Here is a 57,671-nt window from a genome sequence, read left to right on the forward strand (position 1 = left end):
TATTTGCGGGGATTTCAGCAATTTTTGCTGTACAGCCATCTGTATACCGCTCGTATTTGACAGCACTCGAACAAATACAAGCAAACGTAATTGGTGCAGTATTCGCTATCGGATTTGCATTTGCTTTTGGACACAATCCTTTTATTATTGGATTAACTTGTATATTAGTTATTGCTCTTACACTACAATTACGTTTAGAAAATACAATATCAATTGCTTTAGTGACGGTTATTGCGATTATGGAATATCAAGGTGCAAACTTCTTTGACTTCGCTCTGCTTCGCTTTGCAACCATTATGGTCGGTATTGTCGCGGCTTCACTTGTAAATTTAATGTTTATGCCGCCAAAATACGAAACAAAACTATATCATCGTATCGTTGATAACACCGAAGAAATTGTGAAATGGATTCGTATGAACAGCAGGCAAGCTTCTGATTTTACAACACTAAAAACAGATATTGATCGTATGAAAGAAAAAATGATTAAATTAAATCATTACTACTTACTTTACAAAGAAGAAAGAATCTATACGAAAAAAGTACAATTTGCAAAAATTCGTAAGCTCGTCTTATTTAGACAAATGTTAGCAACAACGAGTCGTGCATTAAGTACATTAAAAGCATTACATCGCACTGAAAACGAATTACGATATATGCCTGAACCATTTCAAGAATCCATTCAAAATGAATTAGATTCATTAACACACTATCATGAACAAGTTTTGTTAAAATTTATTGGCAAAGCGAAAAAACAACAGTCTGTTGAGATGCTTGATGAGGTAGAAACTGGTAAGCAGGAATTAATCGATATATTTATGGACTATCAAAATAAAGATGATGAAGAATCCTATAAAATATGGTTACATCTCTTCCCTCTTATTTCTTCAATTATTAATTACAGTGAAGAAGTTGAACATTTAGATTTACTTGTAGATAGTTTTTATACGTATCACAAACCAGAAGACGAACTACAAATTGATGAAAAAAAAGAAGATGAATGAAAAAACAGCCCCTTTACGCCAAAGGGGCTGTTTCTTCTATATGTTGAATTTGATATAAATTATAATAAAATCCTCGTTTTTGCATTAATTGTTCATGAGAACCCTTTTCTTTTATTTCACCATCTTCGATATATATGATCGTATCCACATGTGTAATAGTTGCCAATCTATGAGCAATGATTATTGTTGTACGGTCCGCAGCTAATGTTTGAAGAGCCTCTTGAATATGTCTTTCGTTCTCTAAGTCTAAAGCCGATGTTGCTTCGTCTAATATAAGTAAAGAAGGATTTTTCAAGAAGACACGTGCAATCGCTACACGCTGTCTTTGTCCACCAGACAGCTTTACGCCTCTTTCTCCCACAACTGTATCGTATCCATCTGGTAGATTCATAATAAAATTATGAATCTGCGCTGCTTTTGCAGCCGCAATAACTTCCTCTTTCGGTGCTTTCGGATTTCCATATAAAATATTAGATTGAATTGTATCACTAAATAACAGATTATCTTGCAAGACAATACCGATATGACTACGTAAATTTCTTACATTATAATCTCTCACATTCACACCATCTACATAAATCGCACCGCTAGAAACATCATAAAATCTTGGAATTAAACTAGCTAAGGATGACTTTCCACCTCCACTCGCTCCAACGAGGGCAATCTTTTCTCCAGAACGAATTGAGAAAGAAAGGTCATGTAGTACATCTTTTTCATCAGTATTATACCGAAAAGAAACTTGATCAAATACAATTTCACCCGAAAGCCTTTTTGGTAAAATTGCGTTTGGAGTATTTACAATATCATACTTTTCATCTAACAACTCAAACACTCGATCCATTGATGCAAATGATTGCGTGAGTGTTGTAGAAGAGTTAACAAGGCGGCGCAATGGACTATATAAACTATCCATATAGCCAACAAAAGCAACCATCGTTCCAAGTGTTAAAGAGCCTTGAATCACTTCATATGCCGCAAACGCAATAACAAGTAACGGTCCTAAATCCGTTAACGTATTCACTGTAGAAAATGTCCGTGCTGTCCAGCTTGTATGTGTTAATGCTTTTGTTAAAAAATCATTATTTTTCTTTTCAAACTGCCCTTTTTCATACTCTTCTAATGCAAAACTACGCGTCACTTGCATCCCTTGGATACGCTCATGTAAATAACCTTGCATCGTTGCCAATGCTTGTGAACGCTCTCTCGTTAATTTACGAAGACGCCCGAAAAAATATTTCACTGCAACTGCATAAATCGGCAAAATTAACAATGCAACAAGCGTTAATTTTATATTCATAGAAAACATAACTACAATTGCAATAAAAATTGTAGCTGTATCAAGCCAGACATTCATAAGTCCTGTAATAACAAAATCCTTCGTCTGCTCTACATCATGAATCACACGCGAAATAATTTCACCTGTTTTTGTATTTGAATAGTAGCGTAAACTTAACTTTTGCAGATGCCCAAAAATATGTTTTCGTAAGTCGTAAAGTACTGTATTACCAATACGCTGTGCAAAATATTGACGATAATATTCAACAGGTGGTCTCAGTACACCAAAAATAAAAAAGGCAATCCCGATTGCTGTTATCAATTGTGATGTTTTTTCCTGAAGTGATCCACTGCCTTGAATAACATCATCAATAATATACTTTAATAGCCACGGCATAATAAGCGGAATACCAAACTTAATAAGTCCGATAATAATTGTAATTGTAATAAGCCACCGGTACGGTTTTACAAATTGTAAATATCTTTTTATTCCCTGCATATACTTCCCCCTTTACTAGAACAAACCTGCTGGGAATTCCCCTGCAGGTTTGTTCTAGTCCCTATACATTAAATACCGTTCATACCACATATCAACAAAATCTGGCGCAAAAGGTCCTTTTCTTTGATGAATCCACTGTGTTAAATACTCCACATTCCGCTTTAGAATCGTATCAATTACTGGTGGATAATTCATCATCTGACTATGCTTTTCGTACTCATCTTCATCTAAAAGCGTATATGTCATATCTGGATATACCTTAATATCCAAATCATAATCAATATACTTTAATGCTTCAGAATCATATGCAAATGGAGAACTTAAATTACAATAGTAGTATACTCCCTCTTCTCTTAACATACCGATTACATTAAACCAATAATTTGAATGAAAATAACAAATTGCAGGCTCACGCGTAATCCATGTCCGGCCATCTGATTCGGTTACTACAGTCCGGTCATTTGCACCAATTACAAGACTTTGTGTTCCTTTTAAAATTGTAGTCTCTTCCCACATTCTATGAATGGAGCCATTATGTTTATAACTATGTATTTGTACTTTTTCTCCTTCTTTGGGAAATCCCATACGTTCTCCCTTCTTTCACTGTGAATGCTCTTCTAAAGTTGTCCCAACTAGTATCGTTTCTTTTAAAAACGTATTGAGCCGAATTCACTTTTTTTCTATTATAACTTTTTTGTCAAAATTTTAAAACTAAACCGACACAATCCAACTTTCGTAAACACTAACGAATTACTCTTCCTTGACAAATCATGTTGCGACAAAAAGCCCTTCTTCATAAATTTAAAAAGGGCTTTTCCAACTAAAGCATCCGGATACATCACTTCTTTAGTTAGAAATTATTTTTTCAGTTTCAAAAGAGTGAATCACTTCATTTGTTTGTTGCTCAAATTTTTCATGCAAAAGCTTCAATGCTTGTTCCGTTTTGTGTATTTCTTGACGAATAAAATGCAACTCTTTTTTATCGTCTTTTTTTTGTTCACTTGTTTCGATCTGTTGGTACTTCTCTAAATGTGCTTGTAATTTCAACAACTCATCCATTGTTTGCAATTGCTCTCCTACCAACTTATCAAATGAATTCATCATTTACCCCCTGTTTTCAATAAATTCCCATCACCTATTCATACAGGTTACATCGCTACTAAATATTTTCTAATGTCCTATCCCCTTCTCCTTTGACTACATTTGTTGACTTATTAGAAGTTATGTCGGCTCTCTCAATAAAATTTTTAAAGCAATCGAATTGAATAACATTAGACCTTTACTAGTAAAATTCTTTGTTTCGTAATCCATTACCAAACAAAGAAAACACTTCTCTTGAATCGAGAAGTGTTTTTCTTTGTTATTGATTCGTGCTAGAAGATTGTGATTTTTTTGCTGCTGATTGTGCATTTTGTTGTTTCACTGCTTGTACATCTGTGTCAGTTGCAAACTCTGTACCATAGCTAGCATTTGCACTTTGAACACCAGCGCTAGAAGCCTGTGATTTTTTTGCTGCTGATTGTGCATTTTGTTGTTTCACTGCTTGTACATCTGTGTCAGTTGCAAACTCTGTACCATAGCTAGCATTTGCACTTTGAACACCAGCGCTAGAAGCCTGTGATTTTTTCGCTTCTGATTGTGCATTTTGTTGTTTTACTGCTTGTACGTTTGTCTCAGTCGCAAACTCTGTGCCGTAGCTAGCATTTGTACTTTGAATGCTAGCACCAGAAGTTGCTTTGTTATAACCTTGTTGTTTTTTACTCATCTTTCTCACCTCCACAATCAATAATGTAACCAACCCTTTCAAAAGATATCCGCAATTTTATTTTTTAATTTACGCATACATCTCCCTAGGCTCATTCAAACTACATATGATGGAGGTGTACACATGTATGTTGGACGCGATATGACAGAACTATCTATGATTTCGAAAGAAGAATGGAAACAAGATGAATTAGCTTATTTTCACCATTCCTTGCAACAAATCATGCCTTATTTAAACGTAGAAGGCCAAACGATTTACAAAGAAATTATAAAAGAGATCGAATCTCGAGGTGGTCTTCAAAGAAGCGACGCGGATTGGACGCACGGTACAAAAGTTTCTTATGACTAAAAAACGTGTTCCCTAATTTGGGAACACGTTCCATCTCCAACCTTTTTTACCTGTTGTAAAGGACCAAACTGGTGAAGTCACTTGACCACCATATCGGTCTTCGACTTTTATATACCATTGATACGTCGTATTTTCCTTTAAATTCTCCAATTTTACTTTTGCGTTGCGCCAATTCGCCACAAAATTATCTTTACCGATTACTTCATTCGTGTACACGTTTACTTCTACATAGTCTGTTGCGACTTGTTTTATCGCAGGTTGTAAATCAACGTCTAATTCAAATTCATCTTTTCCTGGATACTCTTCTGGTTTATAAAAATTATACTCATTTAAATATGGAGAGTACGTTTTGACATACATTTTGTTCGCAGTTGTATCAAATTGTAAAAGTCGCATATAGCCTTGTCCCCCTTCTGGGCCACCTTGATAATCCGCCAGCATTTGATATACTTTACGATCTACGATGCCGTCCCCATTCTCATCAATTTCATCAACTAATGTCTCACTATCGTGATAATGTCCACTCAACACAGCTAACACATTCTTATTCGGTTTAACTACTTCATTAAAAATTTTGTCACCAATCGGACTACGATTGCCTGATACAAGTAAATATTCATGGAATGATAAAATCGCTTTTCGATTCGGATATTTCTGCAATACTTCCTTCATCCATTGAATATCTTCATCTGTAACGCCCCATCCCATATACAGCATAATAAAATCGTTACCTTTTACTGAAATCAAATCATAATGTCCGCGGTTATCCTTATAACTTTCGCCATAAAATGGCTTATCTTTAAAACGCCAATCCCCAAAATATTTCGAGTATGCTGTATAGTCTTCATCTTTATGATTTACATCATGATTCCCGGCCAACACACCATACGGTACTTTCGCATTCTCAAGTACTTTCATGTATTCATCTGCGCGCTGCCATTGAAATTCTTGATATGACTTATCAACAAGATCCCCTGTATGGAATACATATTTAATATTTAATGGATCCTTTTGTGCAGCAATCCAGTCAACCTGACTTTTGTAAATATAGGGATAACTTTCAGAGTAATACTGTGTATCCGACATCCATACAAATGTGTAATCAAACTTATTTGGTGAACTTGGAATTTGGTCTTGCACAATTACACTTACTTTTTGATCTTTTACATATTCTTTCGCTAATACAGCACCTTTTAATTCAAAGTCCTTATCCCCAGCAATTTTCGATGTAAGTTCTGTCCACTTATTTGTCATGTAGTTCCAAGCATACATCGTAACTTTTCTTCCTTCTAGAGAATGTCCATACCATTTTACTTCTACCGTATCATCGTTTTTCACATCATCAGCAACCGCTACATCAAAACGATGATATGGAAATTTCTCTGTTGATTCCGTTGTATAATATTTCCCATCTTTTTTACTAACTTTACTTAGCTGATCTTGGTCAAAACTTTTCTCACCATTCACAGAAAAAGCTTGTGGTGGTTCTTGTTCTATCGAATTTTCGGTAATTTTCATACGATCCGTTTCATTCGGCTTATACGTATATCCTTTATAAAATGTTGCCTTCATTGCGTCATTTGTTGGATCAGTTACTTTTGCTTCAAGTGTCGGATTCGTGCTCACATTTTTTTCTCCATCTTTAGGTGCAATTGGAGTAGGATCTGTTGGATTTTCTGCCCAAGTTTCAAACATAATTGTCTTTTCTTCACGATTTCCTACCTGATCCTCAGCCTCTACATGTAACTCATGCTTTCCTGCTGCTAATTGTGCAGATGATGTTTCATAAGGAGTTACAATTTCCTTACCATCCAATATAACTTTTTTACTTTTCACTCCTGCTACATCATCTGTAACCGTTACATCAATTGGAATTTTCCCTTTATATTTTTTCTCGTTCTGTACCGTAGTTGAAATCTTTGGTGGTGTATTATCAACTTTTACATCTGCAACGACTTCTTTATTCACACCATCTTGCACTGCAATTCGATGCTTTCCATCCTTCACTTGTTTTGTATCCCATAAATATGCATTCGAAATAAACTTATCCTCTGGAACTTGGAATCCGAACGTAAATACTGGTGTTGATGTATCTCCATCACCAATTGATAACTCCTGATTTGGATTTGCAAAATTCGGATCATATAAAGTCGTTCCATCCGCTAATACAAGGCGAACATTTTTCAAATAAAAATCATCTTTATTCTCTTCAACTCGATTGTCAAATGGTGACGTCTTTGTGCCAGATCGAATATCAATTTTGAACGGCTCATTATATTTAATTTTTGATTGATCAATTTTTACAGTTAATGTGACATAATCACTATACGTATCATCAAATATACGTAATACTTCATTCCCAATTGTGACTGCGTTTTTAAAATACAAGTCAGTTTGCTTCACATCGAAAGCAAAATAAGCAGGCTTCTCTAACGAACGATATGTGTTCGTCTCAACTTTCTTTCCATCCACTAAAAGAGCAAGTCGTTCAGCCCCAACCGACGAAGAGGTTCCTTTTAATAAAACTTGATTTGCAACCACTTCATCATCTTTTACATTAAGACGAAGAGGTCCTTTATCTTTCTCCCCAGCTATTTGCACTGAATACATATCACTTTTTACTACATTGAAGCCATCAGAAGCTTCCAAGTAATATGTCACTTTCTCTTTTCCAATTAATTCAGGTGAATAAATGGTATAATGATATTTTTTATCTACACGATTCTCTACTAAATTTTCAGCCTTATATTCTGCATTCGGATTCGTTTTGTAATATAATTTCACACTCTTAACACGTTCGTTATCAAGAACAGAAAAACCCAATTTATGATCTTGAAATTCAGAAATTAGCCCTTCTGCCACTTTATGTGAAATCGTCGGTGCAATCGTATCTTCTTTCAAGGCAACTCGTTCAGCTGGTACTTGTCCTTCGAATATAGTTCCAGGCGATGCATTATGTTCTGCACCACTGACCTTTTGCATAGTTTGCGAGCCATCTTGAGGATAGCGATATAAAATTCCCTTATTAGCTTTCACATCTGCTTGATTTGCTTGATCATTATAGTAAGCAGATGCAATTTCTGTCCCCGTCTTTGTTGCAACGACAATGCCACGTGCACTTCCATTCGCCATTCCATTTGAATATATTCTAACAATATTTTTATTTTCTACTAAGTTCACACCAAATTGTTTATTAAAGTCAGCAACGTTTTTCTCATTGTTTTCACCATTTATAATCCAAAATACGAGAGACTGCCCTGATGGAATTACAACATCATCGGGAGTAGATCCCCAAATGAGATCACCTTCTGGTCCTTCAGATGGATAACGATATCGAATTGTATAATCCTTAAAATTAAGATCTTGTGTGCTATTGTTATACACTTCAATAAATTCATATCCATCTGCTTTTCCAACATTCGTCGTGTCCGGCGTCACTTCGGTAATCAAAAATGGCGGTACGCTTTGTGGATCTATTTTTTTATGCTCTATTTTTGTTTCATAAGATTTTTCAATGGTTTCTTGATTCCCTTGCACGACAATTTTATAGAATAATGAATTTCTCCATAGCTCTTTTTGAGGAATTGTCACCTTATAAACATTGCTATTTCCTTCTTTATTCATCTGCAATTTTTTGTGTGCTAACTTGCCATCTTGGGTATACAAAACTGCTACATTCTCTCCGCCCTTAATCGTTGCAGTGATAGTTAAATCTTCTGTTACTATATGAGCAGGTAATGCCGTATGCTCAATCGAAACGCCTACTTGATCTGATTGTTTTACTGGCTCTAGCGGTACTTGAAATGGTATTTGCACACCAGGTGTTCCTTTTTCAAACCAACCTACTTTTTGCATTTCAGTACTTTCGGTTTTGTATGCATACGCCATACTCTGACCAACCTTTACATCCTCTTTCCCATATGTTGCAGATGATAAAACTGTTCCGTACTGATCAGCAAATTGAATGGTTCTCCCAGCGCTATTAGACATTCCATCCACTTTAAGTGGAAGAACTTGTTCCTCGGTTATATTCCCACCGTATGCTTGAATAAAGTCTTGTTTTGATAATGCTGCGTTTCCTTCATTTTTAATCCAAAACACTTTCGTTCCTTTTGATGGAATTGTTGCATTTTCTGTGAAATTCCAATCTTCACTTCCAGTTTCTGAATACTTATAAATAAGTTTATAATCTTTCAACTGTATTGCTTCACTAGAATTATTGTATATTTCTATAAACTCATATCCATCTTTCCCGTTCACATTTATCGTATCTGGCATTAGTTCAGTAATCATAACTGCCCTATTCTTTGTATAATCCTCTACATGACGCTCAACAGCACTTACATATTGTTCTTTTTCTGGAAAGGTAACAACCTTTCCATCCTGTTCAATTTCAAACCAATATGTAAACGTATCAGACCAAACATCTAGCTTTGGAACAACAGTAGAATACAAATTATTCTCACCTTTGTTCATTTCCAGTTTTTTCACTAACAAACCGGACGCACTACGATATACAAGGTTTACTTTTGCCTTATCGTATACACTCGCTAACTGAAGTTCAATCGGTAAATCTTCATGTGCATTAATTTTCATTTTAGGTACATGCGCTGTTTCTTGTAATGACTTTTCTTTTTGATTATTATCTTTTTGTGCAGGCTGCTTTTCTATCGTTTCTTTGGAGTTTGGTTGTGTGGGCTCTAGTTGTTTGGAGTCTGGCTGGACTGCCTCTTTTTGTGTGGGTTCTGTAGGTGGTTTTTCTTTTTTATGCGATTGGAATACAGTGTAAGTCCCAGGTGATGGTATTTCATTTTTTATTTCTTTCTTTGTTTCATTCCAAAAAGAATGAATTGATACATCTTTATTCTCTTTTCTTGTTTCAATGACATCTACCGTTTCATTTTTTTCAGTCGTTACTTCAATCCTAATTTGTTTATCACTTAAATCCTCAGTAGCAAATAAAACTTGTTCTTCTTTTATTTCCGTCTTATAGCGCTCATTAATCTCATTAACTGTTTTATTTCCAAATACGATTAACTTCGTTTCTTTTGGTTGTACAGATTGCTTTTCATTTTCATCTTTAAGTTTTAGCACTTTTCCATTGACCTTCAGTTGAACATTCTTCATATCCATAACTTTCGCTGATGGGTTATACAATTCGATATAGCGTAGATCGTCCGTATAATGAGCTTCTGAAATGAGAGCTTGCTGATTTTGTTCCTTCTCCTCAGCAAAAGTGACATGGCCTGGCCCAGTCAACGTTTGAAGTAAGAAAGTCGCTACAACTGCTGAACGGATTACTTTTTTAAGCATTTCCTATCCCCCTTTAAATTTTTCATTACAACTTTCATTGTATTTGTCATTTGTTAAGGGAATATGAAATATTTGTAAGTAATTATTATGTTTATGTCGAAAAAACTTCAACCATTAAGGCTGAAGTTTTTTAACACATTCTTCATAAATCATACGATGCGATTTAGAAAAAGGTAATTTTTCAAATTCTTCTTTAGATACAACTTTTAATGTATCTGTTTCTTTAATAGCACTTGTTACCTTCCCATAAAATACAAATACATCCCATGTCCGATGAGTAAAAGTATGTTGCACATTCATTGCATACTCATCGATGGAAATAGAAATGGAAAAGTTCTCTTTCATATAATCAGTAAGCTGTTGTTTCTGATTTCGAATCCCTTCGCTAATTTCAACATTTGGGAATTCCCACATATTCGCAAGTAATCCTGTACTCGGCCTTTTGTTAATTACATAATTTCCATCTTCTGTTTGCAGCACACCCGCAACAAGCGGCACCATTTTAGGAGCTTTCGCCTTACTTTTGACCGGCAACTCTTTCTGTACACCTTCTGCATAACCACGACAGTGTTCCCGAACTGGACAAAGTAAACAAGCTGGATTTTTCGGAATACAAATGAGCGCACCTAGCTCCATTAATCCTTGATTAAAATAAGACGGATTTTCCTTTGAAATGATTTCACGTACAATCTCTTCAAATACTTTTCGCGTCTTAGGTTTCGCAATATCATCCCAAACCGATAATATACGGGATAAAACACGCATTACATTTCCATCTACAGCTGGCTCTGGTATACCGTATGCAATACTTAAAATTGCACCTTTTGTGTATGGACCAACACCTTTTAATTTTTCAATTTTTTTCACATCACTTGGTACTTTTCCACCATATACTTCTTTTACTTCCTTCACCGCTGCATGTAAATTCCGCGCTCTAGAATAATAACCGAGGCCTTCCCATGCTTTTAATACCTCTTCATCATCTGCCGATGCCAACGCTTCTAATGTTGGGAACTTTCCCATAAAATTTGCGTAATATGGTTTTACAGCTTCCACTCTTGTTTGCTGCAACATAATTTCAGAAACCCAAACGCGATACGGATCTTTATTTTTACGCCACGGTAAATCACGCTGTTCTTTTTCAAACCAACTAATTAAATCATGTTGAAACTTCTCTATGTTAAAATCATCTAATATTTCAAGTGCCAAGCTTGATCCCCCTCATTTTTTGCATATACGTACTATTATAAAGATTTTAGGAAAAAATTTAAGTAAGATGATATAGGAAATAGAAGGCAAATGCCTTGAGATATCGAATAAAAAGAGTTACATTAATAAAAAACGGAGGTGTATTTCCATGGACACGGCCACTCACCTTGTTATGGGCGTCACATTAGGTGGTTTAGCAACGTTAGATCCAGCCATTAGCCAGAGTGATTTCGGACCACAAGCTGTTATGCTTGCAACGATCGCTGGCTCCAATATTCCTGATATTGATACCGTCTTAAAATTACGTAATAATGCAAAATATATACGAAACCATCGCGGGGTTACTCATTCCATTCCTGCTGTTATTCTCTGGTCTTTCCTTATAAGCGGAATTTCCTTTGCCTTCTTTACAGAAGCTCCCTATTTTCATCTACTACTTTGGTCATTTATCGCCGTCTTTCTTCACGTGTTTGTTGATATTTTTAACGCCTATGGTACACAAGCGTTGAGGCCTTTTACAAAAAGGTGGGTTGCATTAGGTGTAATTAATACATTTGATGCTGTTATTTTCTTTATCCATATACTCGCTATCGCTTGTATGGTTGTTGGCTCCCATAAAGGATATACTGCTTTAGCTGCATATATATTAATGTTTGTCTACTATGTCGGTCGAATTATAATGAGACAAAATGTAAAAAGTGTAGTTTACAAACGATTTGAAGATGTAGAGGAAGTCATTATTTCTCCTTCTTATCGCTTTTATCACTATCATTTGGCTATTGTAACAAAAAAACACTATTATGTTGCGCGTTGGCACCGCGGCCATATTATGGTGCATGATAAATTTGATCGTATTCCACTTCCGGATAATAAAATTATGCGAGCTGCACAAAGAGATGAAAACATTTCTGCTTTTTTATCTTTTTCACCCGTATACCGCTGGGATATTTTTGATTACGACAACTATTATGAAGTGCGTTTTATCGATTTACGGTACCGTAGTAAAGACTATTACCCATTCGTTGCAATTGTCCAACTGGATCAAAATTTAAATATTATTAGTTCCTATACTGGATGGATTTTTAGTGAAGAAAAGCTTCGTAAAAAATTGGAATTGATTCCGCATTAAAAAAAGCGACCAACTTCGGTCGCTTTTCTTAATGCTTTAAATGATCATCTTGATTAATTAAATGACTATATTTCGGATTATTCGTGCGGATTTCATGAAGACGCTCACCATGGTTATTAATCCATGTTCTTACAATTTGTTCCGTCATTTCTTCACCTTGATAACGACCAGACTTTGCATACGTTACTTGGAAGTCCTCCCATAATAACTCAATCCATGCACGAGCCTGAGAATAAGACAGAAAGCTATTTTTTTCAAGTAATTCTTTTGTTAATACTTCATACTTATCATTCATTATTTATTTCTCCTTTTATTAATTTCGTACTTTATTTCCAAACCTCATTACCACATCAAAATTATAAATGAACAAAAGGATACACGCATTCATGAACTTCTTCCATCGCCAACAGAAGTTTCATTTTATGTTCAAGCATAATTTTCTCTATTTTGCACATTCTATTAATGATACTTCTTAGTAAGTATCATTTAATAATGAGGGGGCGTTCTTCTTGGGTAGACAAGCCGAATTTTGGTCTGAATCAAAAAACAACAGCAAAATCGAGGGTCCAACGAAAGCAAAAGCTCGTTTTGCTTCGAAAAGACCTAACGGCACAATTAACACGCACCCACAGGAACGTATGCGTGCCGCAAATCATCAGGAAGAGTAAAAACAATAGTCCGTTCTAAAGAGTTATTGCAATTAACTTCCTACATGAGGTGATAAAGATGAGCTACCGTAATCATTTAGATCGTCGTTCTGAATTATTCAACCCTACCTGGGCACGTCCGAAACATGCAAAAGCGCAAGTAAATGGACAGACGCAACAAACCCAGTCTCTCATTATTTTGGCGAATGAGATGAGAAAACGCCAAATTTAATTGCCTATCTCCTTTAACAACTACGAAAAATGAAAACCAGAGCAGCCAAGGCTCTCTGGTTTTTTATTTCTCTTGTAATAGCGAAATAGGAATACCAATTTCCTCTGTCTCATTTTGTTTATGTCCCCAAGCAAATACCCCATTGAAATACGTAATCGTAAAGAAGACACCCGGTTCTTCTATAAGTTCATACGTTTCACCAATCTGAAATGCGTTTACATCTGTCATATAAGCACGAGCCATTGCCATTTTTCTCATTAATACGTCAAACTCATTTACTATACCAAGCTGCTCTGCTTTCACAGCCTGTTCTTTTAAAATGCCAATTTCCTCTCTTAACTCATGTGGTGTCATATCACTATAACGTTTTGGCATATTCAGCATATTCTCTCATCCCTCTTCACGTTTCATTTGTAAAAATGTCTCTATCTCATCAATAGAAAATCCTTTTCGATATAATGCTTGTTTCATCTTGTTTTCATATGTCCATCCATCATGCTTTTTATGCTTCTCATGATACTTATTTCCATGATATAACAATGCAGCTTGTTGCTGCGTATCATCCTTTTCCTCTTTTAATTCTTCTAGACAAATTTGAATTACATCACGATTATATCCTTTACGGACTAACATTTCTTCTAGCTTTTGTTTCATTTGTAAAAAAGAATGCTTTTGATAGGACTTTTTCTTTTTTTCTACAAGCTCAAAGGCATTTTCAATTTGTTTCTCTTTCGGATATTCTTGTAAACTATGAGTAATAATTATATCTTGGACACCTTTACTAAAAAGTTCCCGTCTAATAATTGTCGGTCCTTTTTGATTCACGTTACTATGAGTTCGCACATACGAAATGGCATACTCTTTATCATTAATATAGTGATCATGTAATAATTTCGAAATAACTTCAGAGATGACGGCTTGTCCAATTTCTTTTTTTCGTAAGTATTCTTCTACTTCCTGTTTCGTCCGCATTTGATAGGATAAATAAGAAATTGCTTGCAAATATGCTTTTTGTACTTCTTCATTGTATAAAATATTTGCTAACTCTACTTCATCGATTTCTAAACCCTTTTGCAAACCGTGCTTGATTAAGGTTACTTGATTCACACTAAATCCGTATTCTTCACCTTGTCCTTTATCAATATAAATATTAAATCGTTCTTTCGTTCGTTTTTGTACTTCTATTTTTGTAATGACAGCCATATTCTTCACCTCGCTACTATTTTAACATAGTTGCGGAACAATTTTGCTTTTCATGAATATATATAATGAGGAGGAAGTTCAGTTGAAAATTGCAATTTCTGGGGGAACTGGTTTTATCGGTAAAGCATTAGCTACTTTTTTAGACCTAAAAGGGTACACCATTTACATTCTCACCCGAGAAAAAAAAGAGACCCCTTTCAACTCTAACATTCACTACGTCCAATGGGATAAATGCTCACCTAAATTCCCTCTCACCTCTATCGATGTTGTTGTTAATCTAGCTGGAGAATCTATTAATAACGGTCGATGGACAAAGAAGCAGAAAGAAAACATTATAACGAGTCGTCTTCATACAACAAATAGTCTCATCAAACAATTACAAACATTACCAAATAAGCCCCATACTTTTATTAACGCTAGCGCAATTGGCTATTACGGTACAGCTGAAACAAAAATTTTTACAGAACAGAACAAAGAACATGGCAGTGACTTTTTAGCAACTACAGTAAAACTATGGGAAGAAGCAGCCTCTCATGCAACTTCTCTCGGAATTCGAACCGTCTATACACGCTTTGGAATTGTTTTAGGAAAAGAGGGTGGTGCCCTTCCTAAAATGTTGCTTCCCTACAAATTATTTATTGGTGGAACAATCGGTTCAGGTAATCAGTGGCTGTCTTGGATTCATCTAGATGATGTCATCCGCATGATTGATTTTGCAATAGACACAAAAGAAATAGAAGGCCCTCTTAACATTACAGCACCAAATCCTACAACAATGAAAGAGTTTGGAAAGACACTTTCATTTATCATGCATCGCCCACATTGGCTTCCCGTTCCAGCATTTGCACTACATGCTTTACTTGGAGAAATGAGTATGCTTGTGCTACAAGGACAACATGTATTGCCTAACAAAGCAATACAGCACGGATACCAATATTCGTTTCCTACATTAAACCATGCATTACAAAATATTATATTGCATACACTGTAGTACTTCTGAAATAAACCCATTAAAATTGTTCTATTTACTAATTTAAAGGTTATTAGCCAATGGAAATGAGGTATCTATGAAAACGCTATTTAAGCAGGCCATTGTATATCCCATTACTTCTTCCAAATTTCAAGGAGATGTATTGGTTAAACACAATCAAATCGCTGCGATAAAACCACATATTGAGCCCTCTCAAGATATGACTGTTATTGATGCAAGAGCCCTTCACCTCTTACCAGGATTTATCGATGTGCATACTCATCTTGGCCTATACGATGAAGGGACTGGATGGGCTGGAAATGATGCCAATGAAACATCTGAAGTATTAACACCACATATTCGTTCTTTAGATGGTATCCATCCTTTTGATATTGCTTTTCAAGATGCGGTTCAAAATGGGGTTACAACTGCCCACGTTATGCCTGGAAGTCAAAATATTATTGGCGGGACAACATGTGTGATTAAGACTGCCGGAACTTGTATCGATCATATGATTATTCAAGAACCTGCTGGATTAAAAATTGCATTTGGAGAAAATCCAAAACGAGTTCATAGTAATGGCACAAAAGAATCGATTACTCGTATGGGGATTATGGGATTGCTTCGTGAATCTTTTTACGAAGCACAACATTATGGAAACGAAGCAGATTTTCGAATGCTCCCTATTCTAAAAGCTTTGCGCCGAGAAATTCCAGTACGTATTCATGCTCATCGGGCAGATGACATTCTTTCCTCTCTTCGCTTTGCAAAAGAATTCAATCTTGATTTACGTATTGAACACTGCACAGAAGGACATTTTATTGTAAAAGAACTTGCCAATCAAAATTTAAAAATATCTGTTGGTCCGACATTAACACGCCGATCAAAAATTGAACTCAAAAATAAATCATGGGATACTTACCATACTTTATCAAAGCATGGGATAGAAGTTTCGATTACAACAGATCATCCCTATACTCCCATTCAATATTTAAATGTTTGTGCAGCCATCGCTGTCAGGGAAGGATTAGATGAAAGAATTGCATTAGAAGGAGTTACAATCATTCCCGCTCGAAACTTACGTTTAGAGAAAAGAATTGGAAGTATTGAAGTTGGAAAAGATGCCGATCTTGTATTATGGACACATCACCCATTTCATTACTTAGCCAAGCCCGTACTAACTATGATTGACGGAAAAATAATTTACAAAAAAAATAAAAAAAATTAGTTTATTTTTTTGACTAGATAAAGTATTATACGATTATAAACTGAATGAAACCATAATCAATTTGTGTCGTGATTTTTCATTTCAAATTGATGAATGGGGAAGGCAAATGGTGCGCCACCAGCGTTATAGACTGGTTCTAGTGGGTTCGATTCCCACCCCGAAATTTTTTAAAGGTTGATATAAAAATTTCGAGGGTGGGGTGTTTTTTCGTCATGCTACCCTCATGTGAGGAGGAGTTAGTATGTTAAAAAAACGCGACTTACACGACAGCCACGTTCTATACGATTTAATGGTGGATCCTGCTGTCTTCCCTTTTGTGCGTCAAAAAGCTTATTCATACGAAGAGTTTTTATTTTTAACAAAGCAAACAATAGAAGCAGAAGAGCGTGGTGAATTAATTTCACGCACAATTTTAGATGAATGGGGAAACCCTATCGGCACGATTACTTTATTTGATGTGCAAGAAAAAGCTGGTTTTCTTGGTACATGGCTTGGAAAACCGTATCATGGCCAGGGGTATAATAAATTAGCAAAAGATGCTTTTTTCAGCGAGCTTTTCTATGAGTTAGATATTGAAACAATCTTTATGCGTATTCGCAAAGTAAATATTCGTTCGATGAAAGCAGCTGAAAAACTACCATATGTAAACCTAGCAAACGAAACTAGAAAAGCTGTTTATGATCAAATTAACGCAATCGAAGAAGTATATAGCTTATATGAAATTCCAAAAGATCAATATACTCTTTCTACAATGCGTGATACCACATTCCAAGATACTCATCATTTAAAAGAAGCGTAGTATGTCACTAATTATAAAGTGAAATTTTAATCAGTGGGGGCCTTACTGCCCGCGAATAGCGGGATAAAATGAATATACTTGTTTATTGTGTATACCTCTTTATGTCATTGGAAATGATAGATAATAACTTTATGACACGAGGTGATTTGTAATGGATAGAAAGAAACGTGAAAAAGCAAGAAATACATTAAATAGTACACAAGAGGTTCTTTATCAGCGCGAGTTTCGAAGAGCAGATCGTGCAGCGGGATATCGTCCTAAAGGTGTATAATTATAAAGTGAAATTTTAATCAATGGGTGCTTTATCCTTCACTGATTATCAGCCCTCACCAATCGGGCTTTTACGGGCAGTTGATCACTTAACTTCTTTGCTTTCGTCAAAGTTTGAGATGGAATTTTACTGCCCACAAATAGTGGGATAAAGTGAAACTTGAGGTGATTTTTTTACCCTCTCCTACCATTTACTTTTTGGATGACAAAGTAAAGATTTACCCCTTATATTATAAGGGGTATTTTTTGTGGAAAACTTTATCCACAGAATTAATAGAATTGTGTATAAATTTATCGATTCTTTTGGATTATTATAAACTTAATCACAAATATCATGTTTATTTTGTGGATAATTTTTCTGAAAATTGTGGACAATGTGGATATCATTGTTAATATTCCGACTTTACCGTCTATTGAAACCACATTCTTTTGTGGATAACATACAACCAAAATATAAAGTGAAACTTAATCCCTCACTGATTATTAGCCCTTACCAATCGAGCTTTTATGGATAGTTAATCTCACACCTAATTTCTTTGCTTTGGCTGCGCTTTGAGATAGGGATCCTATTAAAGCTTATGATTTTATTAACTGCCGATGCATATATACCTTCTTACTAACTCTATTCATTATACTGAATTCCTACAAAACAACAAAAACCCCTCTTTCAAAATAAAAAGAGGGTTTCATATTACGTAAAAGATTGAGCAAGGGCTGGTGACTTGATTGGCATATGATTAGGCTGCACATGATTTTCTTCTAAGATTGTATCAACAATGTGACAAGCCGGCTCCGGACGATAGATACCTTTCATCGCTTCTTTCATCTGTAAAAGCTTCATATCATCTTCTAATAGTGCCTTTGTTTTCGCAAAAATGTCCTCATCTTCGCGAATTACAAGTGCAGCTCCTTTTTTTTCAAAATACATTGCATTTTCATTTTCTTGTCCCGGTACTGGTTTATATAAAATGACAGGTACTTGTAAAGCTGCCGCTTCGCTTAATGTAATGCCTCCTGGCTTTGTAATCATACAAGAGGTAATACGGAATAACTCATCGATATTCTCTACATAACCAAATACTGTTAATGCCTCAGGCTTTTGTTCCTTAAGCCCTAATAACTCTTGTTTTAAGGCTTCATTTTTCCCACAGACAACAGCTATTTGAAGATTAGGAACTGTCATAAATGATTGACATAATTCTTTTACATTTCCTAATACACCATGGGCACCTGCTACAATAAGTAAAATCTTTTTCTCACGAGATAAGTGATATTTACTATACAGAATTTCTGGATTAATAGCTCCCTCGAAGCTTTTACGAATTGGAATCCCAGTTTCTACGATTTGCTCTGAAGGTACACCAATTTCAACCATTACTTTTTTCACATGATCTGTCGCTACAAAATAACGATCTACTTCACGATGAATCCATATTTTGTGTAAACAAAAATCTGTTAACACATTATAAACAGGAATTGAGAAACCTGTTTGTTTTTTCAATTCCGGTACTGCAATAATTGGAAATGTATTAATAACAATGTCTGGTTTTTCTGCATGTAATAATGCTTTTAAGCGTTTTCTCCCAAAATTCGCATACCACGATGCAATTTTCTTATCGTAAATCTTTTCTACACCATAATAAAATAAGCGATATAGCTCTTTACCTATTGTATAACTTTTCAAGTATAAATATTTTGTAATATCCGTTATGACTGGATGTGACTCTCCAAATAGGTCACACACAATCACATCCTCAATTCCTTTTTGACGAAATGTTTGTGCTAATGTTTTTGCTACTTGCACATGACCGTTACCGTAATGTGCAGTTAATATTAAAACCTTGGGGTTTTTTATCAAACAAATCCACTCCTAGCTTTTTCGCTTTTCCATATTGCATATACGACAATAGGAAAAACATTTTCCTAAAAAAAATTACATGTTTGGATTCCAACACTTTCATGTTAGCTATGTACCTGTCGTGGATATGCAAAGCATATAAGATTGACCCCTTAATCCTATCTGTGCTCATATCTTTACATTATACTTTCCTATCAGAGCTTTCGCAATAACTTACAAATGATCATATTTCATGATACTCACCCTGCTACTTCTTAATTCTTGTTACTATTTGGTTTTCCCTTTACAATTATGTAAATTTATCCTCTTATTTCTTTACAAAAATATGGATATTCTACTTTCAGTATACTCTTTTCTATAGATATACTCTAGATTTTATTAAAAGAAAGCAAAAAGCCTAACCCACCATCTGGATTAGACTGCTTGTAAAATATTTTTTGCCTTTTGAACACTTGTTTCTGTTGGAGGTTCTACCCCTTCAAGAGGATACTTATGTCCAAGTGCTTCCCATTTATATACACCAAGCTTGTGATATGGTAAGACTTCAACTTTCTTTACATTAGAAAGACTTTGAATGAAGCTAGATAATCTCTGCAAGTCTTCTTCACTATCTGTAACACCGGGAACTAATACGTGTCTTACCCAAATTGGTTTTTGTTTATCAGATAAATAACGAGCAAATTGTAGAATGTGTTCATTCGTTTTACCAGTTAATTTACGGTGCTTTTTAGGATCGATATGTTTTAAATCTAATAATACTAAATCTGTATAGTCCATTAAGATATCTAATTTTCTTTGGAACTCTGGCTCTTCAGAATAGCAACCACCTGAAGAATCAATTGTCGTATGAATTCCGATTTCTTTACATTTCTTAAATAGCTCAATTAAAAAGTCTAACTGCAGTAATGGTTCCCCACCGCTCACAGTAATGCCACCACCGGAAGCTTCAATAAAGGGAAGGTAACATGTAACATCCTGCATCACTTCTTCAACTGTTATTTCTTTTCCTTTACCGATTTCCCACGTATCAGCATTATGACAATATTGGCAGCGTAATAGACACCCTTGTGTAAATATGACATAACGAATTCCTGGGCCATCAACAGTACCACAAGACTCTACAGAATGAATTCTTCCTTTTACCATGTTAACTTCCTCCTTTATTGAAACAGCCTCCCTCTGCTTTTATTACAACAGAGGGAAACTTTTTACTTACATACTTTCATGCATTGTACGGTTAATTACATCGATTTGTTGTTCACGAGTTAGTTTAATGAAGTTAACTGCGTAACCAGATACACGAATTGTTAATTGTGGATATTTTTCAGGATGTTCCATTGCATCCATTAATGTTTCACGGTTAAATACGTTAATATTTAAGTGATGGCCTTCTTTTACAGCATATCCATCTAGCATAGATACTAAGTTGCGTACTTGTACATCATCTTCTTTACCAAGTGCTTTTGGAATAATTGAGAATGTATTAGAAATACCATCTTGTGCGTCTTCATATGGTAATTTTGCAACAGATAATAGTGATGCTAGTGCACCTTTTGTATCGCGTCCATGCATTGGATTTGCACCTGGTGCAAATGGCTCACCAGTACGACGACCGTCTGGAGTGTTACCAGTTTTCTTACCATATACAACGTTAGATGTAATTGTTAAGATTGACATTGTATGAACAGAGTTACGGTATGTTTTATGTTTACGAAGCTTGTTCATAAATGTTTTCACAAGGTTTACTGCAATTTCATCTACACGGTCATCGTTGTTACCATATTTAGGGAAATCACCTTCAATTTCAAAGTCAACTGCAATGCCATTTTCATCACGAATTGGTTTTACTTTCGCATATTTAATTGCACTTAAAGAATCAGCTACTACAGATAATCCAGCGATACCTGTTGCCATTGTACGAAGAACATTTGTATCATGAAGTGCCATTTCAATGCGTTCATAGCTATATTTATCATGCATATAGTGAATTACATTTAATGTATTTAAATATAAACCTGCTAGCCATTCCATTGTCATATCAAATTTACGCATAACTTCTTCGTAATCTAATACTTCAGAAGTGATAGGTGCAAATTCAGGTCCAATTTGTTCTTTTGATTTTTCATCTTTACCGCCATTAATTGCATATAATAGTGTCTTAGCTAAGTTTGCACGAGCTCCGAAGAACTGCATTTGCTTACCGATTCTCATTGCAGACACACAACAAGCAATACCGTAATCATCGCCATACTCTGGGCGCATAATGTCATCATTTTCATATTGAATTGCAGATGTTTTAATAGACATTTTTGCACAGTAGTTTTTAAAGTTCTGTGGTAATTGTTTAGACCAAAGAACTGTTAAGTTTGGCTCTGGTGCTGGTCCTAAGTTATCTAATGTATGCAAGAAACGGAATGAGTTTTTCGTTACTAATGGACGACCATCAAGTGCAATACCACCAATAGATTCCGTTACCCAAGTTGGATCACCAGAGAATAATTCATTGTAATCAGGTGTTCTCGCAAATTTCACAAGACGTAATTTCATAATGAAGTGATCCACAATTTCTTGTGCTTCTTCTTCTGTTAATGTACCGTTTACTAAATCTCTTTCAATAAAGATATCTAAGAAAGTAGACGTACGGCCAAGACTCATCGCTGCACCATTTTGTTCTTTAATCGCTGCAAGATAAGCAAAATATAACCATTGGAACGCTTCTTGTGCATTTGTTGCTGGTTTAGAAATATCAAAACCATGAGAAGCAGCCATTTGTTTTAATTCTTGAAGTGCACGCATTTGCTCAGATAACTCTTCACGTAAACGCATTGTCTCTTCGCTCATTACACCGCCAGTTAAATTTAAATCTTCTTTTTTCGCTTCAATTAAACGATCAACACCGTACAATGCAACGCGGCGATAGTCACCAATAATACGACCACGGCCATATGCATCTGGAAGACCTGTAATAACGCCTGATTTACGAGCTGCTCTCATTTCAGGAGTATAAGCATCGAATACACCTTGGTTATGCGTTTTACGCCAATCTCTGAAAATACGGCTAAGTTCTTTATCCATTTCGTATCCATAAGCTTCACAAGCTTGCTCTGCCATGCGAATACCACCGTATGGTTGTAAAGAACGTTTAAATGGTTTGTCAGTTTGAAAACCAACTACTTTTTCAATATCTTTATTTAAATATCCTGGGTCATGCGATGTAATAGAAGAAACAATTTTTGTATCCATATCAAGGACGTCGCCATTTTCACGTTCTTGTTTTGTTAAATCCATAACTTGATCCCAAAGTTTCTTCGTTGCTTCTGTTGCTTCCTCTAAGAAGGTTTCATCACCTTCATAAATGTTTACATTATTTAAAATGAAATCGCGAACATCAATCTCTACTTTCCACTTTTCACCTTTAAAGTTTGTCCATGAATTTTTTGCAGTTTCTAATACTTGAGTCATCCTAATCTCCTCCATTTTTTGATTAGTACAGGACTAAGATTTTTTATATAACAGCTTACACATTTAGAATACTACTTTTTTTTAAAAAGCGAATGAGATAGTTGTGACACGTTTGTGAAATATTGAACAAATTACTATACACATAGTGTTAACTTCATTTAAAGCTCTTTTAAATTAACTCTTTCCTTAATTGTATTTTTTTGGTATTCTTATAAACGAATCCTATTCTGTAGTATAAAGGGTCATACCCATTTTAAACTGTAATACCTTTACCTCCTATTCTGTTATAGTTTTTTTAGAACAGAATAGAAAGAAGTGTACCTGTTTGGTACACTTCTTTTCATGATTAATTTCCCCTTTACGATCAAGTTGAAACAATTATAGTTACAACGAAGTTTAATTGTCAACTCTATACTTTTCCAATAAAAGAGGCATCCTACTACGATGTCTTCTAATTTTTAAAGGTTATAATTGTTGTTACCGCATAGTATACCGCTTTTTCAAAATCCGCATGTTCAGATACCGATATCGAAACAAGTGACCCGCCACTTGCTGAAAAATATTGAACTGCTTCTAGTGGAATGCCGTCTTCTTTTACATCAATATAAGTTCCATCTTGCCACTTTCCCTTTTGCATCGTTGTCGATAAATCTCCTGTAATTTTCCCAACTTCCTGTCCATCCACTGATAAAAAACACCATTCCCATTTTGTTAAACTTAGCAATTGGTTCAATTCACCAATTTTCTCTCCCTTTATGCTATGAAATGAATACGAATTCCGTATGCCCCTTTTCTTCTTGACTATTAACAGCTCTTCTCCTAATTCATTACATAAATAAAATTGCTGCTCATGCATTCCTTTAAAGAAAAACGATAAGATACATTTCCATATCTTTTGAATCTGAGAATTATATCTTTCTTTGAGCACTCCTATTGTATTTCCATCTAATCCAAAGTATGTAACTGTCTTAAATATACCTGTTTCTCTACGGATAACAAATCTCCGCTGCTCCAACAATAAGGAGATTTCTTTGTCTTGAATTACCTGCTCTATCCCTTTTGCTCTACTTCTTTCTATCAAACCATAAATTAGTAGAATACATGCTGATAACATAATACTTATTGATTTTAGAGTATCCTTTTCCGAACTAAAAACTGTTCCTTTTCGATATTCCACTACAAATCCAATCGCAATAATAACCCATACAATAATAGCTACAAACAATGTTCGCCTCGCATTACGTGCATGATGCTTATAAATGCTCATAACATCCCCCTTTTTCCATTTTTTTCATTATCTCAATAAATATATCCCTTCTCAACTTACACGAAAAAAAGACTACCTCAAAAGATAGTCTCTTACACTTCAATATGCTGCAACATCGTATAAATATCATTATTAACCGTACCAAATGATTTAATATTATTTTGAATATTAGATAATAAAATAACATACGCATTACCACTTCTACTAAATCCATTTAAACAATTCCATCCCGGCATTACACCGTGATTAGAGTAACTTCCCGGATTTACATACCATCCAAATCCATAATCTTTTTTAAATGCTGTAAACATTTGATTGTAGCTTTCTTTGGATATTAGCTTCCCAGAAAATAGCGCTTCGTTAAATAAGTATAAATCATTTGCACTCGTATATATGTCGCCATTTCCATATAATTGTGACATGCTCGGGATAGCAGGTACTGTCATATTATTATTTACAATCTTGTAACCAGTAGAAGGATACTTTGTTTTCTCTAATTCAGTACCAAAGCCCGAATTTTTCATGCCTACAACATCAAAAATATGTTGTTTAATATATTCTTCTAACGGTTGTCCACTAACTTTCTCAACAATGTAACCAAGTATTGAATAATTGGAATCCGAATACTTCCATTTTTCACCTGGATTAAATAAAGGTTTTTGTTGTCCAATTCGCTTCAACAATTCCTCATGAGAAATATCATCTGCCCCTGCCTCATATTCAGGAATTCCAGATGTATGTGTCAATAGATGAACTAACTTAACTTCGCTACCTCTTGGAAAACTAGGAATATATTTCGCTATTGTATCCTCTGTTTGAATTTTATTTTGATCTTTTAACTGCATAATCGCTGTCGCTACGAATGCCTTTGAAATTGAGCCAATATAAAATGTTGTTTCTGAATTATTTGGTATTTGTTTCGCCTGATTTGCCAGCCCGTACCCTTTATTCAAAAGTACTTTTCCATTTTTCACAACAACTGCTGTTCCACTAAAATTTTTGCTCTTTAAATACTCATCTAATTTGGCATTCTCATTAATTTCTTGTGGTGGTCCTTGGACAGGTTGTTCCACTTCCTTAGCTTGCGGTGGCACTTCCGGAGGCTGTTCTGCTTGTTTTTGTTCTGCTTGTTTTTGTACCGTTTCTTTCTTTACTTCCCTAGTTGCTTTTAACGCATTCTCTTTCTTATTATGTGAAGTAATTTTTGTAAACACAAAATATACAAGCGAAAACAATACAATGAGAATGACCGTTCTTTTTATGTATGTAACCGGTCGACGGGCTTTCATACTGACGCTATCCTTTTCTTCATTCATGGTTCTTTTTTCCCCTTATTTATCAATAATTTAATCCATTCATAAAAAAGATACCCTCTAATTTCTCCTAACTAATGGAAGTTTTGTTTTATACCATCCCTACTTTATCATGTGACGAACGTATTACCAACAAATATGTACAAAAAAGAAAAAGAAAATTTTCAAAAGTAAGATTCCCGATAATATTTCTATAAAAAAAGAGGATGTCCTCAAAAAGATCAACTTTATCGACCTTTTTGAACATCCTCTTTTACAATTATTTATACATGTTTTTTCATATCATCAGCTACAGATTCAACGTTTGTACCTACGATAACCTGCACGCTTGTATTACTTAATTTCATAACACCTTTTGCACCGGCACGTTTTAATGCTGGCTCATTTACTAAGTTTGCATCTTTGACTTGTAGGCGTAAACGAGTCGCACAGTTATCAATAACGGTTAAGTTGTCTTTTCCGCCTAATGCTGCTACGTAAGTTTCACCGATAGATCCTGCAACTGGTGCTTCACCTTCTTCTACTAACTCCTCATCATCTTCACGACCTGGAGTTTTTAAGTTAAATTTCTTAATTAGGAAATAGAATACCACAAAGTAAATTGCTGCATAAATTAAACCAATTCCCGCTAATAATAACGGTTTTGTTGCAATACCTAAGTTTAAGAAATAATCAATCGCACCGGCACTAAATGAGAAACCATCGTGAATACCAAGTTTTGTTGTTACAAATAACGAAATACCTGTTAATACAGCATGAATACCATATAATACTGGAGATAAGAACATGAATGAGAATTCAATTGGTTCTGTAATACCAGTTAAGAACGATGTTAAAGCAAGACCAACTAACATTCCTGTAACCATTTTACGTTTTTCTGGTTTAGCAGCCGCAATCATTGCGAAACATGCTGCTGGTAAACCGAACATCATAATTGGGAAGAAACCAGTCATAAACATACCTGCTGATGGATCTTGCGCAAAGAAGCGTGCGATATCACCATGAACAATATCGCCTGCTGCATTTGTAAAGTCACCAAGTACAAACCAGAAATATGTGTTCATTACATGGTGTAAACCAATTGGAATTAATAGACGGTTTAATAAACCGAATAGACCAGCTCCGATTGCATCTAAGTTTACAATACCGTGTGCTACTGCATCAATACCGCTTTGAATTGTTGGCCAAACTTGACCGAATACTAATCCTAAAAGAAGCATGACAACAGAAGTAATAATTGGCACGAATCGTTTTCCTGCAAAGAATCCTAACCATTCTGGTAATTTAATCTTATGGAATTTGTTATATAATAAGCCAGCGACAACCCCGGCGATAATACCACCAAGTATAGCCATATTTATCTTCGGTGTTAAAGCCGATGCTTTTGAAACTTTTGTCATTGTATCCGCTAACTTACTTGGATCAACTGAACCGAGTAAGTCTTGAACACTTTTTAATTTATCATTTAATTCTGCTGTTGAATAACTAACACTTAAAGTATTAGTTGTATTCTTCATAACTAGATAACCAATCGCACCTGCAAGACCTGCGGCACCACTACCATCAACAGATAAACCGATTGCAACACCAATTGCAAAAATAAGTGCTAAGTTATCAAAGATTGCTGCACCGGCCTGTGCCATAACAGGAATATCAAATACGTCTGGTTGACCTAAACGAAGCAATAATCCTGCTGCTGGTAACACTGCGATTGGAAGCATTAACGCTTTACCAATACGTTGTAGAAACTGCAACATTGTAATTCCCCCTATTCAATTTATGAAATCGTTATCATTATAATTGCACCTTAGAAAACGCTTTCTATTACATAACCATATTAACATATAGTTGTATAGATGTGTAGCTTTTATTTGCGGGCTTTTTATGGATATATTCCCCATTTCCAAACTGTTATATAAAAGGGGAATTCTCCTTTTATTACCGACTAAAATGAAAGATACGGCAACTATACAGCCATTTTGATTTTCCAACATATAAGCCACGGCTATGAAGAACAAAAGGTGACCTGCCCTCGTTTTCTCTTTTTGTTTTACTTGGCATAGGGCAGGAAGAAGATCTGACCGCTTCTATGCATGGCCAGATCCTCTCTCCCAACTAAAAAAGGGGTTATATTGTTTTTTCAATTTTTATTCAAATAGAAGTTTCATTTTATCATTCCACTTTTTCATGTTATTATTTATTTCCAAGTTTATAGGGAACAGTAAACTTAGTGAAAAAGGAACAGGAGCGGTGGTATTATGCAGTGCATCGAAACAAATAACTTACAACAGCTGTTAGAACAAGTAAAGCCATATACAAAAAAAGGGAAACTTGCTACTTATATCCCCGAACTAGGAAATGCAAATCCAGACGATTTAGGGATTGCTATCTACCATAAAGAGACAGAATATATCCATGCTGGTAACTCACAAACACTCTTCACCCTTCAAAGCATTTCAAAAGTAATTACACTTGCACTTGCTCTTCTAGATCGCGGTGAAGAATATGTATTCTCTAAAGTTGGAATGGAGCCCACTGGTGACCCATTCAATTCTATTATTAAGCTAGAAACAACTAGCCCTTCTAAACCTCTTAATCCAATGATTAACGCTGGTGCGTTAGCTATTACAAGTATGCTTACAGGAGATAGTAACGAAGAGAAGATGGAACGAATTCTCCGCTTTGTACGTGATATTACAGACAATCCTACAATTAACTACTCTTCAAAAGTAGCCATCTCTGAACTAGAAACTGCTTACTTAAATCGGTCTCTTTGCTACTATATGAAGCAAAATGGCATCATTGATGGCAATATCGAGAAATTAATGGATTTATACACACGTCAATGTGCTATTGAAGTAAACTGTATTGATTTAGCACGTATTGGTTTAATCTTCGCAATGGATGGCTACGATCCATATAAGAAAAAACAAATTATTCCAAGACATATCACAAAAATTTGCAAAACATTTATGGTAACATGTGGCATGTACAACGAATCTGGTGAATTTGCAATCCGCGTTGGTATTCCCGCAAAAAGTGGGGTGGCCGGTGGTATTTTTGGCTGCGTAAAAGGCGAAATAGGAATCGGTATTTTCGGACCGGCTCTAGATGCAAATGGAAATAGTATCGCTGGATTTAAAATATTAGAGTTACTCTCCGCTCAGGAAAGTTGGAGTATTTTTTAAAAAGGTTTCTTAATGACAGTTTTCTTCATTACCTATACTTAAATTTCAAATTCCACCAAATAAAAAAGTTATCCTGCCCCACTTAAATAGGATAACTTTTTTTATTATGCATATTTGTTCCCCCCTCCCGAATAATATAGTACAACCTAACGCTATACGGTGGAGGTGTAAAAGAAATGAAACTTATTTTTCAAATGGAGGAACAGCCTGTCCTAGAAAAAACCATCCTTCTTTTTATACTCAGTATTGTAGAAAGCTTAAAATTAAAAGTTGTTTCCCCCGATGAGGCTTATCGGTACATATTCAATGTAGAAGTATTGGAATTATTAATGGATCGAAATATTGATGATCAAGTACTAGAGCTTATTCATTTTGGAATGGGACTTGAAGACATTCATCATGTCCTCCCCGAAGAACTTGAACCAAGTATTGAGGAATTAAAATGGCGTTGTATTCAAGTTCTAGGTGAATATGGCATGTATGAGGAATCACAACAATTAATTGAAGACATACGCTAAAAAAGCACCTACATAGGTGCTTTAATGTTTCTTTAAACTATTTTTATACGTTTCAATATTAACAGGTAATTCTTCCTCTTCTAATGTATGCTCATTTACATCTTTATGAATATAAGCACCTTTAGGCGGCTGATGATCATGACCTTTTTTCTTATGATCAAATGCTTTACCACGCCCCATACTCATCCCCCTTTCTTTAAAAGAAATCACTGTTAGTATGAAGAAAAACACGTCGATATATGCAGTACTTTGTTGTATTTCCAAGGAAATATTCGAATATTGTTCTCCCAGCTAAACTTACATCAATTGATCAATTCCAATAAGAATCAGTAACATGCCAGCAATAATTGTTGCCCATTTCCCTAAATATTCCGCTAAAAATCTCTTCCCTATATAGGAAAAACCTCTAATACAAATAAAACTAAATACACCTGAGATAATCGCAGTCCACCAAAGGTTCAAATTGGTTACTCCCGCATCAAATCCCCCTGCAATATTATTAATTGATAATGCAACACCTAGTACAAGTGCTTCAGAAAAACCGATTGTTTTAGAGTCATCAAAGTCAGCATTCTCCGGATTACGTAATATCCCCACCATACTTCCATCTTTCTCTAAAACCTCCTCTTGCTTACTAAGTAAGGGCTGACATAAAACAAACACCCCAATTAGTACAAGTACAAGTGCACCTATTAAATTTGCCATAAAATCTGAAATAAACAATGAAATCCAACTTCCAAAAAAGCCAGCCAATAGAGTAAATAAGAAACCAAAAAAGGCGATGATAAAATTATTAAACCAAGAAATTCGAATCTTGCAAATCCCATACGCAATACCTACACCTGCATTATCTAAATTAGAAGCAATTCCAATCAAAAAAATTGAAAATAAACCCGCCGTACTCATCAACATTCACTCCTTCTGTTCACTTTTCATTGCATATTATGCAAATGTTGAGCAACTGTGACTGTCAGCTTCATATACTTGTAATAAAAAGCTCCACATTTTTTCAACACCTTAGAAAAAAAGGAGTGCCAAAACTATGTCTATTCAAAATCCAAATGATAAACTTGGTACCTTATTAAAAAAATTGTTAAAAGAACGTGCCTTATCTATGCGCCAATTAGGAACACTTACAAACATTGATCCCTCCACAATTTCAAGAATTATAAATGGTAAACAACAAGCAAAACAAAAACACCTGCAAAAATTTGCAGAATGTCTGCAAGTTCCTATGCAAGTTTTATATGATTCCATGCATACGGATTTTCCCTATGAAAAAAAAGAAAAGACGGATATGTACACATCCATAGATGCAATTCAACAAACATTACAATCATCTAACCTATTTGATTACGACTACACAACAACTCGTGTAAAACAGGAACTCGAAAGTTATGAGCGATACGCTCAAACAACAGAAGGACAAAAACGTATTCATGAAAGCTTCTCAACAAAACTGCAACAAATTGATAGCACAGGACCTTTCATTGAGCAATTAACAGATATGTATCATCAATTTTGCAAAGAATCCATTCCTTTCCAAGAACGTGCTATCATCGGGAGTGCCTTATTGTATTTCGTTTTATCAACAGACATTATCCCTGATTATATATTTCCAATTGGCTATTTAGATGATGCTATCGCAGTGGAATTAGCAAAAGAGAAGTTGGCTGAAATGAGAAAAAAAACGTAGAGGATTTCTTGGAGAACATATGGAACTATTTCGGAAGCTTAGCTTACCTAGATTTTGAAATAGTTCCTACTAAAAAAATCGTACAAACATAAAAGCTTGTACGATTCCACGACAGGTACCTTTCATATTACATAATGTACCTTATCTCTTTATTATGAAAACCTTAATTTTTTCTTATTTTTGTGTATGACACCACTCGTATATAAAAGCCACAATAACTTTCCTAAACTCAATTAACTGGCTAATTTCAACTTTCTCGTTTACAGAATGCGCTTCCTCTAAAGTCCCTGGTCCATAAATGACAGCCGGAATATTGAACTCACTAAACCCCCGCCATCTGTTACTGTTGCTGACATATCTAGAATTTCCCTACGGTTGATTTTGTATAACACTATTACTCATCTACATAAAAATCAAACCTAAAATTCCATCATAAACTTTTTACTTCTATTGTGTCCTTCTTTTCAATGTGTTCCATTGATTTTTTCTTATTTTTTGTAACACGGTAAAACAGTAAACAAACAATCATAAATGGAACACCACAATACAATGCCATACGTTGATCTGGAATAAAAGCCATGCCCACGATTACAGTCATATTTAATCCGAAACAAAGAAGTGGCACAAACGGATACAACGGCGTTTTAAATTTCAAATCCTTAATATCCCCGCCTTGCTTTACGTACATTCTTCTACTAAGAAAATTTGATAAACCAATCGATGCCCAGACTAGTATTCCACCGAATCCTGCAATAGAAAGAAGCCATAAATAAACTGTATCCTCTGCATATATACCAGATAATAAAGAAAGACAACCAAAAATTGTACTTGTAAGTAATGCATAAATAGGAACACCCTTTTTAGATAACTTCCCAAAAATCGGACTAATCATCCCTTGCTTCGACATAGACCAAAGCATACGAGAAGTTGCATATAAGCCCGAATTTGCTACTGATAACACCGCTGTAATAATAACAAAGTTCATAATATCTGCGGCATACGGAATCCCAATTTTATCAAATACAACTACGAATGGACTTTCTACTAATCCCGCTTTTTCCCATGGGAATAACCCAGCGAGTATAAACATAGAAAGTATAAAGAAAATGAATATACGCCAAGCTGTATTTCTAATTGCTTTCGGAATGGTTTTCTCCGGGTTTTCACTCTCACCGGCCGTAATCCCAACAATTTCGGTCCCCTGGAAGGAGAAATTAACGGCAATCATGGTAATTAGAATCGCTTTCAGTCCATTTGGGAACAGTCCCCCGTGATCAGTAAAGTTTGAAAGCATCGGTGCTGCGTCATTTCCTTTCATATGTAAAAATCCAAACATCGCTGCCCCGCCTAAAATAATAAATGCAATAATTGTAATTACTTTAATGCCGGCAATCCAAAACTCAACCTCTGCAAAACTCCGTGAGGATAATGCATTAATCGAAAAAAGAAGGACTGCAAACACGACGCACCATATCCAAGATGGTACATGTGGAAACCAGCGCTTCATTAAAATACTTACTGCAATCAACTCAATCCCTATCGTAGCAGCCCAGTTTAACCATGACATCCAACCAACTACATAACCTACCGCAGGCGAAATATACTTTGTAGCATACATTTGATAAGATCCTGCATTCGGCATAGCAACAGCTAACTCTCCAAGACAAAGCATCGTTAAATACATAACAAAGCTCCCAACAAGATACGCTACAATCGCACCGCCTGGCCCTGCTTCATGAATTGTATAACCTGATCCTAAGAAAAGACCTGTGCCAATAACCCCTCCAAGTGCAATCATAAATATGTGTCGACTTTTTAGCTCTCGCTTTAACTCCTGATTTTGCTTTTCCATATGAGCCCCCTAGCAGAAATGTAAACGCTTTAAAAAATAATATAAAAAAATAAAGTGCATACTCATGATTACGATAGACTTGTAACAAGAGGGAGATTTTTCAAAAGAAAATCTCCCAATCCAAGGAAATACTATCACACGATAAATAGTTGTTACTAAAATTTTTTTATAATTTTCCACAATTGTTTAAAAGATCCTTAGAAAACGGTACATCATCCAGAAGGACTATATTAATCACTTCCTGTAATCAATAAATCATCCCTGACTGTTATTAATAATGTTTGCTCCGTGATAACTTGTCCTTCTTCTACTTCTAGCAATTCCACATAACCGCTGATTCCCACTTTAACTTCTACTTTCCGTTCATCCATTGTTTCAATTAAAGCTAATTTCTCCCACTCATATACGTAGGAACTTTCATTAATAAATAATTTTGTAACTCTGCCATAGCAAGGGCTGTACACGTTTTCTATTACTGTTTTCATCTTTTAAACCCCTCTTTCTTATTAAGTGCGCATGTAACTCTTTTCCCCACCTCCAAATTTATAAGATTCAACTACTATTCATGCAAGATATATACCAACCTAATTTCTTACTTAGGATTAAGAGATAGTACTGAAAAAATCTGAATTCCACGCAATATCTTTCTTCTCTTTTAAAGATTTTTCACCTTAAACACGCAAATTTTTTTTGCATACTCGCAAAAATTTTATTAAAATTAAGAAAAATCAGTCTTCATAAGGTATAACAAGGAGAAGATGAAACATGTATACAGAAGAAATCAATTTCAAAAAATTAGTTGAAATGAATATGCTATATGAAACTTTACTGAATGAAATTGATATTGGCATTCACATGATTAACGAAGAAGGTAAGACGATCATTTATAACCGCAAAATGATGGAGATTGAATCGATGGATCATAAAGATGTACTATATAAAAATCTTTTAGAAGTATTTGTTTTTGAAGAAAACCAGAATAGTACTCTTATAGGAGCATTAACACTTGGAAAAGCAAAGAAAAATATAAAACAGACTTATTTTAATAATAAGAGGCAAGAGATTACAACGATTAATGACACCTTCCCTATAGTGAAGAATGGAAAAATCAAGGGCGCTGTTGAAATCGTAAAAGAATTTCCTCCATTAAGGCAAACGAGTAAAGGAGGCGCGATTCGAGGGCATCATACGAAATTTACCTTCAATCATATAATAGGTAATTCAGGTGCGATTCAATCGGTTATTACAGAAGCAAAAAAAGTAACGCGTACCTCTTCCTCTATACTGATTGTGGGAGAAACAGGAACTGGAAAAGAACTATTTGCACAAAGTATTCATAATGAAAGTCAACGTGCTGGAAAACCTTTTATCTCACAAAATTGTGCTGCCATTCCTGAAACTTTAATGGAAAGCTTATTATTCGGTACGAATAAAGGAGCTTTTACAGGCGCAATCGATAAACCAGGCTTATTTGAAGAAGCCCATGGTGGAACTTTATTGTTAGATGAAATTAACTCGCTAAGCCCTGCACTTCAGGCCAAATTATTGCGGGCAATACAAGATAAAACAATACGAAGAATCGGCGGATCACAAGAAAAAGAAGTCGACGTTCGAATCATAACTACCATTAATGAAGATCCGATTGAAGCTATCACGCATAATCGCCTGCGAAAAGATTTATATTACAGACTAAGCGTCGTCACTTTATTTCTCCCACCTTTAAGACAGCGGAAAGAAGACATCTTACCGCTTCTTCATAGCTTTATTGAAAAATATAATATGCAGTTTGGTTTACGAGTACAAGGTGTGGATGACAGCGTAATAAATTTCTTCTATAAACACGATTGGCCCGGCAATATACGCGAATTAGAGCACATAATTGAAGGGGCTATGAACTTAATTGAAGATGAGGACGTTATTACAACATCCCATACCCCAGCTCGTTTTTATGAGCTAACAAAAAACGAATTCCCTATTCAACCTCCTCTAGCTAGATGGGAAACAGATAAATTAGATCATACATCGAAAACTTTAAAGAACACAATAAAAGAAATGGAAAGAGAATATATTATTCAAATTCTTAAAGAACATAATGGAAATATCTCGCAAGCCGCAAAATACTTAGGATTAAGTAGACAAAACTTGCAATATCGATTAAAAAAGTATGGGCTAAATACGTAATCTTAGAATGTTCTATAAGCACAAAAAATAAAGGCCGTTCCGAAAGGACGGTCTTTATTTTTTCCTAAAAATCAACCTTCTCCAAATACAACCCACTCGCATCCGCAAGACAATTAATTTGATTTCGTTGTTTCGCTTCTAAAATTTGTGGGATCACTTCAGCATCTAACTGACCTAATCCAACTTCTACTAACGCTCCAACGATTTTTCTCACCATATTGTGAAGAAATCCATTTCCGCTCACTCTAATTTGGATGAAACCTTCACTTTCCACGACATCGAGCATATATATTTCACGAACCATAGATTTTTTTTTAGATTTAGCATTAGAAAAAGCAGTAAAATCATGTGAACCAATTAAATATTGCGCTGCTTTTTGCATGTTTTCAATATTTAACTTTTTCCCAACATGCATGCTGTATTTACGCATAAATGGATTCGTATGTTCCTCATTCCAAATTTTATATAAATACGTCTTCGCTTTCGAATTGTAGCGAGCATGGAAACGTTCAGAGACTAACTCCACATCCTTAATACTAATATCGTTTGGTAAGTATTGATTTAAATACTTCTTAATTTTCGGTTCTGCTAATTTTTCATCGACCTTGAAGTTCGCTACTTGATTCAAAGCATGTACACCAGCATCTGTTCTGCTGCATCCCATGATTTCTATTTCGTGTCCAACCATTTCTGATAATACACTTTCGATTTTTCCTTGAATCGTATTATCATTATTTCCAAGACGTTGCCAGCCTTTATAGCGGCCGCCGTCATATTGAATTGTTAATTTGTAATTGTTCATTGTTTTCTGCTATTAAAAACATAGACATTTGCCTATTCATGTTTTTATTAACAGACTCACCGCCTTTCTTTTTCCGTTACATAAAACAAAAATTTTAAGCATTCTATGATATTTTTCGTAATCTTCTTTTCATAGTAACACAAGATAGCTCATTTAGTGTCTACTTCTGCCAATGTATTATGCGCATGAACTATACATATGAAATCAATAGTGTACAATCTAAGTCACGGACGCCACCCATGTTCCGTTAAAAACCTCCGTAGCTCTTCTTCAGACGGTACGTTTTTCTCCCATTCTTCACAATCATTTAGAAATTTCTCAGTATCATGGGCAACAGACAGTTCCTTCTTCCGAAACCTCACTGCTGCTTCCTCTACTTCACTAAGCCTCGTATATCCTTTTTCATGCCAGTCCCGTAAAATGCCCTTCACATAAAGTGAAACTTCCATCAGTGTGGGGGGGCTTTCCCCCCACTGATGGTTAGTTGAACCAATCGGGCTTTTACGGGCAGTTATCCCCCACCTACCTTCTTTGATTCTCTTTGAATCTTAAGGTGGGGTCTTACTGCCCGTTAATGCGGGATAAGCAAGCGTTCGCTTGTTATTTTCATAGGCAATCTGGAGTGCTTTCAATACAAGTTCATCTGACAGATCATCCATCCACGCATTCAGTTCCTCCATCGTATGTGGTGACAAGCTATCAAAGTTTTGTTCATAAAACGTGAATACATTACCTCCCAAATCAATTTCCCCATCTGTTTCACAGCTTTCGGCATCATCTTGAGGAACAGCTTGAGACTCTTCAACCGGCATACCAAAATGCTCCAATAACAGCGGAATGCTCAGCCCTTCCTCCAAACATTTTTGAAGAAACATATGTAAAAACTTTTTGCTTTTCACAGTCTTTAGCTCACGCAACACACATTTCTCGATGTTCGTGTTCGTAACTGGGTTATAGCGCACCCAGTTCTGGATGTATAGCTCCTTCGTTTCTGCATCATATAATATTTTTCCATAGTCAATAAACCGCTGCAGTAGCTTCTCAACAGTCTCCCGGTTATAGCCTGTTTCCATCTCCGCCAAACGCTTCGGCAACGGATAAATGCCGCATTGCGTCGTTTTAGAGCATGTCAGCAAGTATATGTAAAAGTATCGTTCCTCCGGCGTTAAGTCCAATACAAAATCATCCTGCCAAAAATTCACCTGTACATTCCGGTATACTGCCATATTGATCCCTCCCACCTTTTACGGCAAATATGAAATTGCCGTTTCCTTAATAGATATAAAGACAAGTGAGGAAATTGGGTAATTTAATTTTATAAAAAATTACTACTACGTTTTTATTTCTTTCGGGGAGATTCTTGTAGTAGTAGTTTTTTGTTTTGTTTTTGTAATGATTTATTACTTGTAAGGGGCTTTTAAGGGGCTTACAAGGTGGATGGAAGGGGCTATTCATTGTGAATCGAAAGAATTTAGCTATCATTTAAGAAGGATTTGGGGTATACAATTCTATATGTCATTCTCTATGTGCTACAAAATAAGCCTGTTATATGTAGGACTGTTGTGTACATTTTATTGCCTTTCTCCCTTTTTTTCCTATCGCTAGGTTACGTTTAACGAGGCTGCAAAGTTCACTTTCGGTTATTGTAATTTATCGCGTCATTTGACTTTCACATTGTCATCGTATTTCAAATTGAAACACCTCTTGTCTTACCAAGGAGGTGCTCTTTCTTTCCTCATCTTACTTACTCTTAAGATATATTTCTAATTGATTAATACTCCTCAAACTTGTATGGATAATATATCCTAATTATATAATATAACTGCCTAAAAAAAGGATTAAAGAAGATAAATTATGTGAAACTTTATAATCCCTTTGGTTTATCTACTGGTTATTAACACGTTCATTCTATGAACAAAAATTCAAATTTGACCAACTCAATACTGTAAAATTTGGTAAAAAAAAAGTGAAAATTTAAGAATAATAAGGTACACTAATCATTGGTTTTGTTTTGGATGCAAAAACACTAGTTTAAAGTCGGTTGACTTTGATACTGGGATTATATTAGGTATGTGGAGGAAATATTTATGAACAACAACACAATAAATGAATCGGTTGAAGAAGTTGATAGAAAACGGGTAAACTCAAGCAAGCGTTTTAAAAATTGGAAGTTTATCACAGCGGGTGGCGTCGTTATAATTGCACTTCTAATTGGGGGAATGAGTTATTATCAGGCAACCCGTTTCAATTCACATGTTACGATTAATGACACAAAAGTCGGCGGTCTGACTGCTGATCAGGCAATGCAGAAATTAAAAGCATCTGGATTAGAGAACAAAGTCTATGTCGGCCAACAACAAATTTTAGATGAAAAAGATACGCAAACGGAACTTACGGAAGAAGATTTGCCTAAAGTTAAGAAACTATTAAAAAGCCAATGGACATTTTCCCCTTCCTCAAAGGAAAAAAATTATTCGCTGCTACCAGAAAAGGCGGATCAGTATCGAAGTAAAACAATGAAAAAACTTGTAGAAGAAAAGCTCTTATCTATGAATAAAGATTTAAAAGCGCCTCAAGATGCTATGGCGAAGCTCGAACAGGGCAAAGTTGTTATCTCAAAAAGCATTGATGGAAAACAGTATGATGTCGTTAGTCTATTAAAGGATTACGACAAGCAGAAGTATAAAAGTGAAATCCATCTGAAGCCTGTATACATACAGCCTATTAAAGAAAACAATCCTATTGTAAAAAAAGAAGAGAAAGCACTACAGGATCTTCTTCAACAAACCATTGATTATAAGGTACAGAATGAAGTTTACTCTTTAAAAGCTAAAGATCTAATTAAAAATGCCTCTATGTCAAAGGATATGAAGGTTACAATCGACGCGAGCGACATTAAGAACAAGATTACTGAAATTAATAATTCTAAATCAACATTAAATAAAGACTTCACATTTAAAACCCATTCTGGTTCGGTCATATCAGTAAAAGGACAAGGCTATGGCTGGGCAATAGATGTTGCAAAAGAAGCAAAACGAATCCAAGAAGCCTTCGAAAAAGGGGAAAAATCGCTTTCCGCTTCTAATATTTACGGAAATGGCTGGAATAAAGAAGGCATCGGTTATGAAACAACAGCGAATAATGGCATTGGAGACACGTATGCGGAAGTGTCGATTGCAGAACAGCAAATTTGGATCTACAAAGATGGAAATTTGGCAGTCACAACGAATGTAGTGACAGGTAAACATAGTACGAGTGAAGATACATCACCGGGTGTGTGGTATATCCTCTATAAACGATCACCGTACACACTCAAAGGCAGCGCAGTAGGTAAACCTGATTATTCCGTTAAGGTAGATTACTGGGCTCCGTTCACAAACGGCGGACAAGGGTTCCACGATGCTGGCTGGCGGACAAACTGGGCAAATAATGCCTATTTAACGGGAGGTTCAGGCGGATGTGTCAACCTCTCTCCTAGTGTTGCGAAAACCGTGTATGATAATCTCAGTACTTATGAACCGGTTGTCGTGTACTAGCTAATAGCAGTCTCTCAAGTATTTTCTTTATAAAAACAAAGAAGCAGGAAATCCTAAGTGATTTTCTGCTTCTTTGTTTTTATTATTTATGCTCCGTACTTCTCCTGTGCGGGGTGGAAAAACAGTTATATACTTAAACCTATTTACTTATAGTATTGTTCACCGTTGCACCTGCAACGGAGGCCATTTTATTTATTCACCTTTAGTACTAACTCTAACTATTTTTCAACTTCCTTTATATATTCCCATGTTTCTCCTTTATCTTTTGATTGATAAAGTGCGCTACTATCGCCATTATAATCTCCGTCTGCTCCTTGTCCAACTAACATATTAAAAACTCCATCTTTCTCATAAGGCATACCTGGAGAATCAAAAGGACTTATTATAGACTGTGTATGATCTAATTTCACTTCATGAGGCGGATAATTTACTTTTTTAAAAGATAAGCCCCCATCATCTGTACGATATAACTCTCCCTCGTTACCAGAAGGTCTGACTGCTCCTAAAAATCCAAGTTTATCATTTATAAAGGTTATTCCTGATACACTACCAATTCCTCTGTTAAATGGGTCTGTATTTATAACCTCCCATGTTTTACCTCCATCAGTAGTCTTGCTTAGTGAATAAAAAGCACTACCTAATGCTTTCTCTGTCATATTTAGTTTATAACCAACTTCTTTTGATAGGTAAAACTGTTCCTTGCTATTCGTTAAATCTTGTTGCTTCTCTTTAGAACTCTTTTGATTTGGTTTACTCCAATTCGGGTCACCTATTAAGTTATATCTAGCCGGTACTAACTCTTTCTCTTTTCCAGGGACAAATATAGATACAGTGTATCCAATGATTTCAGAAGTTGCTTCTTTAAGATTATGCTCCGTACCATCCTCATTAATATTAATAATTCCCTCTGTATTGTATCCCCAATTCCTTTTTCCATAATAGACCAATTCATACTTACTTTCATTCCACTTACTAACTGTTTTCTTAACTGGAATAGCCTTAACCGTTTTAATTAGAGGTTCTACTAGTTTATCTTCATCATAATCAGGTTTTGCATATCCATTTCGTATTATAGTAATATCTTGTGACTTATTTTTATTATAAGTTATTAAGTAAGTTTCCTCTTTCCCATCAGCATTTTTCCCATAAACAAATGTATCAAACGCTGTGATTGTTCCATCTGAATGAAATGTAAGATCAAAATCAGTTGCCATATATAATTTCTTTGGCAAAGTATATTTTTTATTTATATCTTCAAAAATGCCTTCTACCCCATATTCATATATATTATTATGTTCAAATTTAACTGATCTTTCATTTTTTAATCTTTCTATAAACCATGCAAGTTTGCCTTCATAATTTGTTGCACTTTTATAAATCTTTACACCATAAAATGATGTGATTACAACAATAATGATAATAGAAATATATTTCCATGCATTTAAATTAATTAATTTTTTAGATTCATATTCTTTATCTTTTATAATTCTCATTGTCGTAAATGTAATTACAGATATAAAAAATACTATACATAATAATAAAATATAAATATTATAATTCATTCTTCCATACATACAGAATAAAGCTAACTCATAACAAAAAATCCAATATCCAATTATTAATATTGGGTTTGTTAATAATGATATAAGTATCCTTTTTGCATTTTGCTTAAATATAAAAATCACTCCTAATTAAATCAATTATATTTATCTATATTGAGTATACTTTGTTTTACCCAATATTTGTATAATCCTTTAATCATCATATTATTTAATTACATACGAATTAAAGTTAAAGTAATCAGAGTTGATATAGTAATAAAAAACAAATAAAACAGCACTCCATCATACAAAGATCAGTGCTAATTTCTTAATTCTAATTTTTATCCCGCATTAACGGACAGTAACACTCCCACCTCAAAATTCAGCGAAAGCAAAGACGTTAGGTGGGAGATGAACTGTCCGTAAAAGCCCGATTCGTTCAACTAATAATCAGTGGGGGATGAAGAAAACCCCCACTGATTAAAGTTTCACTTTATTAAAATTATTCCGATAGACCTAAAATAAACAATTCACTTTTAAAATCAAATCACTATCGGTTACTTATAATGCGGTTCAGGGTAATTCATCCTAAATAAAAATTAGGCCTTATCGATTTTTCGATAAGACCTATCTCTCACTGCCACACCTTTAATTTTCTTTTCTAACAAGCTTTACTACATTTTCCACATGCGCCGTATGCGGGAACATATCAACCGGTTGTACATATTCCACTTCATAACTCTTCATTAATGCTTTCACATCACGCGCTAATGATGAAGGATTGCAAGAAACATAAACAACTTGCTTTGGTTGTACTTTTAAAATTGTTTCAAGCAACTTATCGTCACAACCTGTACGAGGAGGGTCAACTACGATTACATCTGGGCGCCAGCCTTCTTTCACCCATTTCGGTAGCCATTGTTCTGCTTTTCCAGCTTCGTACCTTGTATTTGTAAATCCGTGACGCTTTGCATTTGTCTTTGCATCTTCAATCGCTTCTGGAATGACATCCATACCGCGCACTTCTGCTGCATCATTTGCTAGCCAAAGTCCAATTGTACCAACGCCACAATATGCATCAACGATTTTTTCTTTTCCTGTTAACGCAGCAGCTTTTTTCGCTTCGTTGTAAAGGACAACAGTTTGTTCTGGATTCAACTGGAAGAATGCACGTGCTGATAATTCAAATGATAAATCACCGAGTGTTTCTTGAATGACTTCTTTTCCAGCTAAGTTGAATGTTTTGTCACCGAAAATAACAGATGTTTTACGCCAGTTCACATTTTGCATAATCGATTTGACTGTTGGCATTTGTTTTTGTACTTCTGCGATAAATTGCTCTTTATTTGGTAATTCTTCTTTTGTTGTAATTAATGTGACTTGTACTTCCCCTGTTTGAACTGCAGCACGTGTCACAATTGTACGCACTAGACCTTTTTGTTTTTTCTCGTTGTAAATAGAAATGTTCAATTTTTCTAATATACGTCGTACAACTTTTGTCGCTTCGTTTGTTGCTTTATGCTGAATCATGCAGTGAGAAATATCAATTAATTGATGTGAGTTCTGTTTATATAATCCTGTAATCACTTTTTCATCTTTACGTCCTACTTGTAATTGACTCTTATTACGATAATGCCATGGGTTGCCCATACCAAGTGTTGGACGAATGTCAGCTTCCATGCTTCCGTTCATATACTTTTCAAAGGCTTGTACAACAATATCTCGCTTTTGATTCAACTGTTCTTTATAATCTAAATGCTGCAATTGACAACCACCGCATTCATCATATACTGGGCATGGCGATTTTACGCGATGCGGTGATGCTTTACGAATTTTTTTCACTTTCGCTTCAGCAAAGCCACGCTGAATTTTCGTTGTTTCCGCAACAACTTCTTCTCCTGGTAATGCTCCTGGAATGAAAACAACTTGTCTCTTAAAATAACCAACGCCTTCTCCGTTAATCCCTAGACGCTTAATTGTCACAGGAAACGTTTGACCAACTTCTAACTTACTCTCATGTTGCTTTTGTACCATTGTTACACCTCTACTCTATACTTTTCCATAAATACAACGCTGCATAACTGCAGTATGGTTCACACTCTTGTTTCATTTTTTCTAAAAATGCATCATCTGGTTTATTCTCTAATTGAAATATACCTTGAAGTGCACGCTGAATCCCAATATCTGCTTTCGGGAACATATTTTTCCGTCCGAGCCCAAACAGTAAAAAGTTTTGCACCGTCCATGCACCAATACCTCGCACTGGTAACAATTGTGCTGCTACTACTTCTTCTGTTTGTTTTTCTAGCTCCACTAAATTTAACTTACCTTCCACAATATGTTTTGCTAGTCCTACCATATATTCAGCTTTTCGTTGACTAAATTTCTGATTTCTGAGCTCTTCTATTGAAATATTCGCTACCCTTTCTGGTGTTGGGAAAAAGAAAACGCCATTCTTCTCTGTTCCATATCGCTTTACAAATTGTTCTGTAAGAGAAGTAGCAAATTTCAAATGAACTTGTTGATGAATAATACAACGAAGAAGACAAGCAAAATAATCAAACTCTAAAACAAGTGGTGTATAGGCATATGTTTCAAAAAGTGGACGTAATGATGTGTTTCTAAAATGGGTTTGTATATCTTGAAAAGATTCATTCCATTGAAAAATGGAATAGATGCGTTTCATAACCTTCTCTTGTTTACCTGTCTGACTTGAAACCCAAAATTGTGGGTTTTGAAGTGTACCAATTCCTTGTACGCGGACAACAATTTGTTCTTCATCCATAAGAAGTGGGACATAAACTATTTTCTCTTCTAATTGAACAACATTGAGTGGATCAAAAGACAAACGCCTGAGTACCTCTTCAAAATGGTACGAATCCTTTAACGTAACATGTTCGCTCCACATACGTTTCCCCATCCTTTTTACACATCATTATAGCATGAGAAAACCGTAAGCATACATGCTTACGGCTGATTGCTTTTTACTAAATCATCCAGGCTTTTAAAATGATACCCTTTCTCGCGCAAATCATCAATGATTTTCGCAAGCGCTTCTGCATTATCTTTTGATATAGCATGAAGTAATATAATGGATCCTGGATGAATCATATTCATTACATTATTATGGGCATATTGCCATCCTCTTTGCTGATCTACTTTCCAATCTAAAAATGCAAGCGACCAAAATACGTTATAATATCCCATTTCTTTCGCAAGAGCTAGCGTACGCTCACTAAAAATCCCACGGGGAGGACGTACATATTTCACTTCTTTTTGTCCAGCTACTTTTTTAATTTCATCTGTTACACTTTGTAATTCTTCACGAAGTTTCTCATCATTTACAGTTGTAAAATCAGGATGGCTTCGAGAGTGGTTTCCAATAATGTGACCTTCATTTTTCATCCTTAATAATAACTCTTTTTGCGTCTTTATATAATGACCCGTTACAAAAAATGTTGCTGGCACTTTCTTTTCTTTTAGCACATCCAAAATTTTTCCAGTATACCCATTTTCATATCCATTATCAAATGTTAAATATATATCTTTTTTCTTCGTGTCGCCTAAATAAAAACCACCATTACCCCGGAGTAGATCAGTAAATTTTTTCCCTGCATCTGGCGGAGTCTCATTTTTTGCTCGCGGAATCCCCCAGTGATTTGGTGCGTTCGTATACGCGAAAGCAGAAACTGGAACAAGTGTCATTATAATTGAAAAAATGAGACCTATATATAACCATCTATGCTTCATAAATAGTCTCCTTTCCATATATCATCGTACCTGTAGTTTCTGTTTTCAATATTTCTTTCATTCTAAACAAATTTTTCTATATGTACCAAAAAAATGCACCTCGAATGATTCGAGATGCATTTTTCCACTTACTTAAATACCGGTTCTTTAAAGCTTGCTAATTTTTCAAATGATGTTTTATCTACATCTGCATGTAGGCTATTACCATGAGAGTCCATTGTTACAACAGCTTTAAAGCCGTCAATACGTATGTGCCACATTGCTTCTGGAATACCAAATTGTAAGAAGTCGACATCTTTCACTTCTTTAATACATTCTGCATAATACTGCGCAGCACCACCGATTGCATTTAAATATACACCACCATGTTCTGCTAGTGCCGCTAATGTTTTTGCTCCCATGCCGCCTTTACCGATGACAGCACGAATACCAAACTTCTTCATAATGTCGCCTTGATATGGCTCTTCACGAATACTTGTCGTTGGACCTGCCGCTTTAATTTTCCAATTGTCATTTTCATCTTTCACTACAACTGGACCACAGTGATAAATGATTTGTCCATTTAAATCTACCGGGCAATCGTTATCCATTAAATGCTTATGAATTGCATCACGGCCTGTGTACATCATCCCGTTAATGGTAACGACATCTCCAACGCGAAGTTCACGAATTTGCTCCTCGGTAATTGGTGCCTGCAGTACAATTTCACGCTGCTCACTTTTTGCGTGCTCCGCTTCTTGTTGAAGTGTATTTTCACCTTCTTGATATAACCAATCGATAATCTCACCTGTTTCAGGATGAATTGTTACACCAAGGCGACGATACGCCCAGCAATTATATGCAACAGACACATAGAAACTAGCTGGCAGACGATTGTATACTCCAATTTTACAACCAAGTAAAGTTGTTTCTCCACCAAATCCCATCGTACCAATGCCAAGCTTGTTCGCATTCTCTAATACGTATTCTTCAAGCTTCTGTAATTCAGGAATTGGATTCACATCATCTAATGTGCGAAATAGCTGATTTTTTGCCAACTCATAACCTGACGTACGGTCTCCCCCGATACCAACACCGATTACTCCTGCACTACACCCTTGTCCTTGTGCTTGATATACCGCATGAAGAAGGCATTTACGAATCCCTTCTAAATCACGACCTGCTCGTCCAAGTCCTTCTAATTCACAAGGTAAGCTATACTGAATATTTTTATTTTCACAGCCGCCCCCTTTTAAAATTAAACGAGCATCAATATAATCTTTCTCCCACTGCTCAAACTTAATCACAGGTGTACCTGGTCCTAAGTTATTACCGCTATTATCTCCGAAAAGAGAATCAACAGAATTCGGACGAAGTTTCCCGTCCTGTGTCGCCCGCTCAAGCGCACTGTAAATTGCTTCTTTTATTTGTAATTGATTTACGCCAACTGGTGTATAAATTTTGAAGGTTGGCATCCCTGTATCTTGGCAAATTGGAGAGATGTTTTCATCTGCCATTTTAATGTTATTTGTAATGGTGCCAAGCGCCATTGCAGAACGAGTCCCTGCATTTTCTCGTTCTTTTGCTCGTTGAATTGCACGACGAACATCTTTCGGTAAATTCGTTGATGTTTCAACAATCAGTTGATACATACTTTCTTGAAGCTTTTCCATTGTTACTTCCCCCTCAATTGTGAACGCTACCAAAACGCTACGAGATGAAATTTTTACCCTTAAGTCTCTAGAGTCTTTGTTTTTATTTTATGACTCTTAAGATCAAACGAAATTTTTCACAACTTGATTATACCCTTTTTTCCATAGTCCTTCTATTTAATCGGGCAGGAAATCTATATATTTTCTAATAAAACAGCGCATTTACAGAAAACGGCTACCAATATATAATTGGCAGCCGTTTTATATTATTCGTCTTTTTTAAATTGCTCACATTTCAGTTCTAATTCATCTAACATCGCAAGAAGACGATCTACATCTTCTAATTCTACCTCTTCTGGTTCAATTGTATCAATTACTTCGATGAACATATTTAAACGTTCTTTTAAATATACTAATTGTGAATCTTTATCTTGAATTGCTTTTCCCACAAAGGCACTCTCCTTTTTATTCGAGTTACTCTTATTATACCGCAAAAATGATTATCACGAACATGAATTTTCATCATTTTTGCCACAATACTTGATTACATACAAGCAGACATTTAATTTACTTCCTCCATCACTTGAAGTGAAATCAACAGATGAAGAATTCTTGTTACAAAAAGTTTCACTTTACCCCGCATTAACGGGCAGTAAGACCCCCGCCTTAAAACTCAGCAAAAACAAAGAAATTAGTTTGGGGATCAACTGCCCATAAAAGCCCGATTGGTTCAACTAATTCTCAGTGGCGGATGAAGAACCCCCCACTGAAAAAAGTTTCACTTTATAAAACGTCCATATTCTTCTATTATAGAGGATGGACAAATTGTTATTTCAACAGTCAAAGGAGTATTTCAGATGAGTATATCACAAACAATGAAGCCGATTACTCCTTCTTACGATCCATGGGAAGCGTATATGGACCTTGAAGAGTACGGCAAACTACTATTAACAAACGTTGAATTTACAACGACAACGTTATGCAATATGCGCTGTGAGCATTGTGCTGTTGGTTATACATTACAGCCAAAAGATCCAAATCCGCTTCCAATGGAACTTTTATTAAAACGATTAGATGAGATTCCTCATTTACGTTCTTTAAGTATTACAGGCGGAGAACCAATGCTCTCAAAAAAATCCGTCGACAACTATGTAACACCACTCTTAAAATATGCCCATGAACGAGGCGTTCGCACTCAAATCAACTCAAACTTAACTATAGATTTAGCCCGTTATGAACAAATTATTCCTTATTTAGATGTGTTGCATATTTCACATAACTGGGGAACAATTGATGATTTCGTTGAAGGTGGATTTGCAATGATGGAGCGCAAACCTACTTATGAACAACGTGCTAAACTATTTGAACGAATGATTACAAATAGTAAAGCTTTATCAGATGCAGGTGTTCTCGTGTCAGCAGAAACAATGTTAAATAAACGTACCCTGCCACATATTGAACACATTCATCGTCAAATCGTCGAAGAAATGGGCTGTAAGCGCCATGAAGTACACCCTATGTACCCAAGTGATTTTGCTAGCAACCTTGAAATTTTAACAAAAGATGAAATTCGAAGTGCAATCGAGCATTTATTAGATATTCGTGATGAAAATATATGGATGTTATTTGGCACACTACCTTTCTACGCATGTAGTAATGATGAACGTGACTTAGCTACATTAAGAAAATTACATTTAAGCAAAAACGTGACGGTTCGTAACGATCCAGATGGGCGTTCTCGCTTAAATGTAAATATTTTTGATGGCAACATTATCGTAACAGACTTTGGTGATATTCCACTGCTTGGTAACATTCAAACAAACACATTACAAGAAGCCTACGACAGATGGTGTAGTTCGAAAACAGCGAAATCACTAAGCTGTCACTGCCCTGCTGTAAAATGCCTTGGGCCAAATATTCTTGTGAAAAACAGCTATTATCCAACCGAGGATTTCTTAACAAAAGAAACAAATATTACACTGTAGCAAAAAAACGTCAGCATATTTAGCTGACGTTTTTTTGCTATTGTGGATAAGGCGAAGAAATAAATTTAAAGGATACATAATCTTGTATAGGAATAGATGCCCCAATTCCTTGTGAAGTAATATTTTTAATGACAAGCCTCTTCTGATTTCCTTTTAAAACAAGATATACTTCTCCAAATGTAACTTTTCCTTTTTCATTTACCGCTGGTGTATATGCATATAAATACCCAAGTTGTTTTGGGCTGATATTATATACACGCCCATTCCCAGTACCATAACCAATTGTTGTTTTAAAAGAAAGGGGAAGCTGCACCTTCTCCATCGCCTTTAAAAGAATCATCTTTTTCACATCATCTGTATCTTTAATATAGGCTGTTAAACCACCTTCTATCGTTTTTTGCGATTCTTGTTTGTACCGAAGCGGATATAACCGCTCCACACCACGGTTATCATATACATTACGATTTACTTGCTTATATTCCCAATTTATCGTTGTATCTGTTGATTCATAATTTAACGGCCATTGACCTAAATAAATTTTCGCCCTATAGCCAACTGCAAGAGGTGCATTTGAAATCGACGTTTCATTAAACATCCGAATTAAATCTGGGTTTTCGATTCGAATGGTCGATGTTTTCAGTAATTCTTTCGCTAGTTCACTTGGCTGCAAACGCGGTAAATCTTGCACTTCATTTGGATACGTATTGTCCTTTGAAATATTCAAAACAGATGAAGGCATCTTTACGTTTATTGTTGTCTTTGCAGAGCTACTATAAGGAAATAATAAAATAAACGAGACCATAGTTGAAAGACATATGCTGTACACTCGTTTCACCTACTTTACCCCTTCCTAATTTAAGAGTGTATAAATCATTTAAATAGCTATTAAATACAAATTGAAAAACCGACATAAAATCTTTCTTTTTAGGTGGGAGAGAGCATCTGGTCATGCATAAAAGCGGTCAGATCCTCTTCCTGTCCCCCCATGCCAAATGAAAACAAAGAGGGAAAACAAGTGCAGGTCACCTTTTGTTCTTCGTAGCAGCGACTTATATGCCTGCAAATCAAAATGGATTTATATATTAACTATCTCTATTATTTTCTCTCCGTAATATTGTTATCCCAATTTTTTATAACAAGTAAAAGCCAATTCCCATAATGAGATAAGCGGCTAATAATGTTCCTCCTTCAAACCAGTTCGTATCTCCATCATTTGAAATTGCAATTGTTAAAAAGACCGCTGTAATCATGGACACAAGTTCCGGCATTGTAAATACAAGGGGCATTTTCACCGTAAAAAACATCGAAAGTATGATGAGAACAGGGGCAACGAACATGGCAACCTGCAAGGTTGAACCGACTGCAATTTCAACTGCAATATTCACTTTATTTTTATAAGCCATAATAATTGCAGAGGCATGCTCCGCGGCGTTACCAACAATCGCAACAATGATAACCCCGATAAATAATTCCGACCATCCAAATGATTTTGCTACCGTTTCAAATGTATGAACAAGCGCCTCGGATACATAAGCAACAGCCGCTGTTGCAATCGCTAAAATAAGTAATGCTTTCCCTTTTGACCATTCAGGCTCTTCCTCATGTTCTACTTCATCGCTTTTATGCTGATACACACCACGATGCGTAACCAGTTTAAAGAATAGTGCGGCTAAATACATGACAATCATGATGATTGAAACCCCAATACTTAATTGATATGTTTTGTCTATACTCATCTTCATTGAAAAAACTTCTGGAATAACAAATGCTACAACAACTGCAAATATTAGTAAGGCCGAATTATGCCTTGCATCATAAACATTAAAACTTTGTCTTTTATACTTGAGCCCTCCTACAAAAAAAGAAAGACCTCCAACTAACAATAAGTTTCCAAGAACGGAACCAGTTAGTGAAGCAAGTACGACTTCAGTTAGCCCTGCTTGTAATGCAAAAACTGAAATGATAAGTTCAACCGCATTCCCGAAGGTTGCATTTAATAGCCCACCAATTCTTGGTCCAGAAACAATAGCTAAACTTTCTGTCGCTCTTCCCATAAAAGCAGCGAGAGCAATAATTGTAATGCAATACACAGCAAACATAATTGTTTGTGGCCAATGCAACGTATTTCCAAGAATAGAAAGCGGTACACCAGCAAGTGCAAGTATTAAGAAAATTTTATTAAACATATTTTCCATCCTTCCATCGTATGTATTTCCCCCACTATTATCATTATTCTTCTCCTAACTTGTCCCATTTCATCACAAATACGTTTAAAAAATACGATTGAAGAAAAAGGTATAAAAGAGTGTAAAAAATTTTAAGCAACAAGTTTTCACAGAATACAATTACGGATAACAGAAAGGGGCTCAAAAAATGAATTTAAAAGAAAAAATTGCAACTATTATTGAAGGACAAAGAACAGGTGTATTAGCTACCATGCGTGAAAATAAGCCACATAGCTGTTTTATGATGTTTTTTCATGAAGACTTTGTATTATATGTCGCAACAGATCGTAATTCCAAAAAGCTAGTAGATATCGAACAAAATTCAAATGTACATGTGCTACTCGGAAGAGAAGGGAAGAAATGGGATGAAGATTATATCGAAGTAGAAGGCACCGCTTCAATTGAAGAAGAGCAAACATTAAAAAATAAATTTTGGAACAACAACTTAAAACGCTGGTTACTCGGCCCTGAAGATCCTAACTATGTACTTATAAAGATCAATCCAAATACAATTTACTACATCGATAGTGCTGGTACGACTCAACCAGAGTTTTTACGACTATAATTCGAAAACAAGCCCTTTAAAAGGGCTTGTTTTGTCGAAAAGTTCTTATCAAAAAAAAGATAAAAAAGATGGAACTTTCTAAAGATTCTGTTATATAATAGTATCAACTTAAATAAACTGTATTAAAACAGATTGGGAGGAAAAATAAAATGATGAAAAGAGAAGAACGGAAAAATATGATTGAGTTTATTGAAAAGAAAAAGGGAATTGAGCGTGAAGAGCTTTTATTTATGACAGATGATGAAGTAGAACACATTTATAATGTAACGTACTTTTTATATGAAGAAATTGCAGAATAATAGTAAAGGCCCATCTAACATAAAGATGTTAGATGGGCCTTTACTATTTTCATAGTTATATTCAAAACATCCTCTTGCTATCCGTTATACTTGAGAATGATTTTCATGTATAATAATACAAGACTGGAGGAATTTTACTATGAGTTCATGGCTATTATTCGCATTATTATCAGCAATTGCTGCAGCACTTGTATCCATTTTTGGAAAATTTGGTTTAGAAGGAATCGATGCCAATGTGGCAACAACTATCCGTTCAATCATCATGGCACTATTTATGATAGGCGTAATTATGATACAAGGAAAATTTCAAAATATTGGTGACGTTCTAATGAATAAAAAAGCACTGCTATTTATCACTTTAAGTGGTATAGCTGGTGCCTCATCATGGCTGTTTTATTTTCTCGCCTTAAAAACAGGAAAAGTTTCACAAGTTGCTCCTGTAGATAAATTAAGTGTTGTATTTTCAATTATTCTTGCAATAATTATATTAGGCGAAAAATTAAACTTCATGACTGGAATGGGTGTTGTATGTATTACAGCAGGTGTTCTCTTCATTGCTTTCAGCTAAAACCCGCTTAACTAGCGGTTTTTTTTCTTCTTATGTAGAGCCACACAATAAGTACAACTACTACTGAGATAATTAAAATCCACATTCCATAATGATGCAAACTATATTCAACAAAGCGCCACTTCTCTCCAAGTTTCCATCCAAGTCCAATAAAAACGCTAATCCAGATGAAAGCACCACCGTATGCGTATAGACAAAATCTCCAAAACGTTAAATTCGACATACCAGCAAAATATGCAGTTAAATGACGAACTCCTGGTATAAAATATCCAATCATTATTAAAAAAGGACCATATTTTTCAAACAAAACATGCGTTTTTTCAATTTGCTTTTCTTTAATTCCTATCTTTGGACCATATTTTTGTAATACAGGCAGTCCAAGTTTTAAGCCAAGTATGTAACTTAAAGTAATTCCAAGTACCGCACCAGCCATTCCACTAAAAAAAGCAGCTGTCCCTGACATAGTTCCTTTCGAAATATTATAACCAACAAACGTCAGCAAAAACTCATCTGGTATTGGCAGACCTACTATTCCACCCGCAAGAGCTATAATAATTCCAAAATACCCATAATGTGAGATTAACTCACCAATATGTTGTTCCATTTGGATGACACATCCTATGCACAATCGTTATTCCATATTGTACCCTCTCTATCTTTTAAGCAAACATGGTATACATATTCACTATACATCGTTTTTATAATGAACTCTACTCCTATTCATCTTACCTGTAATGAAACTTTTTACTACTTTTAATCTTCATTTTTCGGAACCTTGAGGTGTGAATGCATATTGTTCACGAATAGCGTGATAAATCCATACTTCACTTCATAATTATAAGAAAATCCGACTTCACAAGCGTGATTTTTGTTACAATAAAGAAAAGTTACATTTAGCATCGGTTTGACTCTCAAGAAAAATGATATAGGCAGTAAACATATATTTAAAAAGATTACATGCATCTTCCATCCGTGTAGAGTACTATGCATCCTTTTACATAAAAATCATTTTTCTAAATTATACAGGGGGAAAAAACATGACCATAGAAAAACAATTGATTCAAAAGGTATACTATGAAACATTCTTAACTGAACAGGATTCTGTTCAATCTCCTCAAGTACTTGGGGAAGCATATGTAAATGAAGCTGAAAATGAATTTTCCAATATCGCTAACATTCGTTTCGCGCAAGGAGAAGTTTATTATCATCATAAAGATTTCGAAACAGCCATCTTCAAGTGGGAGAAAGTAAACAATGATCTCTCTCTATGGGCAAAAAAAAATATAGCAGACGCTTATTTTGAATTAGGATTGCTTTCAATGGCAGAAGAAATCTATACATCGATTCAAACAGAAGACACAACACTGACAATGGAAGTTTCATTGCAACTTCTTTCTCTGTACATCGAACAAAATCGTTTGGGACTTGCTTTTAAGGTCATTAGTGAAGCAGTTTCATTCCAACCAGACTATCCAAATATCACTGCCATTGCTCGTTCCTTTTATGAGAAGCAGCAGGATTGGAACAATGCTCTTGACCTTGCTGTTCAAGAAGGAATTCGAACGAAATCATTACATTGGTTTGAGATTTTAACAAGTTATGTGAATCAAGGATTCACAAAACAAATGAAACCAAAATATTTTTATGAAGCATTAAAAGTTTTATATACAATCGATTCCGTTCAATTTAAGCAACTTGTCTCATCACTTTGGAAAATCTATCAAGATGAGTCAACCTACTTATTATGGATTCAAACAATCAATCACCTTTTTTTACACGTCGAGGTAGATTCTTACGACTCATGGGATGAAATTGTTACTCTTTATCAAGACACCTACTGTGAATTAATTACAGGACAATACTTGATGCATGAACTACAGGAACTTATTCCAGACTTGTTAACAAATTGGTTTAGCTTAACAAAAGCAGAACATTCTCTATTTGTTTCTGCTGCAACGTTAGCATGGAATGAGATTTCACCTAAAAGCCTTGATACATTACTTGTAAAAAGCGCTGAAACACTCCTTTCTAGTTCAAAAATAGATAACACAGTTGATCTAGACAAGGTTTCAAACTTATTTGAAACTATTGTCGTATGGGCAGAAAAAAATGATGTAGACTTAGGTCATTCTTTCACATGGCTTGTTCGAGAACTTTCCGACCTAAATGTACAACAAGTTGTCGTTACAGGTACGAATGATGATAGTAAATCATCCTTTATCAATTCTATATTAGGGGAAAGTATACTAAAAAATTCTCCTGGAGCCGCTATCATATTTAAAGATAATGCGCAGACAGAAATTACAGAACTCACAGATTTAACAATAAAAACTACTTCCAATTTGGATGAATTTTACGAAATGATGGCTGTTCCTCCAAAATCAGAATCTGAGCAGAAATGTATTGAGTTTAAATTACCATGTAGGTTTTTACGAAAAAATAAATTCTCATTTATCGTTACACCAGGTTTTGATGGAAATGGCAATAAAGAAAATACAAATCTTGAATACTTACATGCAACCGATAATCTATTATATGTTCTTAATACCTCTTCGCCTTTACTTGATGAAGAAATCGATACACTACTGTACATACGAGAACAAATACCGACTTTACAAGTTCATTTTGTTTTAAATACAATCGATACAATTTTTAGTGATGAAACAGCAAATACAATGCTAAATAAAACCGAGTCTAAAATACGTGTACATTTTCCAAATGCACGAGTATTCCCTTACTCATCTTTAGAGGAGAGCAGCGGGCAACTAAGTGATTTAACAGAATCCATTACTTCAAACTTTAATAATAGAAATATAGAAACCGAACGCACGGAAAAACTATTATGGTTTATTCAAAAGACCATCACGTATCTCTTAAATGAACGCGTACAATTAGAAAATACGTTAGTAAGGTCAATCCGTTGGAATAAACACATTTTAGTGAAATTAAATGGCTTCATTAATAACCTGACTGCTATTGAAAAAGATAAGACTCGCTCTATTACAGACTCATATCGTTTAACGAAAGATGAAATTATACATGATCTTCATGATCAAATTCCTGAATTATTGCAGAGCTGTTCCGATTTAGTTCATGAAGATAGTGACTTTAAACAAGTTCCTGAAGAATTAAATGCAGCAATGAATGAAAGAATTCAAAAACATTTACAACAAATGATATTACCTAAGTTTACTCAATCTATTCAAGAATGGATTGAAAAAGTCCATAATGAATTTATTCAAAGTCAATCTTATTTAGATGAAATGAGTGAAACATTTAATAAATTATACGAAGAAGAACGTATGAAACTACCATGCGATTTCCAACTACTTGATGATTGGCGCCGCGATGTTGCAAGGATGACAAACCGAATCAAAGTTGATGATGTAAATATTTTACTACGCTTTACACCAACACAATTTCTATTAAAAAGTGCTGGAAAGCTATTCGGTAACATGCAGAAAAATCAATCCATGCTTTACAACAAATATAAAAATTATATCGAGACCGAAGACTATACAGATGTAACAACAACTATTTCTGAACAGTTCTTCCTTCAATTTGAATTATTCGAAAGTGCATTAGAACGTGATATTATGATGTTCTTTAAAGAACCTCTTAGCATATTAAAGCAAACTGTGGAAGCTGCACATCTCGAAATAAATGAGGATGAAAATGCATTAACGAAACTAAGAACAAATCCAGAAACATATCATGATCCTTTAACACTGTTTAAATTACAGTTATTGCAGTACAAATTCATGCTAAATGAAAAAAACGATGAAGCCCCTTCTTTGAAAATAGCAACGAACGAGGCACCTACAATTTAGGTAAATACAAAAAACCAAGCAAATTGTAACAATTGCTTGGTTTTTTACTTATATTCTATTTCACATATCCCAAATAACATCATTAACCTTTGCATCAATTTTCACACGCTTAATAAATTTCTTTCTTTCATCTTCTTTATGAATTAACTTATGTATATAACGACGTTTGCTTAATACATCCCTGCATGCTTTATTATAATTTAAAATTTCCTGGCAGCGCTTATCCTCATATAAAACCTTGAACCATGTATACCGCTTCAGTTTTTCTATGTGTCGCTGCACTCTTTTCTTTTTCCGTTCTTCTCGTTCCGCTAATCTTTCTAATGCATGCTCTACCACTTCATCTAACATAAAGTCTCCAGCGACTCTTATAATACTAACAGTCCCTCTTACAATCCCTTTACCTGCATCAACACATATTTCACCTAATGCAATTGCTGCGCGACCAACTCCTACTAGAATGTGTCCAATAATATCCTCCATATTGTCCCTTCTTTCTAGTTCACAATTTTCATATGATCAAACGGATAATAGATTGCAGTTAATGTGCCAAGCACTTCTGTTTTATGAATCAGTCCTAAGCCGTTACGGCTATCTCTACTCACTAAACGATTATCTCCCATGACAAAAATTTTATTTTTCGGAATCGTAATAGGACCAAAGTCTTCAGTTAAATTAATAAGAAGTTGTTTCGCTTGTTTTTTATTTTTATCTAAATAAGGTTCACTTTGCACTTGATGATTTACGTATAATTGATCATTTTTCATCTCAATTACATCTCCTGGCAACCCAATAATTCTCTTTACATAAAAATTATCAGTCTTTACTACAATAATATCTTCACGCTCATAGGTTTCAAATCTCTTTGCTAACTTATTAATAATTACTTTATCCCCATCTTGCAATGTTGGCCTCATAGATGCTCCCTGCACAGTTGTTGGAAAAAACACAAAAATTTTCACTAAAAAAAACAACAAACACGCAATAGCTAGTATTTCAAAAAGCTCACGAAAGCGACTTTTCTTTTTCATTTTCCATCTCTCATTCCTCTCCCTTTGTTACATTTATTATAGATAGTTTCTACTATTAATTTCCACAAAATTCCGAAAGAATAAGATAAAACCTATAAAATTTTCTAAAGTGAAACTTTAATCAGTGGGGATTGAAAATGGTTTTTAATTATCTTAATTGCAAGTGCTTTTACATTCGGATTTTCTAATTTAGTTTTCTGCTTTATTTATAACAAAATATACATTAATGAGCTATTATCTCAAGGTTATAAAGCGGCTGACGAATATAGTCTTTCCGCTTTACAGCAAAAGAACATCGTAGCATAATATATAATCAAAAAAGAGGATATCCCAAAAGTAGCTAAATAGCTACTTTTAGAGATATCCTCTTTTATATTCCAACATATACAATACACATCTGTGCAGCAACATATGTTACCCAGATCCAAAGTGGATCATACTTTACTTTGCGACCACCAATATCCGTTACACCAATAATAAAATCAGAAATCACAAATAACAATCCACCAAGCGCTGGAATCCACCACATTTCGTTGTTTGCATAGTATAATGCAAATGCAAAACACGCCATTCCCCCAACCCATAAACCATATACGAGCGCACCAATTGTAAACAGCCTATCTTGTTTTTGATTGCGAATAAAAAAGAACCAACCAATTATTAAAAATAAACCGTATGCTACTAA

The 57,671-nt window shown here is 35.1% G+C and carries 52 protein-coding genes and 2 pseudogenes (2 of these 54 running past the window's edge); 19 read left to right on the top strand and 35 right to left on the bottom strand.

Features of this window, described 5'->3' with window-relative positions:
- On the top strand, window positions 1–1,001 hold the 3' portion of the coding sequence (locus tag MHH45_RS13910) for an aromatic acid exporter family protein (protein WP_016112992.1). It extends 88 nt beyond the left edge of the window; only the last 1,001 of its 1,089 coding nucleotides appear in the window; its start codon lies off the left edge, out of view; it ends in the stop codon at window positions 999–1,001.
- A 13-nt stretch (window positions 1,002–1,014) separates the two neighbouring features.
- Here MHH45_RS13910 and MHH45_RS13915 read toward each other — a convergent pair whose 3' ends face one another.
- From MHH45_RS13915 to MHH45_RS13930, 4 genes are all read right to left on the bottom strand, one after another.
- A complete protein-coding gene (locus MHH45_RS13915) occupies window positions 1,015–2,775 on the bottom strand; it encodes an ABC transporter ATP-binding protein (RefSeq protein ID WP_016132532.1) in 1,761 nt (586 codons plus the stop codon).
- 54 nt (window positions 2,776–2,829) lie between these two features.
- Window positions 2,830–3,360, bottom strand: a complete 531-nt coding sequence (gene ntdP, locus MHH45_RS13920) for a nucleoside tri-diphosphate phosphatase (RefSeq protein ID WP_016112990.1) — start codon at window positions 3,358–3,360, stop codon at window positions 2,830–2,832.
- Between the two features lie 261 nt (window positions 3,361–3,621).
- Entirely contained in the window at window positions 3,622–3,876 is a 255-nt protein-coding gene (locus tag MHH45_RS13925; protein ID WP_016112989.1) for a YgaB family protein, read from the bottom strand.
- A gap of 259 nt (window positions 3,877–4,135) precedes the next feature.
- A complete protein-coding gene (locus MHH45_RS13930) occupies window positions 4,136–4,540 on the bottom strand; it encodes a gamma-type small acid-soluble spore protein (RefSeq protein ID WP_255851469.1) in 405 nt (134 codons plus the stop codon).
- 123 nt (window positions 4,541–4,663) lie between these two features.
- Here MHH45_RS13930 and MHH45_RS13935 point away from each other — a divergent pair, with 123 nt between their 5' ends.
- Entirely contained in the window at window positions 4,664–4,888 is a 225-nt protein-coding gene (locus MHH45_RS13935; RefSeq protein WP_016112987.1) for a hypothetical protein, read from the top strand.
- Window positions 4,889–4,900: 12 nt separating this feature from the next.
- Here MHH45_RS13935 and MHH45_RS13940 read toward each other — a convergent pair whose 3' ends face one another.
- Window positions 4,901–10,201 carry a lamin tail domain-containing protein gene (locus MHH45_RS13940; protein ID WP_088093924.1) on the bottom strand — a complete coding sequence of 1,767 codons (5,301 nt, stop codon included), beginning with the start codon at window positions 10,199–10,201 and terminating at the stop codon, window positions 4,901–4,903.
- 114 nt (window positions 10,202–10,315) lie between these two features.
- A complete protein-coding gene (mutY, locus tag MHH45_RS13945; protein WP_006093315.1) occupies window positions 10,316–11,410 on the bottom strand; it encodes an A/G-specific adenine glycosylase in 1,095 nt (364 codons plus the stop codon).
- 148 nt (window positions 11,411–11,558) lie between these two features.
- On the opposite strand from mutY, the gene MHH45_RS13950 reads away from it, so the two are divergent.
- Window positions 11,559–12,539 carry a metal-dependent hydrolase gene (locus tag MHH45_RS13950; RefSeq protein WP_016132529.1) on the top strand — a complete coding sequence of 327 codons (981 nt, stop codon included), beginning with the start codon at window positions 11,559–11,561 and terminating at the stop codon, window positions 12,537–12,539.
- A gap of 28 nt (window positions 12,540–12,567) precedes the next feature.
- Here the strand turns inward: MHH45_RS13950 and MHH45_RS13955 are convergent, their stop codons facing one another.
- A complete protein-coding gene (locus MHH45_RS13955) occupies window positions 12,568–12,834 on the bottom strand; it encodes a YfhJ family protein (protein WP_003194903.1) in 267 nt (88 codons plus the stop codon).
- 214 nt (window positions 12,835–13,048) lie between these two features.
- On the opposite strand from MHH45_RS13955, the gene MHH45_RS13960 reads away from it, so the two are divergent.
- Both MHH45_RS13960 and MHH45_RS13965 read left to right on the top strand, forming a co-directional pair.
- Window positions 13,049–13,207: a small, acid-soluble spore protein K gene (locus MHH45_RS13960; protein ID WP_016112983.1), complete on the top strand. Its 159-nt coding sequence runs from the start codon at window positions 13,049–13,051 to the stop codon at window positions 13,205–13,207.
- A 58-nt stretch (window positions 13,208–13,265) separates the two neighbouring features.
- A complete protein-coding gene (locus tag MHH45_RS13965) occupies window positions 13,266–13,418 on the top strand; it encodes a YpzG family protein (RefSeq protein ID WP_000122139.1) in 153 nt (50 codons plus the stop codon).
- 63 nt (window positions 13,419–13,481) lie between these two features.
- On the opposite strand, the gene MHH45_RS13970 is transcribed toward MHH45_RS13965, so the two are convergent.
- The gene (locus MHH45_RS13970) at window positions 13,482–13,799 is read right to left on the bottom strand and encodes a YfhH family protein (RefSeq protein ID WP_077295057.1); all 318 of its coding nucleotides are present in this window, start codon (window positions 13,797–13,799) and stop codon (window positions 13,482–13,484) included.
- A 9-nt stretch (window positions 13,800–13,808) separates the two neighbouring features.
- The gene (gene recX / locus MHH45_RS13975; RefSeq protein WP_003194898.1) at window positions 13,809–14,621 is read right to left on the bottom strand and encodes a recombination regulator RecX; all 813 of its coding nucleotides are present in this window, start codon (window positions 14,619–14,621) and stop codon (window positions 13,809–13,811) included.
- 52 nt (window positions 14,622–14,673) lie between these two features.
- On the opposite strand from recX, the gene MHH45_RS13980 reads away from it, so the two are divergent.
- The 4 genes from MHH45_RS13980 (at window position 14,674) to MHH45_RS13995 (ending at window position 17,889) form a co-directional block, all read left to right on the top strand.
- Window positions 14,674–15,612, top strand: coding sequence for a TIGR01777 family oxidoreductase (locus MHH45_RS13980; protein WP_170927935.1), 939 nt, complete (start codon window positions 14,674–14,676; stop codon window positions 15,610–15,612).
- Between the two features lie 76 nt (window positions 15,613–15,688).
- Entirely contained in the window at window positions 15,689–16,819 is a 1,131-nt protein-coding gene (locus MHH45_RS13985; RefSeq protein WP_016112980.1) for an amidohydrolase, read from the top strand.
- 241 nt (window positions 16,820–17,060) lie between these two features.
- Window positions 17,061–17,618: a GNAT family N-acetyltransferase gene (locus MHH45_RS13990; RefSeq protein ID WP_016112979.1), complete on the top strand. Its 558-nt coding sequence runs from the start codon at window positions 17,061–17,063 to the stop codon at window positions 17,616–17,618.
- Window positions 17,619–17,769: 151 nt separating this feature from the next.
- Entirely contained in the window at window positions 17,770–17,889 is a 120-nt protein-coding gene (locus MHH45_RS13995) for a YfhE family protein (RefSeq protein WP_003194890.1), read from the top strand.
- Window positions 17,890–18,579: 690 nt separating this feature from the next.
- On the opposite strand, the gene MHH45_RS14000 is transcribed toward MHH45_RS13995, so the two are convergent.
- From MHH45_RS14000 to nagE, 6 genes are all read right to left on the bottom strand, one after another.
- Entirely contained in the window at window positions 18,580–19,746 is a 1,167-nt protein-coding gene (locus tag MHH45_RS14000) for a diglucosyl diacylglycerol synthase (RefSeq protein WP_016112978.1), read from the bottom strand.
- A 414-nt stretch (window positions 19,747–20,160) separates the two neighbouring features.
- Complete coding sequence (gene pflA, locus MHH45_RS14005; RefSeq protein ID WP_016112977.1) at window positions 20,161–20,892, bottom strand: pyruvate formate-lyase-activating protein; 732 nt, start codon at window positions 20,890–20,892, stop codon at window positions 20,161–20,163.
- 66 nt (window positions 20,893–20,958) lie between these two features.
- Complete coding sequence (pflB, locus tag MHH45_RS14010; RefSeq protein ID WP_016112976.1) at window positions 20,959–23,208, bottom strand: formate C-acetyltransferase; 2,250 nt, start codon at window positions 23,206–23,208, stop codon at window positions 20,959–20,961.
- A gap of 451 nt (window positions 23,209–23,659) precedes the next feature.
- Entirely contained in the window at window positions 23,660–24,475 is an 816-nt protein-coding gene (locus MHH45_RS14015) for a sugar ABC transporter ATP-binding protein (RefSeq protein ID WP_088093923.1), read from the bottom strand.
- Between the two features lie 92 nt (window positions 24,476–24,567).
- Window positions 24,568–25,791, bottom strand: coding sequence for a serine hydrolase domain-containing protein (locus MHH45_RS14020; protein WP_016112974.1), 1,224 nt, complete (start codon window positions 25,789–25,791; stop codon window positions 24,568–24,570).
- 260 nt (window positions 25,792–26,051) lie between these two features.
- On the bottom strand, window positions 26,052–27,545 hold the full coding sequence (nagE, locus tag MHH45_RS14025; protein ID WP_016112973.1) for an N-acetylglucosamine-specific PTS transporter subunit IIBC: 1,494 nt from the start codon (window positions 27,543–27,545) through the stop codon (window positions 26,052–26,054).
- A gap of 501 nt (window positions 27,546–28,046) precedes the next feature.
- On the opposite strand from nagE, the gene glsA reads away from it, so the two are divergent.
- Together glsA and MHH45_RS14035 are read left to right on the top strand one after the other, a co-directional pair.
- Window positions 28,047–28,976: a glutaminase A gene (gene glsA, locus MHH45_RS14030; RefSeq protein WP_016112972.1), complete on the top strand. Its 930-nt coding sequence runs from the start codon at window positions 28,047–28,049 to the stop codon at window positions 28,974–28,976.
- A gap of 176 nt (window positions 28,977–29,152) precedes the next feature.
- Window positions 29,153–29,494, top strand: coding sequence for a DUF3969 family protein (locus MHH45_RS14035; protein ID WP_016112971.1), 342 nt, complete (start codon window positions 29,153–29,155; stop codon window positions 29,492–29,494).
- A 21-nt stretch (window positions 29,495–29,515) separates the two neighbouring features.
- Here the strand turns inward: MHH45_RS14035 and MHH45_RS14040 are convergent, their stop codons facing one another.
- Window positions 29,516–29,674 (bottom strand): hypothetical protein, encoded by a 159-nt coding sequence (locus MHH45_RS14040; protein ID WP_016112970.1) that lies wholly within the window; start codon window positions 29,672–29,674, stop codon window positions 29,516–29,518.
- 117 nt (window positions 29,675–29,791) lie between these two features.
- Window positions 29,792–30,400, bottom strand: coding sequence for a sporulation membrane protein YtaF (gene ytaF / locus MHH45_RS14045; protein ID WP_016132526.1), 609 nt, complete (start codon window positions 30,398–30,400; stop codon window positions 29,792–29,794).
- A gap of 136 nt (window positions 30,401–30,536) precedes the next feature.
- On the opposite strand from ytaF, the gene MHH45_RS14050 reads away from it, so the two are divergent.
- Window positions 30,537–31,190 carry a DUF1232 domain-containing protein gene (locus MHH45_RS14050; protein WP_016112968.1) on the top strand — a complete coding sequence of 218 codons (654 nt, stop codon included), beginning with the start codon at window positions 30,537–30,539 and terminating at the stop codon, window positions 31,188–31,190.
- A 174-nt stretch (window positions 31,191–31,364) separates the two neighbouring features.
- Here the strand turns inward: MHH45_RS14050 and MHH45_RS14055 are convergent.
- From MHH45_RS14055 to MHH45_RS14065, 3 genes and pseudogenes are all read right to left on the bottom strand, one after another.
- A pseudogene (locus MHH45_RS14055) lies at window positions 31,365–31,552 on the bottom strand (acetylornithine deacetylase); the annotation flags it as partial.
- Between the two features lie 68 nt (window positions 31,553–31,620).
- Window positions 31,621–33,042: an amino acid permease gene (locus MHH45_RS14060; RefSeq protein WP_016112966.1), complete on the bottom strand. Its 1,422-nt coding sequence runs from the start codon at window positions 33,040–33,042 to the stop codon at window positions 31,621–31,623.
- A 230-nt stretch (window positions 33,043–33,272) separates the two neighbouring features.
- The gene (locus MHH45_RS14065; protein ID WP_003194859.1) at window positions 33,273–33,527 is read right to left on the bottom strand and encodes a hypothetical protein; all 255 of its coding nucleotides are present in this window, start codon (window positions 33,525–33,527) and stop codon (window positions 33,273–33,275) included.
- Window positions 33,528–33,807: 280 nt separating this feature from the next.
- Here MHH45_RS14065 and MHH45_RS14070 point away from each other — a divergent pair, with 280 nt between their 5' ends.
- The gene (locus MHH45_RS14070; RefSeq protein WP_016132372.1) at window positions 33,808–35,223 is read left to right on the top strand and encodes a sigma-54 interaction domain-containing protein; all 1,416 of its coding nucleotides are present in this window, start codon (window positions 33,808–33,810) and stop codon (window positions 35,221–35,223) included.
- A 64-nt stretch (window positions 35,224–35,287) separates the two neighbouring features.
- Here MHH45_RS14070 and truA read toward each other — a convergent pair whose 3' ends face one another.
- The 3 genes and pseudogenes from truA to MHH45_RS14085 all read right to left on the bottom strand — a co-directional run bounded on the left by truA (window position 35,288) and on the right by MHH45_RS14085 (window position 37,251).
- On the bottom strand, window positions 35,288–36,025 hold the full coding sequence (truA, locus tag MHH45_RS14075; RefSeq protein WP_016112964.1) for a tRNA pseudouridine(38-40) synthase TruA: 738 nt from the start codon (window positions 36,023–36,025) through the stop codon (window positions 35,288–35,290).
- A 224-nt stretch (window positions 36,026–36,249) separates the two neighbouring features.
- Window positions 36,250–36,459 (bottom strand): annotated as a pseudogene (locus MHH45_RS14080) (hypothetical protein); the annotation flags it as partial.
- Between the two features lie 114 nt (window positions 36,460–36,573).
- Window positions 36,574–37,251 carry a DnaD domain-containing protein gene (locus tag MHH45_RS14085; RefSeq protein WP_016112962.1) on the bottom strand — a complete coding sequence of 226 codons (678 nt, stop codon included), beginning with the start codon at window positions 37,249–37,251 and terminating at the stop codon, window positions 36,574–36,576.
- An 861-nt stretch (window positions 37,252–38,112) separates the two neighbouring features.
- Here MHH45_RS14085 and MHH45_RS14090 point away from each other — a divergent pair.
- A complete protein-coding gene (locus tag MHH45_RS14090) occupies window positions 38,113–39,561 on the top strand; it encodes a L,D-transpeptidase family protein (protein WP_016112961.1) in 1,449 nt (482 codons plus the stop codon).
- Between the two features lie 218 nt (window positions 39,562–39,779).
- Here the strand turns inward: MHH45_RS14090 and MHH45_RS14095 are convergent, their stop codons facing one another.
- The 6 genes from MHH45_RS14095 to MHH45_RS14120 form a co-directional block, all read right to left on the bottom strand.
- Window positions 39,780–41,246: a WD40/YVTN/BNR-like repeat-containing protein gene (locus tag MHH45_RS14095; RefSeq protein ID WP_077295047.1), complete on the bottom strand. Its 1,467-nt coding sequence runs from the start codon at window positions 41,244–41,246 to the stop codon at window positions 39,780–39,782.
- A gap of 504 nt (window positions 41,247–41,750) precedes the next feature.
- Window positions 41,751–43,136 (bottom strand): 23S rRNA (uracil(1939)-C(5))-methyltransferase RlmD, encoded by a 1,386-nt coding sequence (gene rlmD, locus MHH45_RS14100; RefSeq protein WP_088093922.1) that lies wholly within the window; start codon window positions 43,134–43,136, stop codon window positions 41,751–41,753.
- Window positions 43,137–43,146: 10 nt separating this feature from the next.
- On the bottom strand, window positions 43,147–44,010 hold the full coding sequence (locus MHH45_RS14105; RefSeq protein ID WP_077295044.1) for a DNA-3-methyladenine glycosylase family protein: 864 nt from the start codon (window positions 44,008–44,010) through the stop codon (window positions 43,147–43,149).
- A 59-nt stretch (window positions 44,011–44,069) separates the two neighbouring features.
- The gene (gene pdaA / locus MHH45_RS14110) at window positions 44,070–44,852 is read right to left on the bottom strand and encodes a delta-lactam-biosynthetic de-N-acetylase (protein ID WP_016112957.1); all 783 of its coding nucleotides are present in this window, start codon (window positions 44,850–44,852) and stop codon (window positions 44,070–44,072) included.
- A gap of 128 nt (window positions 44,853–44,980) precedes the next feature.
- Window positions 44,981–46,504 carry a class I fumarate hydratase gene (gene fumA, locus MHH45_RS14115; RefSeq protein WP_016132368.1) on the bottom strand — a complete coding sequence of 508 codons (1,524 nt, stop codon included), beginning with the start codon at window positions 46,502–46,504 and terminating at the stop codon, window positions 44,981–44,983.
- A gap of 245 nt (window positions 46,505–46,749) precedes the next feature.
- Window positions 46,750–46,932, bottom strand: coding sequence for an SE1561 family protein (locus tag MHH45_RS14120; RefSeq protein ID WP_002174720.1), 183 nt, complete (start codon window positions 46,930–46,932; stop codon window positions 46,750–46,752).
- A gap of 408 nt (window positions 46,933–47,340) precedes the next feature.
- Here MHH45_RS14120 and yfkAB point away from each other — a divergent pair, with 408 nt between their 5' ends.
- Window positions 47,341–48,468, top strand: coding sequence for a radical SAM/CxCxxxxC motif protein YfkAB (gene yfkAB, locus MHH45_RS14125; protein WP_016112955.1), 1,128 nt, complete (start codon window positions 47,341–47,343; stop codon window positions 48,466–48,468).
- Window positions 48,469–48,505: 37 nt separating this feature from the next.
- On the opposite strand, the gene MHH45_RS14130 is transcribed toward yfkAB, so the two are convergent.
- Entirely contained in the window at window positions 48,506–49,303 is a 798-nt protein-coding gene (locus MHH45_RS14130) for a YfkD famly protein (protein WP_077295042.1), read from the bottom strand.
- A 295-nt stretch (window positions 49,304–49,598) separates the two neighbouring features.
- Window positions 49,599–50,654: a calcium/proton exchanger gene (gene cax / locus MHH45_RS14135; RefSeq protein ID WP_016112953.1), complete on the bottom strand. Its 1,056-nt coding sequence runs from the start codon at window positions 50,652–50,654 to the stop codon at window positions 49,599–49,601.
- Between the two features lie 187 nt (window positions 50,655–50,841).
- Here cax and MHH45_RS14140 point away from each other — a divergent pair, with 187 nt between their 5' ends.
- The 3 genes from MHH45_RS14140 to MHH45_RS14150 all read left to right on the top strand — a co-directional run bounded on the left by MHH45_RS14140 (window position 50,842) and on the right by MHH45_RS14150 (window position 52,125).
- Window positions 50,842–51,258: a pyridoxamine 5'-phosphate oxidase family protein gene (locus MHH45_RS14140; RefSeq protein WP_016112952.1), complete on the top strand. Its 417-nt coding sequence runs from the start codon at window positions 50,842–50,844 to the stop codon at window positions 51,256–51,258.
- A 152-nt stretch (window positions 51,259–51,410) separates the two neighbouring features.
- Window positions 51,411–51,557, top strand: coding sequence for a BH0509 family protein (locus MHH45_RS14145; protein ID WP_026008701.1), 147 nt, complete (start codon window positions 51,411–51,413; stop codon window positions 51,555–51,557).
- Between the two features lie 139 nt (window positions 51,558–51,696).
- Entirely contained in the window at window positions 51,697–52,125 is a 429-nt protein-coding gene (locus tag MHH45_RS14150) for an EamA family transporter (RefSeq protein WP_003194827.1), read from the top strand.
- Between the two features lie 7 nt (window positions 52,126–52,132).
- Here the strand turns inward: MHH45_RS14150 and MHH45_RS14155 are convergent, their stop codons facing one another.
- On the bottom strand, window positions 52,133–52,729 hold the full coding sequence (locus tag MHH45_RS14155; protein WP_016132365.1) for a DedA family protein: 597 nt from the start codon (window positions 52,727–52,729) through the stop codon (window positions 52,133–52,135).
- Window positions 52,730–53,162: 433 nt separating this feature from the next.
- Here MHH45_RS14155 and MHH45_RS14160 point away from each other — a divergent pair, with 433 nt between their 5' ends.
- Window positions 53,163–55,955 (top strand): dynamin family protein, encoded by a 2,793-nt coding sequence (locus MHH45_RS14160; protein ID WP_016132364.1) that lies wholly within the window; start codon window positions 53,163–53,165, stop codon window positions 55,953–55,955.
- Window positions 55,956–56,015: 60 nt separating this feature from the next.
- Here MHH45_RS14160 and MHH45_RS14165 read toward each other — a convergent pair whose 3' ends face one another.
- From MHH45_RS14165 to MHH45_RS14180, 3 genes are all read right to left on the bottom strand, one after another.
- Window positions 56,016–56,438 (bottom strand): hypothetical protein, encoded by a 423-nt coding sequence (locus MHH45_RS14165; protein ID WP_016132363.1) that lies wholly within the window; start codon window positions 56,436–56,438, stop codon window positions 56,016–56,018.
- A gap of 14 nt (window positions 56,439–56,452) precedes the next feature.
- Window positions 56,453–56,986 carry a signal peptidase I gene (gene lepB, locus MHH45_RS14170; protein WP_003194819.1) on the bottom strand — a complete coding sequence of 178 codons (534 nt, stop codon included), beginning with the start codon at window positions 56,984–56,986 and terminating at the stop codon, window positions 56,453–56,455.
- 370 nt (window positions 56,987–57,356) lie between these two features.
- A protein-coding gene (locus MHH45_RS14180) for a lysoplasmalogenase (RefSeq protein WP_016112947.1) crosses the window boundary here: on the bottom strand, window positions 57,357–57,671 show its end. 366 nt of this gene lie beyond the right edge of the window; the window shows 315 of its 681 coding nt (coding positions 367–681); its start codon lies beyond the right edge, outside the window — the gene reads right to left on this strand; it ends in the stop codon at window positions 57,357–57,359.

Source organism: Bacillus sp. FSL K6-0042 (genome assembly GCF_038006685.1).
Taxonomy (GTDB): domain Bacteria; phylum Bacillota; class Bacilli; order Bacillales; family Bacillaceae_G; genus Bacillus_A; species Bacillus_A pseudomycoides.

Excerpts from the sequence above, each read along its gene's own strand:
- MHH45_RS13915 (WP_016132532.1), bottom strand. The coding sequence starts at position 2,775 with ATGCAGGGAATAAAAAGATATTTACAATTTGTAAAACCGTACCGGTGG.
- ntdP (WP_016112990.1), bottom strand. The coding sequence starts at position 3,360 with ATGGGATTTCCCAAAGAAGGAGAAAAAGTACAAATACATAGTTATAAA.
- MHH45_RS13925 (WP_016112989.1), bottom strand. The coding sequence starts at position 3,876 with ATGAATTCATTTGATAAGTTGGTAGGAGAGCAATTGCAAACAATGGAT.
- MHH45_RS13930 (WP_255851469.1), bottom strand. The coding sequence starts at position 4,540 with ATGAGTAAAAAACAACAAGGTTATAACAAAGCAACTTCTGGTGCTAGC.
- MHH45_RS13935 (WP_016112987.1), top strand. The coding sequence starts at position 4,664 with ATGTATGTTGGACGCGATATGACAGAACTATCTATGATTTCGAAAGAA.
- MHH45_RS13940 (WP_088093924.1), bottom strand. The coding sequence starts at position 10,201 with ATGCTTAAAAAAGTAATCCGTTCAGCAGTTGTAGCGACTTTCTTACTT.
- MHH45_RS13950 (WP_016132529.1), top strand. The coding sequence starts at position 11,559 with ATGGACACGGCCACTCACCTTGTTATGGGCGTCACATTAGGTGGTTTA.
- MHH45_RS13955 (WP_003194903.1), bottom strand. The coding sequence starts at position 12,834 with ATGAATGATAAGTATGAAGTATTAACAAAAGAATTACTTGAAAAAAAT.
- MHH45_RS13965 (WP_000122139.1), top strand. The coding sequence starts at position 13,266 with ATGAGCTACCGTAATCATTTAGATCGTCGTTCTGAATTATTCAACCCT.
- recX (WP_003194898.1), bottom strand. The coding sequence starts at position 14,621 with ATGGCTGTCATTACAAAAATAGAAGTACAAAAACGAACGAAAGAACGA.
- MHH45_RS13980 (WP_170927935.1), top strand. The coding sequence starts at position 14,674 with ATGAATATATATAATGAGGAGGAAGTTCAGTTGAAAATTGCAATTTCT.
- MHH45_RS13985 (WP_016112980.1), top strand. The coding sequence starts at position 15,689 with ATGAAAACGCTATTTAAGCAGGCCATTGTATATCCCATTACTTCTTCC.
- MHH45_RS13990 (WP_016112979.1), top strand. The coding sequence starts at position 17,061 with ATGTTAAAAAAACGCGACTTACACGACAGCCACGTTCTATACGATTTA.
- MHH45_RS13995 (WP_003194890.1), top strand. The coding sequence starts at position 17,770 with ATGGATAGAAAGAAACGTGAAAAAGCAAGAAATACATTAAATAGTACA.
- pflA (WP_016112977.1), bottom strand. The coding sequence starts at position 20,892 with ATGGTAAAAGGAAGAATTCATTCTGTAGAGTCTTGTGGTACTGTTGAT.
- pflB (WP_016112976.1), bottom strand. The coding sequence starts at position 23,208 with ATGACTCAAGTATTAGAAACTGCAAAAAATTCATGGACAAACTTTAAA.
- MHH45_RS14015 (WP_088093923.1), bottom strand. The coding sequence starts at position 24,475 with ATGAGCATTTATAAGCATCATGCACGTAATGCGAGGCGAACATTGTTT.
- MHH45_RS14020 (WP_016112974.1), bottom strand. The coding sequence starts at position 25,791 with ATGAATGAAGAAAAGGATAGCGTCAGTATGAAAGCCCGTCGACCGGTT.
- nagE (WP_016112973.1), bottom strand. The coding sequence starts at position 27,545 with ATGTTGCAGTTTCTACAACGTATTGGTAAAGCGTTAATGCTTCCAATC.
- glsA (WP_016112972.1), top strand. The coding sequence starts at position 28,047 with ATGCAGTGCATCGAAACAAATAACTTACAACAGCTGTTAGAACAAGTA.
- MHH45_RS14035 (WP_016112971.1), top strand. The coding sequence starts at position 29,153 with ATGAAACTTATTTTTCAAATGGAGGAACAGCCTGTCCTAGAAAAAACC.
- MHH45_RS14040 (WP_016112970.1), bottom strand. The coding sequence starts at position 29,674 with ATGGGGCGTGGTAAAGCATTTGATCATAAGAAAAAAGGTCATGATCAT.
- ytaF (WP_016132526.1), bottom strand. The coding sequence starts at position 30,400 with ATGAGTACGGCGGGTTTATTTTCAATTTTTTTGATTGGAATTGCTTCT.
- MHH45_RS14050 (WP_016112968.1), top strand. The coding sequence starts at position 30,537 with ATGTCTATTCAAAATCCAAATGATAAACTTGGTACCTTATTAAAAAAA.
- MHH45_RS14060 (WP_016112966.1), bottom strand. The coding sequence starts at position 33,042 with ATGGAAAAGCAAAATCAGGAGTTAAAGCGAGAGCTAAAAAGTCGACAC.
- MHH45_RS14065 (WP_003194859.1), bottom strand. The coding sequence starts at position 33,527 with ATGAAAACAGTAATAGAAAACGTGTACAGCCCTTGCTATGGCAGAGTT.
- MHH45_RS14070 (WP_016132372.1), top strand. The coding sequence starts at position 33,808 with ATGTATACAGAAGAAATCAATTTCAAAAAATTAGTTGAAATGAATATG.
- truA (WP_016112964.1), bottom strand. The coding sequence starts at position 36,025 with ATGAACAATTACAAATTAACAATTCAATATGACGGCGGCCGCTATAAA.
- MHH45_RS14085 (WP_016112962.1), bottom strand. The coding sequence starts at position 37,251 with ATGGCAGTATACCGGAATGTACAGGTGAATTTTTGGCAGGATGATTTT.
- MHH45_RS14090 (WP_016112961.1), top strand. The coding sequence starts at position 38,113 with ATGAACAACAACACAATAAATGAATCGGTTGAAGAAGTTGATAGAAAA.
- rlmD (WP_088093922.1), bottom strand. The coding sequence starts at position 43,136 with ATGGTACAAAAGCAACATGAGAGTAAGTTAGAAGTTGGTCAAACGTTT.
- MHH45_RS14105 (WP_077295044.1), bottom strand. The coding sequence starts at position 44,010 with ATGTGGAGCGAACATGTTACGTTAAAGGATTCGTACCATTTTGAAGAG.
- pdaA (WP_016112957.1), bottom strand. The coding sequence starts at position 44,852 with ATGAAGCATAGATGGTTATATATAGGTCTCATTTTTTCAATTATAATG.
- fumA (WP_016132368.1), bottom strand. The coding sequence starts at position 46,504 with ATGGAAAAGCTTCAAGAAAGTATGTATCAACTGATTGTTGAAACATCA.
- yfkAB (WP_016112955.1), top strand. The coding sequence starts at position 47,341 with ATGAGTATATCACAAACAATGAAGCCGATTACTCCTTCTTACGATCCA.
- cax (WP_016112953.1), bottom strand. The coding sequence starts at position 50,654 with ATGTTTAATAAAATTTTCTTAATACTTGCACTTGCTGGTGTACCGCTT.
- MHH45_RS14140 (WP_016112952.1), top strand. The coding sequence starts at position 50,842 with ATGAATTTAAAAGAAAAAATTGCAACTATTATTGAAGGACAAAGAACA.
- MHH45_RS14145 (WP_026008701.1), top strand. The coding sequence starts at position 51,411 with ATGAAAAGAGAAGAACGGAAAAATATGATTGAGTTTATTGAAAAGAAA.
- MHH45_RS14150 (WP_003194827.1), top strand. The coding sequence starts at position 51,697 with ATGAGTTCATGGCTATTATTCGCATTATTATCAGCAATTGCTGCAGCA.
- MHH45_RS14155 (WP_016132365.1), bottom strand. The coding sequence starts at position 52,729 with ATGGAACAACATATTGGTGAGTTAATCTCACATTATGGGTATTTTGGA.
- MHH45_RS14160 (WP_016132364.1), top strand. The coding sequence starts at position 53,163 with ATGACCATAGAAAAACAATTGATTCAAAAGGTATACTATGAAACATTC.
- MHH45_RS14165 (WP_016132363.1), bottom strand. The coding sequence starts at position 56,438 with ATGGAGGATATTATTGGACACATTCTAGTAGGAGTTGGTCGCGCAGCA.
- lepB (WP_003194819.1), bottom strand. The coding sequence starts at position 56,986 with ATGAAAAAGAAAAGTCGCTTTCGTGAGCTTTTTGAAATACTAGCTATT.